Origin of the sequence: Enterobacter cloacae complex sp. P43RS (genome assembly GCF_014930585.1) — a bacterium.
Lineage (GTDB): Bacteria > Pseudomonadota > Gammaproteobacteria > Enterobacterales > Enterobacteriaceae > Enterobacter > Enterobacter bugandensis.
Window position 1 is genome coordinate 173,015 of the sequence record NZ_JADBRJ010000007.1, and the last position, 56,993, is coordinate 230,007.

General features: G+C 55.4%; 58 protein-coding genes, 1 pseudogene and 1 riboswitch (2 of these 60 running past the window's edge). Of the genes and pseudogenes, 32 read left to right on the forward strand and 27 right to left on the reverse strand.

Annotated features, from left to right (window positions below):
- From zwf to kdgA, 3 genes are all read left to right on the forward strand, one after another.
- Positions 1–1,232: the 3' portion of a glucose-6-phosphate dehydrogenase gene (gene zwf / locus IM294_RS15845; RefSeq protein WP_028013613.1), read on the forward strand. The gene continues 244 nt to the left of window position 1, outside the view; only the last 1,232 of its 1,476 coding nucleotides appear in the window; its start codon lies off the left edge, out of view; it ends in the stop codon at positions 1,230–1,232.
- Positions 1,233–1,466: 234 nt separating this feature from the next.
- Positions 1,467–3,278 carry a phosphogluconate dehydratase gene (gene edd, locus IM294_RS15850; RefSeq protein ID WP_041909456.1) on the forward strand — a complete coding sequence of 604 codons (1,812 nt, stop codon included), beginning with the start codon at positions 1,467–1,469 and terminating at the stop codon, positions 3,276–3,278.
- Between the two features lie 39 nt (positions 3,279–3,317).
- The gene (gene kdgA / locus IM294_RS15855; protein WP_126818469.1) at positions 3,318–3,959 is read left to right on the forward strand and encodes a bifunctional 4-hydroxy-2-oxoglutarate aldolase/2-dehydro-3-deoxy-phosphogluconate aldolase; all 642 of its coding nucleotides are present in this window, start codon (positions 3,318–3,320) and stop codon (positions 3,957–3,959) included.
- A 42-nt stretch (positions 3,960–4,001) separates the two neighbouring features.
- Here the strand turns inward: kdgA and purT are convergent, their stop codons facing one another.
- Complete coding sequence (gene purT, locus IM294_RS15860; RefSeq protein ID WP_126818470.1) at positions 4,002–5,180, reverse strand: formate-dependent phosphoribosylglycinamide formyltransferase; 1,179 nt, start codon at positions 5,178–5,180, stop codon at positions 4,002–4,004.
- Between the two features lie 170 nt (positions 5,181–5,350).
- Here purT and IM294_RS15865 point away from each other — a divergent pair, with 170 nt between their 5' ends.
- Together IM294_RS15865 and ptrB are read left to right on the forward strand one after the other, a co-directional pair.
- Positions 5,351–6,001 (forward strand): tellurite resistance TerB family protein, encoded by a 651-nt coding sequence (locus IM294_RS15865; protein WP_045260314.1) that lies wholly within the window; start codon positions 5,351–5,353, stop codon positions 5,999–6,001.
- Positions 6,002–6,086: 85 nt separating this feature from the next.
- Positions 6,087–8,147, forward strand: a complete 2,061-nt coding sequence (gene ptrB / locus IM294_RS15870; protein ID WP_045260313.1) for an oligopeptidase B — start codon at positions 6,087–6,089, stop codon at positions 8,145–8,147.
- Here ptrB and exoX read toward each other — a convergent pair.
- From exoX to IM294_RS15885, 3 genes are all read right to left on the reverse strand, one after another.
- On the reverse strand, positions 8,144–8,806 hold the full coding sequence (exoX, locus tag IM294_RS15875; protein ID WP_025756911.1) for an exodeoxyribonuclease X: 663 nt from the start codon (positions 8,804–8,806) through the stop codon (positions 8,144–8,146). The genes ptrB and exoX overlap by 4 nt on opposite strands.
- A 24-nt stretch (positions 8,807–8,830) precedes the next feature.
- Positions 8,831–9,481: a nitrilase-related carbon-nitrogen hydrolase gene (locus IM294_RS15880; RefSeq protein ID WP_049138839.1), complete on the reverse strand. Its 651-nt coding sequence runs from the start codon at positions 9,479–9,481 to the stop codon at positions 8,831–8,833.
- Positions 9,482–9,591: 110 nt separating this feature from the next.
- The gene (locus IM294_RS15885) at positions 9,592–9,822 is read right to left on the reverse strand and encodes a DNA polymerase III subunit theta (protein WP_008500465.1); all 231 of its coding nucleotides are present in this window, start codon (positions 9,820–9,822) and stop codon (positions 9,592–9,594) included.
- Between the two features lie 136 nt (positions 9,823–9,958).
- On the opposite strand from IM294_RS15885, the gene yobA reads away from it, so the two are divergent.
- Genes yobA through IM294_RS15900 form a run of 3 tightly spaced genes read left to right on the forward strand, consistent with a single transcriptional unit; the run spans position 9,959 to position 11,556 of the window.
- Positions 9,959–10,330, forward strand: coding sequence for a CopC domain-containing protein YobA (yobA, locus tag IM294_RS15890; protein WP_126818500.1), 372 nt, complete (start codon positions 9,959–9,961; stop codon positions 10,328–10,330).
- Between the two features lies 1 nt (position 10,331).
- Positions 10,332–11,201 (forward strand): copper homeostasis membrane protein CopD, encoded by an 870-nt coding sequence (gene copD, locus IM294_RS15895; RefSeq protein ID WP_126818471.1) that lies wholly within the window; start codon positions 10,332–10,334, stop codon positions 11,199–11,201.
- Between the two features lie 16 nt (positions 11,202–11,217).
- The gene (locus IM294_RS15900; RefSeq protein WP_028013604.1) at positions 11,218–11,556 is read left to right on the forward strand and encodes a YebY family protein; all 339 of its coding nucleotides are present in this window, start codon (positions 11,218–11,220) and stop codon (positions 11,554–11,556) included.
- 441 nt (positions 11,557–11,997) lie between these two features.
- Here the strand turns inward: IM294_RS15900 and IM294_RS15905 are convergent, their stop codons facing one another.
- Both IM294_RS15905 and IM294_RS15910 read right to left on the reverse strand, forming a co-directional pair.
- On the reverse strand, positions 11,998–12,873 hold the full coding sequence (locus tag IM294_RS15905) for a benzoate transporter (RefSeq protein ID WP_126818501.1): 876 nt from the start codon (positions 12,871–12,873) through the stop codon (positions 11,998–12,000).
- A 172-nt stretch (positions 12,874–13,045) separates the two neighbouring features.
- Positions 13,046–13,987 carry a VirK/YbjX family protein gene (locus IM294_RS15910; protein ID WP_126818472.1) on the reverse strand — a complete coding sequence of 314 codons (942 nt, stop codon included), beginning with the start codon at positions 13,985–13,987 and terminating at the stop codon, positions 13,046–13,048.
- 168 nt (positions 13,988–14,155) lie between these two features.
- Here IM294_RS15910 and pphA point away from each other — a divergent pair, with 168 nt between their 5' ends.
- Positions 14,156–14,800, forward strand: coding sequence for a protein-serine/threonine phosphatase (pphA, locus tag IM294_RS15915; RefSeq protein WP_041909471.1), 645 nt, complete (start codon positions 14,156–14,158; stop codon positions 14,798–14,800).
- 34 nt (positions 14,801–14,834) lie between these two features.
- Here the strand turns inward: pphA and IM294_RS15920 are convergent, their stop codons facing one another.
- From IM294_RS15920 to yebS, 4 genes are all read right to left on the reverse strand, one after another.
- Complete coding sequence (locus IM294_RS15920) at positions 14,835–15,074, reverse strand: YebV family protein (protein ID WP_008500472.1); 240 nt, start codon at positions 15,072–15,074, stop codon at positions 14,835–14,837.
- A 105-nt stretch (positions 15,075–15,179) separates the two neighbouring features.
- A complete protein-coding gene (gene rsmF / locus IM294_RS15925) occupies positions 15,180–16,628 on the reverse strand; it encodes a 16S rRNA (cytosine(1407)-C(5))-methyltransferase RsmF (RefSeq protein ID WP_213743515.1) in 1,449 nt (482 codons plus the stop codon).
- Between the two features lie 71 nt (positions 16,629–16,699).
- Positions 16,700–19,333: a PqiB family protein gene (locus IM294_RS15930; RefSeq protein WP_045260305.1), complete on the reverse strand. Its 2,634-nt coding sequence runs from the start codon at positions 19,331–19,333 to the stop codon at positions 16,700–16,702.
- Entirely contained in the window at positions 19,302–20,585 is a 1,284-nt protein-coding gene (gene yebS / locus IM294_RS15935) for a membrane integrity lipid transport subunit YebS (RefSeq protein WP_028013544.1), read from the reverse strand. The genes IM294_RS15930 and yebS overlap by 32 nt, the downstream gene beginning before the upstream one ends.
- A 132-nt stretch (positions 20,586–20,717) precedes the next feature.
- On the opposite strand from yebS, the gene IM294_RS15940 reads away from it, so the two are divergent.
- The 4 genes from IM294_RS15940 (at position 20,718) to htpX (ending at position 25,141) form a co-directional block, all read left to right on the forward strand.
- On the forward strand, positions 20,718–21,215 hold the full coding sequence (locus tag IM294_RS15940) for a GAF domain-containing protein (RefSeq protein WP_126818474.1): 498 nt from the start codon (positions 20,718–20,720) through the stop codon (positions 21,213–21,215).
- Between the two features lie 96 nt (positions 21,216–21,311).
- Positions 21,312–21,998: an RNA chaperone ProQ gene (proQ, locus tag IM294_RS15945; protein ID WP_028013543.1), complete on the forward strand. Its 687-nt coding sequence runs from the start codon at positions 21,312–21,314 to the stop codon at positions 21,996–21,998.
- Positions 21,999–22,017: 19 nt separating this feature from the next.
- Positions 22,018–24,066, forward strand: coding sequence for a carboxy terminal-processing peptidase (prc, locus tag IM294_RS15950; RefSeq protein ID WP_028013542.1), 2,049 nt, complete (start codon positions 22,018–22,020; stop codon positions 24,064–24,066).
- A 193-nt stretch (positions 24,067–24,259) separates the two neighbouring features.
- Positions 24,260–25,141, forward strand: coding sequence for a protease HtpX (htpX, locus tag IM294_RS15955; protein WP_010432647.1), 882 nt, complete (start codon positions 24,260–24,262; stop codon positions 25,139–25,141).
- 50 nt (positions 25,142–25,191) lie between these two features.
- Here htpX and IM294_RS15960 read toward each other — a convergent pair whose 3' ends face one another.
- Positions 25,192–26,565, reverse strand: coding sequence for an MFS transporter (locus IM294_RS15960; protein ID WP_126818475.1), 1,374 nt, complete (start codon positions 26,563–26,565; stop codon positions 25,192–25,194).
- 178 nt (positions 26,566–26,743) lie between these two features.
- Here IM294_RS15960 and kdgR point away from each other — a divergent pair, with 178 nt between their 5' ends.
- The gene (kdgR, locus tag IM294_RS15965) at positions 26,744–27,535 is read left to right on the forward strand and encodes a DNA-binding transcriptional regulator KdgR (RefSeq protein WP_014884288.1); all 792 of its coding nucleotides are present in this window, start codon (positions 26,744–26,746) and stop codon (positions 27,533–27,535) included.
- A 64-nt stretch (positions 27,536–27,599) separates the two neighbouring features.
- Here the strand turns inward: kdgR and IM294_RS15970 are convergent, their stop codons facing one another.
- Positions 27,600–27,839: a YobH family protein gene (locus tag IM294_RS15970; protein ID WP_041909477.1), complete on the reverse strand. Its 240-nt coding sequence runs from the start codon at positions 27,837–27,839 to the stop codon at positions 27,600–27,602.
- 159 nt (positions 27,840–27,998) lie between these two features.
- On the opposite strand from IM294_RS15970, the gene mgrB reads away from it, so the two are divergent.
- From mgrB to rlmA, 7 genes and pseudogenes are all read left to right on the forward strand, one after another.
- Positions 27,999–28,142 (forward strand): PhoP/PhoQ regulator MgrB, encoded by a 144-nt coding sequence (mgrB, locus tag IM294_RS15975; RefSeq protein ID WP_006175995.1) that lies wholly within the window; start codon positions 27,999–28,001, stop codon positions 28,140–28,142.
- 74 nt (positions 28,143–28,216) lie between these two features.
- The gene (locus tag IM294_RS15980) at positions 28,217–28,507 is read left to right on the forward strand and encodes a YebO family protein (RefSeq protein WP_047364849.1); all 291 of its coding nucleotides are present in this window, start codon (positions 28,217–28,219) and stop codon (positions 28,505–28,507) included.
- Positions 28,508–28,530: 23 nt separating this feature from the next.
- Entirely contained in the window at positions 28,531–29,520 is a 990-nt protein-coding gene (locus tag IM294_RS15985) for an MBL fold metallo-hydrolase (protein ID WP_126818476.1), read from the forward strand.
- 524 nt (positions 29,521–30,044) lie between these two features.
- Positions 30,045–30,189: pseudogene (locus IM294_RS15990) on the forward strand (DUF2627 domain-containing protein).
- Positions 30,190–30,202: 13 nt separating this feature from the next.
- Positions 30,203–30,412: a transcription antiterminator/RNA stability regulator CspE gene (gene cspE, locus IM294_RS15995; protein WP_001062678.1), complete on the forward strand. Its 210-nt coding sequence runs from the start codon at positions 30,203–30,205 to the stop codon at positions 30,410–30,412.
- Between the two features lie 217 nt (positions 30,413–30,629).
- On the forward strand, positions 30,630–32,348 hold the full coding sequence (gene ftsI, locus IM294_RS16000; protein WP_028013537.1) for a peptidoglycan glycosyltransferase FtsI: 1,719 nt from the start codon (positions 30,630–30,632) through the stop codon (positions 32,346–32,348).
- Positions 32,349–32,415: 67 nt separating this feature from the next.
- On the forward strand, positions 32,416–33,231 hold the full coding sequence (gene rlmA / locus IM294_RS16005; RefSeq protein ID WP_126818477.1) for a 23S rRNA (guanine(745)-N(1))-methyltransferase: 816 nt from the start codon (positions 32,416–32,418) through the stop codon (positions 33,229–33,231).
- Here rlmA and mntP read toward each other — a convergent pair.
- The 5 genes from mntP to manX form a co-directional block, all read right to left on the reverse strand.
- On the reverse strand, positions 33,228–33,794 hold the full coding sequence (gene mntP, locus IM294_RS16010; protein WP_041911997.1) for a manganese efflux pump MntP: 567 nt from the start codon (positions 33,792–33,794) through the stop codon (positions 33,228–33,230). The genes rlmA and mntP overlap by 4 nt on opposite strands.
- A gap of 10 nt (positions 33,795–33,804) precedes the next feature.
- Positions 33,805–33,995: riboswitch (yybP-ykoY riboswitch) on the reverse strand.
- Positions 33,996–34,193: 198 nt separating this feature from the next.
- Positions 34,194–34,652, reverse strand: coding sequence for a DUF986 family protein (locus IM294_RS16015; RefSeq protein WP_060571710.1), 459 nt, complete (start codon positions 34,650–34,652; stop codon positions 34,194–34,196).
- A gap of 54 nt (positions 34,653–34,706) precedes the next feature.
- Positions 34,707–35,558: a PTS mannose transporter subunit IID gene (locus IM294_RS16020; protein WP_006810994.1), complete on the reverse strand. Its 852-nt coding sequence runs from the start codon at positions 35,556–35,558 to the stop codon at positions 34,707–34,709.
- Positions 35,559–35,570: 12 nt separating this feature from the next.
- Positions 35,571–36,371 (reverse strand): PTS mannose transporter subunit IIC, encoded by an 801-nt coding sequence (gene manY / locus IM294_RS16025; RefSeq protein WP_003859914.1) that lies wholly within the window; start codon positions 36,369–36,371, stop codon positions 35,571–35,573.
- A gap of 47 nt (positions 36,372–36,418) precedes the next feature.
- Positions 36,419–37,387 (reverse strand): PTS mannose transporter subunit IIAB, encoded by a 969-nt coding sequence (gene manX / locus IM294_RS16030; protein WP_028013533.1) that lies wholly within the window; start codon positions 37,385–37,387, stop codon positions 36,419–36,421.
- Positions 37,388–37,849: 462 nt separating this feature from the next.
- On the opposite strand from manX, the gene yoaE reads away from it, so the two are divergent.
- Positions 37,850–39,409: a CNNM family cation transport protein YoaE gene (yoaE, locus tag IM294_RS16035; protein ID WP_028013532.1), complete on the forward strand. Its 1,560-nt coding sequence runs from the start codon at positions 37,850–37,852 to the stop codon at positions 39,407–39,409.
- 240 nt (positions 39,410–39,649) lie between these two features.
- Here the strand turns inward: yoaE and sdaA are convergent, their stop codons facing one another.
- The 3 genes from sdaA to pabB all read right to left on the reverse strand — a co-directional run bounded on the left by sdaA (position 39,650) and on the right by pabB (position 43,108).
- Positions 39,650–41,014, reverse strand: a complete 1,365-nt coding sequence (gene sdaA / locus IM294_RS16040; protein WP_028013531.1) for an L-serine ammonia-lyase — start codon at positions 41,012–41,014, stop codon at positions 39,650–39,652.
- Positions 41,015–41,198: 184 nt separating this feature from the next.
- A complete protein-coding gene (locus IM294_RS16045) occupies positions 41,199–41,777 on the reverse strand; it encodes a CoA pyrophosphatase (protein WP_028013530.1) in 579 nt (192 codons plus the stop codon).
- Positions 41,778–41,779: 2 nt separating this feature from the next.
- Positions 41,780–43,108, reverse strand: a complete 1,329-nt coding sequence (gene pabB, locus IM294_RS16050; RefSeq protein ID WP_126818502.1) for an aminodeoxychorismate synthase component 1 — start codon at positions 43,106–43,108, stop codon at positions 41,780–41,782.
- A 61-nt stretch (positions 43,109–43,169) separates the two neighbouring features.
- Here pabB and IM294_RS16055 point away from each other — a divergent pair, with 61 nt between their 5' ends.
- Positions 43,170–43,352 carry a YoaH family protein gene (locus IM294_RS16055; protein ID WP_008500497.1) on the forward strand — a complete coding sequence of 61 codons (183 nt, stop codon included), beginning with the start codon at positions 43,170–43,172 and terminating at the stop codon, positions 43,350–43,352.
- Between the two features lie 6 nt (positions 43,353–43,358).
- On the opposite strand, the gene IM294_RS16060 is transcribed toward IM294_RS16055, so the two are convergent.
- Entirely contained in the window at positions 43,359–43,703 is a 345-nt protein-coding gene (locus IM294_RS16060; protein WP_049138820.1) for a RidA family protein, read from the reverse strand.
- Between the two features lie 133 nt (positions 43,704–43,836).
- Between IM294_RS16060 and IM294_RS16065 the strand changes: the two genes are divergently transcribed.
- The 5 genes from IM294_RS16065 to rnd all read left to right on the forward strand — a co-directional run bounded on the left by IM294_RS16065 (position 43,837) and on the right by rnd (position 50,216).
- Positions 43,837–45,747: an ATP-dependent DNA helicase gene (locus IM294_RS16065; protein ID WP_126818478.1), complete on the forward strand. Its 1,911-nt coding sequence runs from the start codon at positions 43,837–43,839 to the stop codon at positions 45,745–45,747.
- A 66-nt stretch (positions 45,748–45,813) separates the two neighbouring features.
- On the forward strand, positions 45,814–46,509 hold the full coding sequence (tsaB, locus tag IM294_RS16070; RefSeq protein ID WP_047367799.1) for a tRNA (adenosine(37)-N6)-threonylcarbamoyltransferase complex dimerization subunit type 1 TsaB: 696 nt from the start codon (positions 45,814–45,816) through the stop codon (positions 46,507–46,509).
- Positions 46,510–46,546: 37 nt separating this feature from the next.
- Positions 46,547–47,128, forward strand: a complete 582-nt coding sequence (locus IM294_RS16075) for a Slp family lipoprotein (protein WP_041909497.1) — start codon at positions 46,547–46,549, stop codon at positions 47,126–47,128.
- 203 nt (positions 47,129–47,331) lie between these two features.
- Positions 47,332–49,017: a long-chain-fatty-acid--CoA ligase FadD gene (fadD, locus tag IM294_RS16080; protein WP_072252102.1), complete on the forward strand. Its 1,686-nt coding sequence runs from the start codon at positions 47,332–47,334 to the stop codon at positions 49,015–49,017.
- Between the two features lie 71 nt (positions 49,018–49,088).
- Positions 49,089–50,216: a ribonuclease D gene (gene rnd / locus IM294_RS16085; RefSeq protein ID WP_126818503.1), complete on the forward strand. Its 1,128-nt coding sequence runs from the start codon at positions 49,089–49,091 to the stop codon at positions 50,214–50,216.
- Positions 50,217–50,290: 74 nt separating this feature from the next.
- Here rnd and minE read toward each other — a convergent pair whose 3' ends face one another.
- From minE to minC, 3 genes are read right to left on the reverse strand one after another with little or no spacing between them, the layout of a single operon-like run.
- Positions 50,291–50,560, reverse strand: a complete 270-nt coding sequence (minE, locus tag IM294_RS16090; protein WP_010432714.1) for a cell division topological specificity factor MinE — start codon at positions 50,558–50,560, stop codon at positions 50,291–50,293.
- Positions 50,561–50,563: 3 nt separating this feature from the next.
- Positions 50,564–51,376: a septum site-determining protein MinD gene (gene minD, locus IM294_RS16095; protein WP_028013522.1), complete on the reverse strand. Its 813-nt coding sequence runs from the start codon at positions 51,374–51,376 to the stop codon at positions 50,564–50,566.
- Positions 51,377–51,399: 23 nt separating this feature from the next.
- Entirely contained in the window at positions 51,400–52,107 is a 708-nt protein-coding gene (gene minC, locus IM294_RS16100) for a septum site-determining protein MinC (RefSeq protein ID WP_028013521.1), read from the reverse strand.
- Between the two features lie 123 nt (positions 52,108–52,230).
- Between minC and IM294_RS16105 the strand changes: the two genes are divergently transcribed.
- The 3 genes from IM294_RS16105 to IM294_RS16115 all read left to right on the forward strand — a co-directional run bounded on the left by IM294_RS16105 (position 52,231) and on the right by IM294_RS16115 (position 53,747).
- Positions 52,231–52,506, forward strand: a complete 276-nt coding sequence (locus tag IM294_RS16105; RefSeq protein ID WP_063154453.1) for a YcgL domain-containing protein — start codon at positions 52,231–52,233, stop codon at positions 52,504–52,506.
- Positions 52,507–52,553: 47 nt separating this feature from the next.
- Positions 52,554–53,213, forward strand: a complete 660-nt coding sequence (locus tag IM294_RS16110; protein ID WP_126818479.1) for a fumarylacetoacetate hydrolase family protein — start codon at positions 52,554–52,556, stop codon at positions 53,211–53,213.
- Positions 53,214–53,306: 93 nt separating this feature from the next.
- Entirely contained in the window at positions 53,307–53,747 is a 441-nt protein-coding gene (locus IM294_RS16115) for a YcgN family cysteine cluster protein (RefSeq protein ID WP_028013518.1), read from the forward strand.
- Positions 53,748–53,780: 33 nt separating this feature from the next.
- Here IM294_RS16115 and dsbB read toward each other — a convergent pair whose 3' ends face one another.
- Positions 53,781–54,311 (reverse strand): disulfide bond formation protein DsbB, encoded by a 531-nt coding sequence (dsbB, locus tag IM294_RS16120; RefSeq protein WP_028013517.1) that lies wholly within the window; start codon positions 54,309–54,311, stop codon positions 53,781–53,783.
- Positions 54,312–54,357: 46 nt separating this feature from the next.
- Complete coding sequence (nhaB, locus tag IM294_RS16125; RefSeq protein WP_028013516.1) at positions 54,358–55,896, reverse strand: sodium/proton antiporter NhaB; 1,539 nt, start codon at positions 55,894–55,896, stop codon at positions 54,358–54,360.
- A gap of 201 nt (positions 55,897–56,097) precedes the next feature.
- On the opposite strand from nhaB, the gene fadR reads away from it, so the two are divergent.
- Positions 56,098–56,817: a fatty acid metabolism transcriptional regulator FadR gene (fadR, locus tag IM294_RS16130; RefSeq protein WP_028013515.1), complete on the forward strand. Its 720-nt coding sequence runs from the start codon at positions 56,098–56,100 to the stop codon at positions 56,815–56,817.
- Between the two features lie 45 nt (positions 56,818–56,862).
- Here the strand turns inward: fadR and IM294_RS16135 are convergent, their stop codons facing one another.
- Positions 56,863–56,993: the 3' portion of a SpoVR family protein gene (locus IM294_RS16135; protein ID WP_193360364.1), read on the reverse strand. Its footprint extends 1,402 nt past the window's final position; 131 of the gene's 1,533 nt are visible here — the last part of the coding sequence; its start codon lies off the right edge, out of view — the gene reads right to left on this strand; its stop codon occupies positions 56,863–56,865.

The following is a 56,993-nucleotide window of genomic DNA, read 5'->3' on the forward strand; positions in this document are numbered from 1 at the left end:
TCAGCGGTCGTCTCGATTTCTGCAACCTGGACGTTAATGACGTCAGCGCGTTTTCCCGTCTGGGTGCCATGCTGGATCAGAAAAACCGTGTCACCATTAACTATTTCGCCATGCCGCCAAGCACCTTTGGCGCCATCTGCAAAGGTTTGGGCGAAGCCAAACTGAACGCCAAGCCGGCGCGCGTGGTGATGGAAAAGCCGCTGGGGACGTCGCTGGCTACCTCGCGTGAAATTAACGACCAGGTGGGCGAGTTCTTTGAAGAGTGCCAGGTCTACCGTATCGACCACTATCTCGGTAAAGAGACGGTACTGAACCTGCTAGCGCTGCGTTTCGCAAACTCCCTGTTTGTGAATAACTGGGACAACCGTACCATTGACCACGTGGAAATTACCGTGGCGGAAGAAGTGGGGATTGAAGGTCGCTGGGGTTACTTTGACCAGGCCGGCCAGATGCGCGACATGATCCAGAACCACCTACTGCAAATTCTGTGCATGATTGCCATGTCTCCACCGTCTGACCTGACGGCTGACAGCATCCGCGATGCCAAAGTGAAAGTGCTGAAGTCGCTGCGCCGCATCGACCGCTCCAACGTGCGCGAGAAAACCGTTCGCGGCCAGTACACTGCCGGGTTTGCGCAAGGTAAAAAAGTGCCAGGCTACCTGGAAGAAGAGGGCGCGAACAAGTCCAGCAATACCGAGACGTTCGTGGCCATCCGCGTGGACATCGACGACTGGCGCTGGGCGGGCGTGCCGTTCTACCTGCGTACCGGTAAGCGTCTGCCGACGAAGTGTTCCGAAGTGGTTGTCTACTTTAAGAACCCGGAACTGAACCTGTTCAAAGAGTCCTGGCAGGAGCTGCCGCAGAACAAGCTGACCATCCGTCTGCAGCCGGACGAAGGGGTGGATATCCAGATCCTCAACAAAGTGCCGGGCCTGGATCATAAGCACAACCTGCAGACCACTAAGCTGGATCTGAGCTACTCCGAAACCTTCAACCAGACGCACCTTGCGGATGCTTACGAGCGTCTGCTGCTGGAAACCATGCGCGGTATCCAGGCGCTGTTCGTGCGTCGCGACGAAGTGGAAGAGGCGTGGAAATGGGTCGATTCCATTACCGAAGCCTGGGCTGCCGATCAGGATGCGCCAAAACCGTATCAGGCGGGTACCTGGGGGCCTGTGGCGTCGGTGGCGATGATCACCCGCGATGGCCGCTCCTGGAACGAGTTTGAGTAGGATATTCCGCTAGCCCGAAAGTGTTATTTTACCGGTAACATGATCTAACACAGCTAGTGGCACAATTTTTATACTTTTAAGCTCCGCGTGGATTCACCCGCGGGGCTTTTTTTATTACACTGCCGGAAGTGATTTTGCCCCTGAGCTCCGGACAGCAAGCGTTTCAGCGTTGTTAACAACCGCCAGCGATTTTGTAAACTCCCGAGCCCGGACAGATAAATTAAAGGAGCTTTTATGAATCCTGTATTGTTACGCGTAACACAGCGCATTATCGAGCGCTCGAAAGAGACCCGTTCGGCCTACCTCGCCCGCATTGAACAGGCGAAAAGCAACACCGTTCACCGCTCCCAGCTGGCCTGCGGTAACCTGGCCCACGGCTTCGCCGCCTGCCAGCCCGATGACAAAGCCTCCCTGAAAAGCATGTTGCGTAACAATATCGCTATTATCACGTCCTATAACGATATGCTCTCCGCGCATCAGCCGTATGAGGTCTATCCCAACATCATTCGTAAAGCGCTGCACAGTGTGAACGCGGTCGGGCAGGTGGCAGGGGGCGTCCCGGCCATGTGCGACGGCGTGACGCAGGGGCAGGATGGTATGGAGCTGTCGCTGCTGAGCCGCGAAGTGATTGCGATGTCTGCGGCTGTGGGCCTGTCACACAACATGTTTGATGGCGCGCTGTATCTCGGCGTGTGCGACAAAATCGTCCCGGGACTGGTGATGGCGGCGCTGTCGTTTGGTCATCTGCCTGCGATTTTCGTGCCGTCCGGCCCGATGGCCAGCGGTCTGCCGAATAAAGAAAAAGTGCGTATCCGCCAGCTGTATGCGGAAGGCAAAGCCGATCGTCAGGCGCTGCTGGAAGCCGAAGCCGCGTCCTACCATGCGCCGGGCACCTGTACGTTCTACGGCACGGCCAACACCAACCAGATGGTGGTGGAGTTTATGGGGATGCAGCTTCCGGGCTCGTCCTTCATCCAGCCGGACGCGCCGCTGCGCCAGGCGCTGACCGAGGCCGCGGCCCGTCAGGTGACGCGCCTGACAGGAAACGGCAATGAATGGATGCCGATGGGCAAAATGGTCGACGAAAAAGTGATCGTCAACGGTATCGTCGCCCTGCTGGCAACCGGCGGTTCAACTAACCACACCATGCACCTGGTGGCCATGGCGCGCGCGGCGGGTATCCTGATTAACTGGGATGACTTCTCCGACATCTCCTCCGTGGTACCGCTGATGGCGCGTCTGTACCCGAACGGTCCGGCGGACATCAACCACTTCCAGGCCGCGGGCGGCGTGCCGCTGCTGATGCGCGAGCTGCTGAAAGGCGGTCTGCTGCATGAAGACGTGAATACCGTAGCCGGATTTGGTCTGCAGCGCTACACCCAGGAGCCGTGGCTGAACAACGGCGAGCTGGACTGGCGCGACGGGGCAACCGCGTCTCTTGATCCGCAGGTGATTGCCACTATCGACAAACCGTTCTCCCACCACGGCGGTACCAAAGTGCTGAGCGGCAACCTTGGCCGCGCGGTGATGAAAACCTCTGCCGTGCCGGAAGAGAACCAGGTTATCGAGGCCCCGGCGGTAGTGTTTGAAAGCCAGCACGACGTGTTGCCTGCCTTCGACGCCGGTCTGCTGGATAAAGACTGCGTGGTGGTCGTGCGTCATCAGGGGCCAAAAGCGAACGGCATGCCAGAATTACATAAACTTATGCCACCACTTGGTGTATTATTGGACCGCCGTTTCAAAATTGCGTTAGTGACCGATGGCCGCCTGTCAGGCGCATCCGGCAAAGTGCCTTCCGCCATCCACGTCACGCCTGAAGCCTACGACGGCGGCTTGCTGGCGAAAGTGCGCGACGGCGACATGATCCGCGTGAACGGCCAGACTGGCGAGTTGACCCTGCTGGTGGATGACGCGGAGCTGGCGGCACGTCAGCCTCATATTCCTGACCTGAGCGCATCGCGCGTGGGGACCGGACGCGAAATGTTCAGCGCGCTGCGTGAGAAGCTCTCCGGTGCGGAGCAGGGCGCAACCTGTATTACGTTTTAAGACGACTTGATTTTAACGATCTGGCGAGAGAGAACTCTGATGAAAAACTGGAAAACAAGTGCAGAAGCAATCCTGACCACTGGCCCTGTCGTGCCGGTTATCGTGGTAAACAAGCTGGAGCACGCTGTGCCAATGGCGAAAGCGCTGGTTGCGGGCGGCGTTCGCGTTCTGGAAGTGACCCTGCGTACCGCCTGCGCGATGGACGCCATTCGCGCCATCGCTAAAGAAGTGCCGGACGCCATCATCGGTGCGGGTACCGTTCTCAACGCGCAGCAGCTGGCGGAAGTGACCGAAGCCGGCGCACAGTTTGCCATCAGCCCGGGCCTGACCGAGCCGCTGCTGAAGGCCGCGACCGAAGGCACCATTCCCTTGATCCCGGGCATCAGCACCGTTTCTGAACTGATGCTGGGCATGGACTACGGTCTGAAAGAGTTCAAATTCTTCCCGGCGGAAGCGAACGGCGGCACCAAAGCGCTGCAGGCGATTGCCGGTCCTTTCTCTCAGGTACGCTTCTGCCCGACGGGCGGTATCTCCCCGGCTAACTACCGCGACTACCTGGCGCTGAAAAGCGTGCTGTGCATCGGCGGCTCATGGCTGGTTCCGGCGGATGCTCTGGAAGAGGGTGACTGGGATCGCATCACGAAACTGGCTCGTGAAGCGGTTGAAGGCGCGAAGCAGTAAGCCACATGCAGCATGAAAAACGGGCCTTTCGGCCCGTTTTTTTTATCCTGCTACCTGAACGTTTGCAGCCGCCGCTTTTGCTCTTGCTACGGCCTCGTCAACGTTATCCCCGGTGGCTAACGCCACGCCCAGACGACGCGTACCGTCGATCTCCGGCTTGCCGAACAGACGGACCTGCAGGCCTGCGCCCACCGCGCCTTCGACGTTATCAAACGTCACATTCTGGCTGGTCAACTGCGGAAGGATCACCGCCGACGCCGCCGGGCCGTACTGGCGGATGCCGCCAACCGGCAGGCCGAGGAAGGCGCGCACGTGCAGGGCGAACTCCGAGAGATCCTGCGAAATGAGCGTGACCATACCGGTGTCGTGCGGGCGAGGGGAGACTTCGCTGAAGATCACTTCGTCTCCGCAGACGAACAGCTCCACGCCGAACAGGCCATAACCGCCCAGGGCCAGAACGGTCTTACTGGCAATCTCCCGGGCACGCTCCAGCGCCAGGTCGCTCATCTGCTGCGGCTGCCAGGATTCACGATAATCGCCATCTTCCTGGCGGTGGCCAATCGGGTCGCAGAAATGGACGCCGTCAACGGCACTGACGGTAAGCAGAGTGATTTCGAAATCAAACTTCACCACGCCTTCGACGATCACGCGACCGGCACCGGCACGGCCACCCTGTTGCGCATAATCCCACGCGCTGTCCAGCTCGCTGCTGTCGCGAATAAAGCTCTGACCTTTCCCGGAAGAGCTCATCACCGGCTTAATGATGCACGGGTAGCCAATCTCTTCAACGGCCTGCAGGAATGCGGCTTTGTCACCCGCAAAACGGTAGCTGGAGGTAGGCAGCCCCAGCTCCTCCGCCGCCAGGCGGCGAATGCCTTCACGGTTCATGGTCAGCTTTGCGGCTTTCGCGCAGGGCACCACGCGCTGGCCTTCCTGCTCAAGGGTGATCAGCGTATCGGTTGCGATAGCTTCAATTTCCGGCACGACAAAATCCGGTTTCTCCCGTGCAATGAGCGTACGCAGGGCATCACCGTCCAGCATGTTAATCACATAAGAACGATGGGCGACGTGCATGGCGGGCGCGTCGGCGTAGCGGTCTACGGCAATCACCTCCACCCCTAAACGCTGACACTCAATGGCGACTTCTTTACCCAGTTCGCCCGATCCCAACAGCATTACGCGCGTCGCCGCAGGTCGCAGCGCGGTTCCTAAACGAGTCATAACATTCCCCCTGAAAAAGATGCGCGCAGTATAAACGAAAACGTTTGCGTCTGTCTTGCGCACGGCAAAAGGGCAGACCAGAAATTTGCGCTTCTTTAGGCTTGATGGACATTTCCTGACGCCTGCTCGCTTACGCTGGAGAACATGTTAACCGTTAAGCGAGGGAAACCATGTCAGGCTGGTTAAATCAACTGCAATCCATGTTAGGGCAGAAAACGTCTGGTTCCGGCGAACAGGGGCTAAGCAAACTGTTGGTACCGGGGGCGCTCGGTGGGCTGGCAGGGCTGCTGGTTGCCAATAAATCCTCACGCAAGCTGCTGGCGAAGTACGGTACCGGCGCGCTGCTGGCCGGGGGCGGCGCTATCGCCGGCACCGTGCTGTGGAACAAATATAAGGACAGGGTGCGAGCGGCGCACCGCGATGAACCTCACTATGGGGAGCATACTTCTCCGCTGGATCTGCGCACGGAGCGGCTCATCCTTGCGCTGGTGTTTGCCGCCAAAAGCGACGGGCATATTGATGATAATGAAAGAGCGGCTATCGAACAGCAGCTGCGCGAGGCGGGTGTTGAAGAACAGGGCAGAACGCTGGTGGCGCAGGCCATTGAACAGCCGCTCGATCCGCAGCGTCTGGCACTGAGCGTGAAAAATGAGGAAGAAGCGCTGGAACTCTATTTTCTCAGCTGTGCCGCCATAGATATCGATCACTTTATGGAGCGTAGCTACCTTAACGCCCTCGGCGACGCGCTGAAGATCCCTCAGGACGTGCGCGAGGGGATAGAAAAAGATATCGGGGAACAAAAACAGGCGCTACAGGGCTAACTCGCGCTCCCGGGGTCATGTTTCGCTTGCATCATGCGCGGGTTTTGCCAACCTTATAGGGTGTAAAACTTAAAAGAATGATGACATGCCACCGAAAGCCCGACGTACTCCTTATGCGATCGTCACGCATGGCGATACGCGCATAGACAACTACTACTGGCTGCGGGACGATTCGCGTTCCCGGCCAGAGGTGCTCGACTACCTGCACGAGGAAAACGACTATGGCCGCAGGGTCATGGCCAGCCAGCAGGCGCTGCAGGACCAGCTGCTGAACGAAATGGTGCAGCGTATTCCCCAGCGCGACATCTCCGCGCCCTGGACCAAAAACGGCTATCGATATCGCCATATCTATGAGCCGGGCAACGAGTATCCCATCTATCAACGACAGTCGGTATTAAGCGCCGAGTGGGATGAATGGGACATTCTGCTGGATGCGAACCAGCGCGCCGCCCACAGCGAGTTTTATACCCTGGGCGGTATGTCCATCTCCCCGGACAACACCATCATGGCGCTGGCGGAGGATTATCTCTCCCGGCGCCAGTACGGCCTGCGTTTTCGCAATCTGGAAACCGGCAACTGGTATCCGGAAATGCTGGAAAACGTCTCCCCGGATTTTGTCTGGGCGAACGATTCCGAGACGGTCTACTACGTTAAAAAGCACGCCTCCACGCTGCTGCCTTATCAGGTGTGGCGCCATACCGTAGGCACGGACTCAGCCGATGACGAGTTGGTCTATGAAGAGAAAGACGAAACGTTTTATGTCAGCCTGCATAAAACCTCCTCGCGCCACTATGTGATTATCTTCCTCGCCAGCGCCACCACCTCGGAAGTGCTGCTCCTGGATGCCGAACTGCCTGACGCCCAGCCGCTCTGTTTCCTGCCGCGCCGCAAGGACCACGAGTACAGCCTGGATCACTTCCAGCACAGCTTTTATCTGCGTTCGAATCGTGAAGGCAAGAACTTTGGTCTGTACAAAACCAAGGTGCGCGACGAGCGTAAGTGGGAGGTGCTCATTCCTGCGCGGGATCAGGTGATGCTGGAAGGGTTCACGCTGTTTACCGACTGGCTGGTGGTGGAGGAGCGCCAGCGGGGGCTGACCAGTATCCGGCAGATCAACCGTAAAACGCGTGAGGTGATAGGGATTGCGTTCGACGATCCGGCCTACGTCACGTGGATCGGCTTTAACCCGGAACCTGAATCGTCCCGGCTGCGCTACGGCTACTCGTCTATGACCACGCCGGATACGCTCTTTGAGCTGGATATGGATACCGGACAGCGCCAGGTGCTTAAGCAAACCGAAGTGAAGGGCTTTGATTCCGACAATTACCGCAGCGAACACCTGTGGGTCACCGCGCGCGATGGCGTGGAGGTGCCGGTTTCGCTCGTTTATCACAAGGCGCATTTTCAGAAGGGTAAAAATCCGATCCTGGTCTACGGCTACGGCTCCTATGGCTCCAGCATGGATGCCGACTTCAGCAGCAGCAGATTAAGCCTGCTCGACCGCGGCTTTGTTTTCGCCATTGCCCATATTCGCGGCGGCGGCGAGCTGGGGCAGCACTGGTATGAAGACGGGAAATTCCTGAAAAAGAAAAACACCTTCAACGACTATCTCGACGTCTGCGATGCGCTGATTGAGCAAGGCTATGGCGATCCTCAGCTTTGCTTCGGCATGGGCGGCAGCGCGGGGGGGATGCTGATGGGGGCGGTCATCAATCAGCGGCCCGATCGCTTTAAGGGCATTGTTGCGCAGGTCCCGTTTGTCGATGTGGTTACCACTATGCTCGATGAGTCCATCCCTTTGACGACCGGGGAGTTTGAGGAGTGGGGCAACCCGCAGGATGAAACCTATTATCGCTATATGAAAGAGTACAGCCCGTATGACAACGTGGAAGCGAAAGCGTACCCGCACATGCTGGTGACGACCGGTTTGCACGATTCACAGGTGCAATACTGGGAACCGGCAAAATGGGTAGCAAAGCTGCGGGAGCTGAAAACCGATGACAACCTGCTGCTGCTCTGCACCGATATGGACTCCGGGCACGGGGGGAAATCGGGTCGATTCAAATCCTACGAAGGGGTGGCCCTGGAGTATGCCTTTTTGATAGGCCTGGCGCAGGATACGTTGCCAGGCCGTGTTCAGCGTTAAGCTTCGCCCAGATAGTGTTTCAGGGTTAAGCGCAGCTCCGGGCTCATTTTGTCGAGGTTGTTATACAGCCAGCGCAGATAGCCCGGATCTTTATCCGCAATATCCGATACCGCTCTCCCGCGGTATTTGCCGAAGGTGAACGTCGTCAGCAGCGCAGGGCGTCCGGTGATCGTTGCCATATCATCCGGCGTCCAGCCCGATGTGTTCATAATATCTATGAGCAGCGCGGCGGTGATATAGCAGTCATACAGGGCGCGGTGATGGTGCAGCCCTTCAGGGGTTCTGACGCTGAGCTTGCGGGATTTATACAGCGCCATATTGCTGTACTTGATCCCTGGCCAGAGGCGACGCGCCAGCTTCATGGTACAAATCCACTCCCCGGGCATTTCGGGGAGTACCCGACGGTCAAAGCTGGCGTTGTGGGCAACGTACCATGGGCTGCCGTAGTAGTGCGGGATAACGTCTTCTATCCAGGGTTTATCCGCCACCATTGATTCTGTAATGCGATGGATAGCCATGGCCTGTGGGCTAATAGGACGATCGGGACGCACCAGATGGCTCATCGGGTTGACGATTTTTCCATCAACCACGTCGACCGAGGCCACTTCCACAATTCCGCCCTGAAGATCGCAAGTTTCGGTATCAATGACGCGCAGCATGAAAATCTCCTGAGCTTAAAACGCTTAGCCTAAAGGAATGATATCGCCTTGCCAACCCTGTCCGTTGCGCGTGCCGGTCAACAGGAGCTCACCCTTATCTGCCCGAACAATCAGCTGGCCTTTTTCATCCCATAACGCGCTGCCCGCGCCGGCATTTGCCATTAACACCGCGATGGCATACCTGTGCGCAAAGCGCTGCAGGGTATTGATGGACTGTCGCCAGCGGTAATCCCTCACCGACTGGCAACTGGTGAAGAGTGTTGCCTGCGGATCAAGATTCGGGGAATCGCTTTGCCCATCGATAATCGTGAGTTGTTTATCACCCGGCACCAGGCTGGCGCCGCTCCCCTGAGGGTAACGCAGAATACGATCGCGGGAGGGGATAAACAGCGCAAGGCCTTTCTGGCGCTGACCGTTTCGTTCAACGGGAAGCCCTGCAATGAGGGTAATGCGGTAAAAATGCGCGGCATCAAGCAATGGCTGTAGTCGATCGTCTTCGGGCGGAAGCGGTAATGCCGTCGCGCCCGGGCCGGTTAATGAGAGTTCCGGGAAAACCAGCAAATCGCACTGATGATGTGCTGCTTCGGCAATAAAGTGGAGATGGTGCGCAATATGGTCATCTACGCTGTGATGCTGCCCGCCATACTGGGCTGCCGCAATATTCCAATGTGACATCGTGACTTCCTTATACACAGAGTCGCAGGGATTAAAGAGTACACCTAATTTAATCAGGGTTTTCTTATCCTGCCAGATTCCGCGTAAGGAAGTGTAACGAGTCGTTAAGCTTATTTAACTTTCGGCTCGTACGGCAAGCGGGAGAGGTTGACCGAGGCGAGACGGTGGGCAATTAACCTTTCGCGAAACCAGTCACGAAGATGGGCGGGCTGTTCTCGCTCCACCACTTCTGCCACGACGGGCATGTTGTAACGCTCTTTAAAGGCGACGCCAGCGGCAGCGAGATCGACATTCACTTTATCCATCTCGTCCTGAGGAAGGGCGGCCAGATTGATCTTCATTACCTTCTCCTTATTTTGCGGCGGCAACGTTACCGCGATTGCGCGACGATGACAAGCAGAGCGGGATGATCCTCGACTCGTTTATTATACAGCGTTATTCTTTAGCATACAGACATAACAAAAAGGAATGATTGTGATGGGTTTATCCGCTTCCCGCGCGGTATGCGCACTGGTTTTTTTGGCCTCAACGGTAATCTCACCCTCCGTGCTGGCGCATGCGCATCTTGAGCAGCAGAGCCCGGCAGCGGACAGCCAGGTGGCGTCACCGCAGGTGCTGACGCTGAATTTCTCCGAAGGTGTCGAGCCCGGATTTAGCGGCGTCGTGGTGACGGATGCGCAAAAGCAGGTGATCAAAACCGGTACCGCCACGCGAGACGAAAAGAACAAAGCACAGCTGACCGTTCCGCTGAAACAGACGCTGGCGCCGGGGGCTTACCGGGTGGACTGGCACGTGGTTTCCGTCGACGGCCATAAAACCAAAGGCAGCTATCGCTTCAGCGTGAAATAGCATGCTGGGACTGTTATACGTAGGATTGCGCTTTATCCATTTTGCGGCGCTAATGCTCGTTTTTGGCAACGCGCTTTACAGCGTCTGGTTTGCGCCTTCCGGGCTGCACCGCCTGATGGCCCGGCGTTTCCAGCTCCAGCAGAGAGTGGCATCCATCGTCAGCCTGACCGCTGCGATCCTGATGTTTATGCTTCAGGGCGGCTTAATGGGCAACGGCTGGGGCGATGTGTTTAACCCGCAAATTTGGTACAGCGTGCTGGGAACGCGGTTTGGTGGCGTCTGGTTGTGGCAAATTATCCTCGCTGCCATCACCGTTGTCGTCGCGTGGCTCGCGCCGCTGAAAGGCTCGCGCCTGCTGCTGCTCGCCATGGGCCAGCTTATCCTGCTGGCAGGGGTAGGGCACGCGGCGATGAGCGACGGCCCGATGGGGGCGATACAGCGACTCAATCATGCTGTTCACCTGCTGTGTGCCGCAACCTGGGTGGGTGGATTGCTGCCGCTGCTGTTTTGCATGCGCCTGGCGAAAGGACGCTGGCAGAACGCGGCCATCTATACCATGATGCGTTTCTCGCGCGTGGGGCATTATGCCGTCGCAGGCGTGCTGCTTACCGGCGTAGTGAATGCGCTGTTGATTCTGGGCAGCCATATTCCCTGGCAGGCTGGCTACGTGCAGTTTTTGTTGTTCAAATGTGCTCTCGTGGCGTTGATGGTGGCAATTGCGCTGGCAAATCGGTATTTTCTGGTGCCACGGTTCCGTCCGGATTCCGGGCGCGCACAACAGATGTTTATCAGGATGACACAGGCAGAGGTGGTGCTGGGCGCGCTGGTTCTGGCAACGGTCAGTCTGTTTGCTACCTGGGAACCCTTCTGACAAGGTTAACTATTAAATGAAAAAGACAGTACTTTCTCTCTTATTGCTGGCCTGCGCGGGAAGCGCTCTGGCGGCACCGCAGGTAATCACCGTAAGCCGCTTTGAAGTGGGCAAAGACAAATGGGCCTTTAATCGCGAAGAGGTGATGCTGACCTGCCGTCCGGGCCATGCGCTGTATGCGATCAACCCGAGCACGCTGGTCCAGTACCCGCTCAACGATACCGCTGAGCAGCAGGTCGCCAGCGGCAAGAGCAGCGGTCAGCCAGTCAGCGTGATTCAGATTGATGACCCGGCCAACCCGGGGCAGAAGATGAGCCTGGCACCGTTTATCGAGCGCGCTGACAAGCTCTGCTGACGTTCAGATTTCCAATAAAAAAACCGCCGATGCTCGCCAGAGCACTGCGGTTTTTCACTTTTAATGATGCTCTGACGCTTTTTTTCAGGCCACTTTTGCTGTGGACTGGAAAACCTGGCGTCGTCATCTATTCTTAAAAGGCAAGGCGACTTAGCCTGCATTAATGCCAACTTTTAGCGCACGGCTCTCTCCCAAGAGCCATTTCCCTGGACCGAATACAGGAATCGTATTCGGTCTCTTTTTATCTCTATGTTTCTCAAAAGGTTTCTTCGGTTATGGACCGAAAACCCCGAGAATAGATGGACAGTTCCCTATCCTGACTAAACCATAACATACTCAGGACCGCGTACGTCCAGGGTTTTTTGGCATCTTTGTTAAAAAATTGTGGCCTGGCGATCGCTGTGGAATCTTCGTCGGTGAAGCAAAGGCCCGGCCTGATAGTTAAATAATGAATTCCCTGAATTTATCTTTGTTGTTAACGATATACTCGGGGAAACTGTCTGCCGACAGCTCTTGCCTGATTAACTTCCTGTCTCGTCCCCAGATATCTTCGGCGTTTTTTATCACCTTCATGATATGTTCCGGGTTATTGAACTCAGGCAGATCGTATTCCGTGTGGGAGATGGTGGACATTTTTTCTGATATGCGTTCAGGGGTCATAACCCATGAGAAATGCCAGCCACTATTTTCAATGATGCGATTGTTAAGTTTGAACCAATTCCATTTAAGCCAGGACCAGTTTTTGACGCTTCTGGTGCGTTTAAGATTTCTGAACGACTCAGGCTCGCCGCCAAAAAAATGAACGAGGTTTTTATATTTTGTCGCTCTCGGCAGTTTACATTTTCTTGGGGTGTTATCTGTATTAAAAACCTGCAGATTAAACTGATAATTATAAAAATTCTGATAAAGCGTTGTGCAGAGTTTATTCGCGTTGATAGAGCCGATAACCTGTGGTGAAAAAATCTCGTCCACATCGGAAATTAAAATCAAATCATCATCTTTAGCACTTTTGAGGCCCTGCATGATGGCATTTCTCTGCGCGGCTTCATTCGCCCATGCATCCACCACCAGACCGTCCTGATGCTGATCGCCGCCGTCAGAGGCTTTCATGAGAGGTGTTTCATCATGCACAACATAAATAATTTTATCTTTAAAAGGACCGTATTTATTTATGTCAAAGTGAAGCTGCCGCTTTTTGCCGGTAAAGGTATGCGTTGACTCAACGATAACGAACCGATCAATAACGTCCGCTAGCGTATTTAGCCTGATATCAAGAAGCATATCTTCATCGTAATACAAGAAGCAGTCGTAAATCATCATTAAAGTCCTTAAATTTGCGTCTACACTGCGCTTTTCCAACGCATTCGCTATTTTCATTTCGCGCAATGCTAACTGAGCACCCCTGGCATATGCAAGAGTGCTCTGCTTTATCATTCCTTTCTCAAACCGAGTGCATTCTCTGTGCTGAGAGCGAAAACGCTTGTCGCGATTAGAAATGGGACTTAATAGACGCCTCAATTTCATCAAGCAGTTCAAAGCGACGACGGTATTCAGCGCGTTTTTTACTGGCTATCTCGTCGAGGGATTTGCGCTCCATCTGCAGCGGCAGCTGCCAGCAGAATGCGGAAAGTTTTTTTCCACCCAAAGAATCCCAGAATTCGTCATAGCTGGCGTGGAAATGACGGCCTTTGCTGAGGCGATAGCGCAGCGCGCGGAAAACGTGTCCCTCATCGCTGACGGCAAAAATGGCCCGAACAGATGACTGCGCTGCCAGCTGGAAAAGTACCTCCATCAGCACGCGCTTGGGAAACAGGCCATGGCAGGCGCGAGTTGCCAGTTTAATGGCATCTCGTGACACGCAGCGACGGGGGCCCTGAAGTCCGCCAATGACCACAACGGGCTGGCCATTGCTGCGGGCGACGCTAAAGGTCAGGCTGGCAAGAAGCGTATCCTCGTTGTCGCGCAGCCAGAGCGTACTCTCACCTTCACGCTCGGCTTTGCCAGCTGAAGACGCATTAACCGTGTAGGTCACGCCGTCTTTGACGTGGAACTCCGCAATAGGTTGTTCCTGCGCGCCGGTCATAGCCTGGGCAAGACGGCTCTCCTTCAGGCGATCGATCCAGTAGTAATGGTTAACGATAGCGTCGGCGCGATCGTTTGCCGTTAAGCCGCGCATCAGGTATTGCCGATGGGTCTTGCTGGGCAACGTAATTTGCGATGTCAGCAGTTTGTCGAAATCGTCACGGCCAGAGAGGGCTTCCAGCATACGGTGAGTGGAAGACCAAAAGAGCAGGGAACGTAAAAGGAACTTCAGTCGGTAGTCGCGTTTCCGCCAGATTGGCCCCGGGACGCGTTTGCCGTTCACCAGCTCGGAAATAATATTCGTGCGATGCGGATAGAAAACATCGTTATGTAGCTGTGTATTAGACACGTGAAGACCTCTCGTTTTTATCTCCCCTTATTCTAAGGAGCCAGTAAAAAGGGATTAAGAGCGCGCGGATCTTTATTTCTCTTTGGTTTACCGTTTGTTTTACTTTGTAAGGGCTGCGCTGATCTTCTTGCGCTTTTGACGGCGGCTATACTGTTAAAGGGAGGCCTTATGTATCAGCGAATAGAAGGTGGAGAGTGGCGTCACGTATGGGTTGTCAGCGACATACACGGCTGTTACCAGAGGCTCATGGAGGAACTGAAACGCCGTCATTTCAATCCTTATGAGGATTTACTTATTTCCGTTGGCGATCTGATCGATCGTGGTCCGGACAGCGTGAAATCATTGCAGCTCATCAATGAGAAATGGTTTCGAGCAGTGCGGGGCAATCATGAGCAAATGGCAATAGATAGCCTGGATAATAATGATTTTGCGCTCTGGACAATGAATGGAGGAATGTGGTTTTCGCGGCTTGAGCATGAAGAGCAGCAGCGGGCGCGCTCGTTACTTAACGCATGTCGTGCGTTACCGCATATTATTGAAATTACCTGCGCGAACGGGTTGAACGTTATTGCTCATGCTGATTACCCGGCGGAGGAATACCGCTGGGAAAAACCGGTAAGCGCCCAGCGCGTGTTATGGGATCGCGACCGCCTGATGGGGTTTATGGTGGGCAAAGGGCAGGGAATTAGCGGGGCGGATCACTTTTGGTTCGGACATACGCCCGTCGACAGAAGGTATGATTTTGACAATCTGCACTACATTGATACGGGAGCCGTATTTGACGGTTACTTTACGCTGGCGCAGCTGCAGTAATAAATAACCCGCCTTCGGGCGGGTTCTCTTTAGGTCAGGCAAGACGCATGACCCAGGCATCGGTTTTACTATCGTAATGCTCACGGTAAAGGACAGAATGTTCGCCATCAAGTATTGCCGGGACGCTGGTGTCTGCATCCCATGCATCGAGCTGCATGCACAAATCCGGGTCGGATTTGCAGGGAATACTTAACGTTCGATCGCCTTGTGCTTCGCCGCGCAGCTCTGCGTCGTCGATCTCAAAAGCGCCAATACGCACGCTGGTTTTCGTCATAGTGCTCTCCGGGTCGGTTGTCAAAATCTGGTATGACCAGTATGGGCATCCATTTTTGATCGTAGACAAGGAGAGCAAAATCGCCAGTAAAAAAATGCGCTTTTTTCAGGCGGTGCGATCGTTACCGGTAAACAGTCGGCCATCCCGGACCAGTTCGCGTGGATAGCTGTTTTTAAGCCTTGAACCGACCTTTTTGGCCAGCCCCAGCGGGAATCCCTGATAGGTCACTACCACTTCATCTGCGGAAGGCGAGCTGTCAGGATAAACATCGCGGCCACGGTACCACTCTTCGGCTTCCTGATGCGTCAGGGCAAAGGTATTCTCGTGTCCGGCAAGCGCGATGACGGCCTCATGCTGCCAGCGATAGCCTTTATTATGCACTTCCGCCAGGCGGATCCCGATTCGGGAAAAACGCACTTTGCCAATCAGTGGCTCGATATTCGCCGGGAAAAGCCAAACCTCTTTGTTGCGCTGCCAGAGATGCATGCTCTCATCCCACTGCAACCCGACCTTGCTGGCTGCGGCTTCAAGCTGCGCGACGTCGCGGCCTTTAAGCGGCGCAAACGGGAAATTGCCGACCTTGAATTTGGGTGCGGGCAGGGGAGTAATCGCCTGCGTTTTACGCAGACGCGCCACAAAGAACCCTTCGCAGTCGTAAATCTGCGGGAACACGTGGAGGAAACCTTCCGGCGTGACCGCCTCCTGTGCCGAGGAAAACAGATCGTTGAGCGGCATGAACTCGACGGCATCCGGGTATTGCGCTTTCAGCCACAGGCAGACGTCTTCGTTTTCATCGCGGTTTAAGGTGCATGTTGAATACACCAGCGTGCCGCCGGGGCGCAGGGCGTGGAACGCGCTGTCGATCAGCTCGCGCTGCGTGGCGGCGATCTCAAGATTGCTCTCCACGGACCAGTTCTTTAACGCATCGGGATCTTTACGCACTACCCCTTCACCGGAGCAGGGGGCATCCAGCAGGATGGCATCAAACATTTCCGGCAGGGCGGCGCCAAAGACGCGACCGTCGAAGTGCGTAAGAGCGACATTGTGAATACCGCAGCGGCTGATATTGGCATGCAACACCTTCACGCGGCTGGCGGAAAATTCGTTGGCGAGGATTGCTCCGCGATTGCCCATGCGCGCGGCAATCTGCGTGGTTTTCGAACCGGGCGCGGCGGCGACATCCATCACGCGTTCAGGCGCGTTGCCGTCGGCGAACAGGGCGGCAACCGGTAGCATCGAGCTCGCTTCCTGAATATAAAACAGACCGCTCAGATGTTCTGCGGTACTTCCCAGCGGCACCGCGTCTTCGTCATCGCGGTCGATCCAGAATCCCTCTTCACACCACGGAACCGGCGTAAGCTGCCAGCCGTACGGAGAAACCAGCGTCAGAAAATCCTCGACGCTGATTTTCAGGGTGTTGACGCGAATGCTGCGGCGTAACGGACGCTGACAGGCGGCGATAAAATCGTCCAGCGACAGATGAGAGGGAAGCGCCTCGCGCATCTGCGCCAGGAATTGTTCAGGAAGAAATACGGAGTTTTGAGCCACGAGCACACCACAGGGAAAAGTTCAGGTGCGCAGTGTAACATAAAGGCTCCGGTGCGTTGACACCGGAGCCTGTCAGATTAACGCGGCAGGGCCGTTCCCCATTCGCGCCACTCTTTCGGTTCGCTTTCCAGCAGCAGGAAGTGTTTACCCGGCTGCGCTTTCGGCGCCAGCGGCGTTCCCGGCGGGGTGGCAAAGGCAATACCGCCGCGGATGAACTGGTTGAAGGTACCGGTTTTCACCACGCCACCCGTCAGGCCGAAGTCCAGCGAATAGCCGGATGCCAGCCAGAACACCGAGTTATTACGCACCAGATGCTGGTAACGCTCGCTGATGCGTAGCGCCACCATCACGCGGTCGGAGAGTGTGCCGAGCGTGAGGCCCGTAACCGTACCCACCTCAATGCCGCGGAACAGCACCGGCGTACCGATGCCAAGCGAGCCCGCTTCCGGCACTTCCACTACAATGCTCAGGCCGCCAAGGTAGCGCGAGTCGGTAATGGTGGCTTCCTGCAGCTCGAAATCACGACGGGCTTTGCCCTGACCGGGCTCGACGTTGATGTAAGGCTGCAGAATGGTGTCGAGATGCTCAACGCCCGCGGCCGAAATCTGCGGGGTTACCACCGAGAAGCGGGAACCCGAGCGGGCGAAGGTCTGCACATATTCCGGATAAAGCACGGCGGTGGCCTGCACCTCGTTGCGCGAGGTGATGAGCGTCAGCTTCTGGATCTGCCCGATATCAATGCCCAGGTAGCGAATTGGCATGCCTTCCGCCAGCTTGCCGGCATCGAACGCATGCAGGGTAATCTGCCCACCCACGGCACGCGCGGCGGTTTCGGATGGGAAGAGAATTCGCTTATCGCCTTTACGCAGGTTCGCGCCCGCGCCGCTGAGGTTATCAAAGCTGATCGCCCCGCGCAGCGCACGCGAGAGCGGGGAGGCCTGCACGGTCAGTCCGTTGCCGTTAAGCTGCACCTTCGCGCCGCCCTCGGCCCAGAAGACGCTGTTTGGGGTCAGCAGCTTGCGGTACTCGGGCTTGATATGCAATTCGATATCAAACGCGTCCGCACGCGGGCGAACGGCGATCACCTCCCCAACCTCAAATTTGCGGTAGAGCACCACGGAGCCCGCCTGAACGTCAGGCAGCGTCTCGGCGCTTAAGGTCAGGGTCGTGGTTGGCATATCGCTCAGGCTGTTTTCAATCGCTTTGTCCAGGTTGGCGTACAGCGGGTAGCTGTCTCGAACGGCGCCTTTATTGCCCGGCAAAATGCGAATACCGCCGTTAACCCATTCGCTGGCGCTGGCGCCGAGGAACTCCACGCCGTCCAGACCCACCTTCACGTCGACGCGGCTGTTCACCACGAACTTACTGTCGCCATGGACGAGGTTGCTGTATTGCGGATCGATAGCTACCGAGAAGCTCACGCCATTTTCGGAGAGCGTTCGCTCCAGCACCTGACCCACCTGTACGCCGTGCAGAATCAGCGGCTGACCGGCCTCAATACCGTAACTTTCAGGCGCATTGAGCGTAACCGTCACGACGCCCGGTTTTTGCAGCAGTGCTTTATCCGCCGGGGCAATGACGAAGCTATTGCTGGGCTGACCTTCACCGGGGATCAGTTCAAAGGTATTTCCGGTCAGCAGCGTGCTGAGGCTGGCATCGTTCAGAGAGAGTTTAGGGCTGCGCATCTCGATGCGCGTTTTCTCGCGCAGGAGATCGACCACGCTCGGATCGACCGTCATTTCGCCCGTGACCGAGCCGCCCGGATTGAGCGTCATTTTGGTGAGCTGGCCGACCTGCAGTCCCTGGTACATCAGCGGCGTTGACCCCGCTTTCAGCCCTTTGGCATCAGGCAGAACGAGCTTAACGATCACGCCACGCTGGCTGTGCGCCAGATCCGGATATAAACCGAACGTGTCATCGGCCGTGGCAGGGCTTGAGTTTTCCGGGGAGTCAAAGGCAATGGCACCGTTAACCAGGGCGGCCAGACTCTCAAGCTTCACTTTTGCACCGCTCAGGCTGAGGTCGGCATCGACGCCGGACACGTTCCAGAAGCGGCTGCCTTTTTTCACCAGATTGGTGAAGCGACGCTCGATCAGCACATCAATGGTGACGCCCTGTTTATTCGGGTTGATGCTGTAATCATACACACGGCCAACCGGAATCTTGCGGAAGTAGACCAGCGAGCCGCTGTTCAGGGAGCCCAAATCCGGTGCCTGAAGATGGATCATCAGATCGCCGTTATTGAGGCGGTATTTCGGCTGCGTATCCAGCGCGACAAAGTGATCCTGCGGTTCACCCTTGCCCGGCATCATGCCGATGTAGTTGCCGCCAACCAGCGCATCCAGCCCGGACACGCCGGCCAGGGAGGCTTTCGGCGTCACCAGCCAGAACTGCGTTTCGCTGCGAAGAGCATCCTGCATGTCAGATTTAATACTGACCCGCACCTGAATCTTGTTAAGCCCTTTTCCAAGGGAGATGTCCTGAACCGTACCGACTTCGACCCCCTGAAAACGAACGGGGGTTCGTCCGGCGACGATGCCGTCGGCGGTCTGAAAATCAATAGTGACGGTACTGCCGCGATCTTCATAGCTCGTCCAGATAAGCCAGCCTGCAATCATCAGGGCGATGACGGGCAGCAACCAGAATGGCGAAATGCGGCGTTTAGTTTTAATTCTCGCTTCAGTCGGCGAAGCGGGGGTTTCCTGACTCATGTGCATCCCAAAGTAAGCGGCTATCCAGCCATTCCACAGCAAGAATAGTCAATATCACCGCAGAGCCGAAATAAAAAGCCGCGGGTCCCATAGTAAAAGCAAGAAGCTGGTCGCGATTGATCAGCGACATCATCAGCGAAATCACAAACAGATCCAGCATTGACCAGCGGCCAATCCAGGTGACGAATCGCAGAAGCAGAATACGGGTACGTAAACCTTGTTCACACTTAAAGTGAATGCTGACGAGCAGGGTAAACATCACCACCACTTTGGTAAAGGGAACCAGGATACTGGCAATAAAGACGATGGCCGCCACCCCAACGTTACTGTGTGCAAGGGAGATAATACCGGAGAGGATAGTATCTTCCTGACGGCCACCGTTCACGTAAATAATGGATATCGGCAGCATATTGGCCGGGAACAGAAACACCAGGGAGGCAATCAGCGCCGCCCAGCATTTTTGCAGGCTGTTGTTGCGTCGTAACCTCAACGGTATATGGCAGCGCGGGCAGCGTCCACGCTTGTCGGGCAACCCGGTGTAATGGCATCCCAGACAGACGCGGAGGTTTTCATCCGGGCGGGTGGCAGGGCGCTGCGGGTAAAAACGCTCCCAAAGCTGCTCAACGTTCAGGTGGATCAGTGTCAGGATGCTGAGCAATACCAGGCAGATAAAGGCAAAAAGCCCGACGCCCGGCTGCAGAAAGGCATAGTCCTGCACCTTGATTGATGCCACGCCCACGCCCACCAGATAGATATCCAGCATGACCCACTCTTTAAGCTTTTCCAGCATCAGCAATACCGGACGCAGGTTCATTCCCAGGATGTTACCAAACCACAGGTAGGCAATGGCTGCAACCAGCACCAGCGGCGCGCCGACCACGCAGAACAGTACCATGGCGGCGGTGAGAGGATCGCCCTGGCTCGTCATCTGCCAGATACCCTGCAGCACGTTGGCGTCAATGCGCACACCAAGCAGGTAAAGTTTCAGAAGCGGCTCGCTCCAGGCGAAGGGCATCAGCAGCAGCATGGTAACGGCCATAGCGGCAAGGCGGGTTAACGACCAGTCGCGGCCGTCACGAATTTTAGCGTCACAGCGGGGACAAAAGGCGCTTTGGTGCGATTTCATCTTCGGCAACATAAAAAGCGTATCGCACTGGGGGCAACGCTGATAATGTGCACGAGGCAAAGCGTCGCTTACCGTATGGACAGTTATCTTTTTTGTCGGCGTAATTTTGGTTGTTTTTAAGGCCATCAGCTGCGCGCAAATAAGTATTGTTAAACGTTATATTAACTCATGAACGGATTCATCTTGAGCATGAGCGCATTTATTGCTTATTTTAATAGGCTATGCGGTAATTTTGTAAGACAACTAAGTGATTGAATAATGAACAAAACAGAATTCTACGCGGATCTGAACCGCGATTTTAAGGCATTGATGGCAGGTGAAACCAGCTTCTTAGCCACTCTGGCAAATACTAGCGCATTGCTGTTCGATCGGCTATCCGATGTGAACTGGGCTGGTTTTTATCTCCTGGAAGGTGAAACGCTGGTGCTGGGTCCGTTTCAGGGCAAACTGGCCTGCGTGCGTATTCCGGTAGGGCGCGGCGTATGCGGTACCGCGGTGGCCGAGAATCAGGTTCAGCGCGTGGAAGATGTTCATGCGTTTGACGGGCATATCGCCTGCGATGCTGCCAGCAATTCAGAGATCGTTCTGCCGCTGGTGGTAAAAAATCAGATTATTGGCGTTCTGGATATCGACAGTACGGTCTTCAGTCGCTTTACAACCGAGGACGAACAGGGGCTGCGCGAGCTGGTGGCGAATCTGGAAAACGTCCTCGCTGCAACCGATTATCAAAAATTCTTTGCGAGCGTCGCAGGATAATCAACGGATAACGTAGCATTTACTGATAGCGTCATTATAATGACGCCTGTTCATGCCTGCGCTTGTTGGCAACGTCCGTTGTAATCAGGAAATTTCATGGAAAATCAACCTAAGTTGAATAGCAGTAAAGAAGTTATCGCATTTCTGGCCGAGCGTTTCCCGCAGTGCTTCAGCGCGGAAGGTGAAGCACGTCCCCTGAAAGTCGGTATTTTTCAGGATCTGGTAGCGCGTGTTGAAGGGGAAATGAACCTCAGCAAAACTCAGCTGCGTTCTGCCTTACGTCTTTATACTTCGAGCTGGCGTTACCTGTACGGTATCAAACCGGGCGCGACCCGCGTGGATCTCGACGGCAACCCTTGCGGCGAGCTGGACGAGCAGCACGTAGAACACGCGCGCAAGCAGCTGGAAGAAGCCAAAGCACGCGTTCAGGCACAACGTGCAGAACAGCAGGCGAAAAAACGCGAAGCCGCAGCGGCAAACGGCCAGGAAGAAGCGCCTCGTCGTGAGCGTAAACCACGTCCTGCGCCGCGTCGTCACGACAATAACGATCGCAAACCGCGTGCAGACAAACCAGCAGCGAAAGCCCCTCGTGCGCCTCGTGAAGAGCAGCGCCATACTCCGGTTTCTGACATTAACGCCCTGAGCGTGGGTCAGGCTCTGAAGGTAAAAGCGGGCAACAACGCAATGGACGCCACCGTACTGGAAATCACCAAAGATGGCGTTCGTGTACAGCTGACTTCTGGTATGTCAATGATTGTACGCGCAGAACACTTGTTGTTCTGAAACGGAGGCCAAGCCTGGCATGAACACTTTTTTTAAGCTCACCGCGCTGGCGGGCCTGTTTGCCATAACAGGTCACGCTTTCGCAGTGGACGATATCACGCGTGTTGATCAAATTCCGGTACTCAAGGAAGAGACGCAGCACGCGACGGTAAGCGAGCGTGTAACCTCTCGCTTTACCCGCTCGCACTATCGTCAGTTCGATCTCGATCAGGCCTTTTCGGCCAAAATCTTTGACCGCTATCTGAACTTGCTGGATTACAGCCATAACGTTTTGCTCGCCAGCGATGTCGAGCAGTTCGCTAAGCGCAAATCCGAGGTGGGTGATGAGCTGCGGTCAGGCAAGCTGGATCTGTTCTACGATCTCTACAACCTGTCGCAGAAGCGCCGCTTTGAACGCTATCAGTACGCGCTGAAAGTGCTGGAACGTCCAATGGACTTCACCGGCAACGACACCTTTAATCTCGATCGCAGCAAAGCGCCCTGGCCGAAAGACGAAGCCGAGCTGAACGCGCTGTGGGATGGAAAGGTCAAATACGACGAGCTAAGCCTCAAGCTGACCGGCAAAGATGAAAAAGAGATCCGCGACACGCTGACGCGTCGTTACAAATTTGCCATTCGCCGTCTGGCGCAGACCAACAGTGAAGATGTTTTCTCACTGGCGATGACCGCCTTTGCGCACGAAATCGATCCGCACACCAACTATCTCTCTCCACGCAATACCGAACAGTTCAATACTGAGATGAGCCTGTCTCTGGAAGGTATTGGCGCGGTACTGCAAATGGATGATGACTACACGGTGATCAACTCCATGGTCGCGGGCGGCCCGGCATCCAAAAGCAAAGCGATAAGCGTAGGCGATCGCATTGTGGGGGTAGGACAAACCGGTCAGAGCATGGTTGATGTCATTGGCTGGCGTCTGGACGATGTGGTTGCGCTGATCAAAGGTCCGAAAGGCAGCAAAGTTCGTCTGGAAATTCTGCCTGCCGGTAAAGGCACCAAAACCCGTATCGTGACCCTGACCCGCGAGCGTATCCGTCTGGAAGACCGCGCGGTGAAAATGTCGGTGAAAACCGTAGGTAAAGAGAAGGTGGGTGTCCTGGATATCCCTGGCTTCTACGTGGGGCTGACCGACGATGTAAAAGTTCAGCTGCAGAAACTTGAGAAGCAGAACGTGAGCAGCGTCATCATCGACCTGCGCACGAACGGTGGCGGTGCGCTGACCGAAGCGGTGTCGCTCTCAGGCCTGTTTATCCCGTCTGGCCCGGTTGTACAGGTGCGTGATAACAACGGTAAAGTTCGTGAAGATGCTGATAACGACGGTGTGGTCTATTACAAAGGCCCGCTGGTGGTCCTGGTTGACCGCTTCAGCGCGTCCGCATCTGAAATCTTTGCCGCTGCAATGCAGGACTATGGCCGCGCGCTAATCGTGGGTGAGCCCACCTTCGGCAAAGGCACTGTTCAGCAGTATCGCTCGCTGAACCGTATTTACGATCAGATGCTGCGTCCGGAATGGCCTGCGCTGGGCTCCGTTCAGTACACCATTCAGAAGTTCTACCGCGTTAACGGCGGCAGTACGCAGCGTAAAGGCGTAACGCCGGATATCATGATGCCGACCGGCACGGAAGAGACCGAAACCGGCGAGAAGTTTGAAGATAACGCGTTGCCGTGGGACAGCATCAATGCTGCGACATTCGTGAAGGCAGGTGATATGACGCAGTTTGGCCCTGAGTTGCTGAAAGCGCATAATGAACGCATCGCGAAAGATCCGGAATTCCAGTACATCATGAAGGACATTGCGCGTTTCAATGCCCTGAAAGATAAGCGGAATATTGTTTCTCTGAACTACGCTCAGCGTGAAAAAGAGAACAACGAGGACGACGCAACGCGTCTGGCGCGTATCAACGATCGCTTCAAGCGAGAAGGTAAGCCTCTGCTCAAGAAACTGGACGATCTGCCAAAAGATTACCAGGAGCCGGATCCGTACCTGGACGAGACGGTGCATATCGCGCTCGACCTGGCGAATCTGGAAAAAGAGAAGCCTGCCGTACAGCCCGCTCCGGCAAAATAATCTCCCAACAGGCACAAGAAATTGTGCCTGTTTCTTTTTGTTCTGCATCCTTCCGTCAGGCTGATTTCCAATTGTGTAAAGTTGTGTCTTTCTGGTGACTTACGCCCACCGGATGCTTGAAAATAGCCGTAATACCCATACGATGTGGGTAATCGCATAGTGCGTTTTGTTAAACTGAGGTTAAAAGAAAATTATGATGCGAATCGCGCTCTTCCTGCTCACCAACCTGGCGGTGATGGTGGTTTTCGGGCTAGTGCTAAGCCTGACGGGAATTCAGTCGAGCAGCGTTCAGGGTCTGTTGATTATGGCGCTGCTGTTTGGTTTTGGTGGCTCTTTCATTTCCCTGCTGATGTCAAAGTGGATGGCGCTGAAATCCGTAGGCGGTGAGGTGATTGAACAGCCGCGTAACGATATGGAACAGTGGCTGATGAATACGGTGGCACAGCAGTCTAAGCAGGCAGGCATTGCGATGCCGCAGGTTGCTATTTACCATGCCCCGGATATTAACGCGTTTGCTACGGGTGCCCGTCGTGATGCGTCGCTGGTTGCCGTGAGCACCGGGTTGTTGCAGAACATGAGCCGTGATGAAGCCGAAGCGGTTATCGCGCACGAAATCAGCCATATCGCCAACGGTGACATGGTGACCATGACCCTGATTCAGGGTGTGGTGAACACCTTCGTTATCTTCATCTCCCGTATCCTGGCGCAAATTGCGGCTGGCTTCATGGGCGGCAACCGTGATGAAGGTGAAGAGAGCAACGGTAATCCGCTGATCTACTTCGCCGTATCGATGGTGCTGGAACTGGTGTTCGGTATTCTGGCCAGCATTATCACCATGTGGTTCTCCCGTCACCGTGAGTTCCATGCGGATGCCGGTTCAGCGAAGCTGGTAGGGCGTGAGAAGATGATTGCCGCCCTGCAGCGTCTGAAAACCAGCTACGAGCCGCAGGAAGCGAACAGCATGATGGCCTTCTGCATCAACGGCAAATCAAAGTCGCTGAGCGAGCTGTTTATGTCTCACCCACCGCTGGATAAACGTATTGAAGCGCTGCGCAGTGGAGAATACCTGAAGTAACGCTAAGCGCTTAAATAAGCCGGGCAGGAGAACACTCCGCCCGGCTTTTTTTATGCCTGAGCGCCGGGTTGGGTCACGCGCAACCCGCTGACGATGGCTGCAAGGGTGGCAAGCGCACCTGCGGTGAGAAGCGCAACGTGGTTGCCGTTTTGCCCGGCAAGGTTAAACATCAGGGCAACCAGCGCCGCACCGGTGCTTTGCCCCAGCAGACGCGCGGTCCCCAGCATGCCGCTGGCACCTCCGCTGCGGTGGCGCGGCGCAGAGGTAATAATGGTGTGGTTGTTGGGGGACTGAAACAGGCCAAACCCGGCTCCGCACAGGATCATGCGCCAGATAATGTCCAGATCCCCTGGTGATGATGGAAGCAGCGCCAGCGCGAAAAGACCTGTTGCCATCACGGCCAGCCCCACCGCGCCCAACAAACCGGCATGTACACGTTCTATTAAATAACCTGCCAGGGGTGCCATCACCATCGTCGCCAGCGGCCAGGGGGTTAACAGCAGCCCGGTCTCCACTTCGGAGCGTCCTATCACGCTTTGCAGGAAGAAGGGCAGAGAAACCAGAGCCAGCATCTGGGCGCAGAATGAGCAGACAGAGGTGCAGATAGAAAGCGAAAAGAGGGGAATACGCAGCAGATCGACCGGCAGTAAGGGCACCGGCAGGGAAAGCTGGCGGCGAACAAAGAAGAAGCCCGTCACCAGCAGGGCAACAAGCTCCACGGCGGTTAGCATCAGGGATTGGCCCTGCGCAAAACCGCTCAGGGCGGTAATCAGCAGACCAAAGGTGAGCGCATTCATCACCGCGCTTGCTACGTCAAAGCGCGGCATGGTGCTTTTCGGGCCGTTAGCGGGGAGAAATCGCAGGGCAAAGAAGATGGCTACGATACCCAGCGGCACGTTTATGGCGAACAGCCACTGCCACGAGGCGACAGAAAGAATGGCCGCTGCAATCGTTGGCCCGGCGGCAGAAGAGACCGCGACAATAAACGAATTTATCCCCATGCCGCGGCCCAGATGGCGGTGCGGATAGATTAAGCGGATTAGCGCCGTATTGACGCTCATCAGCGCCGCGCCGCCAAAACCTTGCGCGATGCGCGCCAGCGTCAGCGTATGCAGAGAGTCCGAAAGGGCGCACAGCAGTGATGTAAAGGTAAATACCACCAGCCCGCACTGATATACCCGACGGTAGCCGAACATATCGCCCAGAAAAGAGAAGGAGAGCAGGGAAACCACAATCGCAATCTGATAGGCGTTAACAATCCATATCGAACTGGCCGGGGAAGCATGCAGATCGGTGGCAATGGTGGGAAGGGCAACGTTCGCAATCGCGCCGTCAAGAACGGCCATTGAGATACCAATAATAATCGTAGCGATAGCGCCATACCGCTGGGGCAAAGGCAGGCCATCGGAAAGGTTTTTTTCCATCGGGGATAAATAGCTCAGAGTGAAATTATTCTCAGGGTAACTATTTTAGCATCGTTAACACCGTTTTATGTCGCAGATTTGTAACGAAGTAAACGCGGATTGATTGCAGGTAACATGACGGGAATTTATAATAAAAACCGGTTCTGATTTTTATAAAACACTCTCTATGAGGTGGTAAATGGCAATTGCGGATTTGGATAAACAGCCAGATTCAGTTTCTTCCGTGCTGAAGGTGTTTGGCATCTTACAGGCGCTCGGGGAAGAGCGTGAAATTGGTATCACAGAGTTGTCACAGCGCGTGATGATGTCGAAAAGCACCGTTTACCGCTTTTTGCAAACCATGAAATCACTGGGTTACGTTGCACAGGAAGGCGAATCTGAAAAATATTCTCTGACGCTGAAACTGTTTGAACTGGGTGCCCGGGCATTGCAAAACGTGGATCTGATCCGTAGCGCGGATATTCAGATGCGCGAGATCTCCCGCCTGACCAAAGAGACTATCCACCTGGGCGCGCTGGATGAAGACAGTATTGTTTACATCCATAAAATAGACTCCATGTATAACCTGCGTATGTATTCGCGCATTGGTCGCCGCAACCCGCTTTACAGCACGGCAATCGGTAAGGTTCTGCTGGCGTGGCGCGATCGTGAAGAAGTTAAACAGATCCTCGATGGCGTGGAGTACAAACGCAGCACAGAACGCACCATTACTAACACCGATGAGTTATTAACGGTGCTCGACAAGGTGCGTGAGCAAGGGTACGGCGAAGATAACGAAGAGCAGGAAGAAGGGCTGCGCTGTATTGGCGTTCCGGTGTTTGACCGTTTTGGCGTCGTGATCGCGGGGTTGAGCATCTCTTTCCCAACGCTTCGCTTCTCGGAAGAGCGCCTGCACGAGTACGTGGCTATTCTGCATACCGCCGCGCGTAAGATTTCTGAACAGATGGGTTACCACGACTATCCGTTCTAACCCCGGTTAGCATAAAAAACGCCGCATCTTTGCGGCGTTTTTTATTCGTCGTTAACGCTGTGGCTCAGCCATTATCAATCACGACGGAGGTCTTACGCAGTACCGGGCAGTTGGTTAACCCAATGATCCCGCTATCAGAATGGAGATACTGCGCCGTGCTGACTCCCTGTGCTGTTAAATACTTACATTGAATGCCTAACCCTGCGGCGTTTTCGGTGCTCCCCACCAGCACGCCATAACCCGTTAAAAGAAGGCCAATCCAGAGTATCGCCAGTGCAACAATTGTACGAATAATTAAGCGCATTATTACCTCTTTATCATTGTTATCATGATGCTAGCCTAACCGGTTTACGTAATGAAACAAGTGCAGGATTCTGAAAAGAGCCTGATGGCGCTACAGTTAGTCCTTGTTTAAGATAACCGTGATAACCTGGTCATATCAGGTCTGTAAACGGAGTGTGGAGTGAAAAAAATACGCTGGGTGATTCTGATTATCGTGCTGATAGCGTGCGTGGTGTTGTGGACGCAGACTATCAACGTGATGTGCGATCAGGATGTACAGTTTTTTAGCGGCGTTTGCGCAATCAATAAGTTTATTCCGTGGTAGCACGCATTTTTTCTTCAGGTGATTTCCTTCCTTCGCGCCAGTGGTAAAATAGACGTTTTTATTGAGGTGGTGAAATGGGTGAGTTACTGAATTCAGGGCTGCTAAATATGGCATCCCTGACGATCTCTTTGGTTGTTCTGCTGGTGGGGCTGGTCATTTGGTTTTTCGTAAACCGTGCCAGTTCACGTACCAATGAGCAGATCGAACTGCTGGAAGCGCTGCTTGAGCAGCAAAAACGGCAGAATGCACTGTTGCGTCGTCTGTGCGAGGCTAACGAGCCGGAAGAGAAAGAAGCACAAAAAGAAGCGGTCGCTGACGAGAACAACGATCAAGACGATTTTATCCGCCTGGTGGCTGAGCGTTAATCGTATTATTCCGGGAGGTGGCAGTGGTCTGGAAAAATCCCTGGTATGACCCCTCCCTGAAACATCACACCCCAAACGGTTTTCGTAATACCACTTCTGCAGGACACCAGCCTGGCGACCTTGACCGCTGGCGCAAAGAACGCAAAGCCGCTGGCTTACCGAAGCCGCCCGCGTTCGGCTACGATGACTTTATACGGCGGTGGTGGCAACCGGCCGATCTTCAGCAGCCGCAGCAGGATGGGGCGTGGTGGCTCGGACATGCGAGCATCCTGCTGCAGCTGGACGGCAATATCCTTCTTACCGATCCCGTTTTTTCAAGGCGCGCTTCTCCACTTCCGTTCTTAGGGCCGCAGCGTAGAACGCCTCCGGCACTCTCTGTCGATCAACTGCACCAGCTTGACGCGGTCGTTATTTCGCATAACCATTACGATCATCTTGATGAACTCACTGTTCGCCACATTCTCAAACGCTTTCCGGACGTTAGCGTGTTTGTTCCTTTAGGCCTGGGCGGCTGGTTTCGCCGCCGGGGCGCAAAACAGGTGGTTGAGCTCGACTGGTGGCAGAGTTTTACCTGGCAGGGGATAACATTATCCGCCGTACCGGCGCAGCACTGGAGTATGCGCACGCTCTGGAACCGCAATCGCTCATTGTGGTGCGGCTGGGTCTTTGAAGGGCGGCATCACCGGTTCTGGTTTAGTGGTGATACCGGCTATTCGCCTGAGCTGCTGTTGATACCGGAACGTTTGGGGAAAATTGATGCTGCAGCATTGCCCGTTGGCGCCTATGCTCCGCGATGGTTTATGGCCGTACACCATATGGATCCCCAGTCTGCCGTTGCGCTGTGGCAACAGTTAGGTTGCCCGCTGGCGTTCCCTGTTCACTGGGGCGTGTTTGAGCTGGCGGATGAAGCGCTGGATGACCCCATAAAAGAATTAACTGATGCGCTGGATAATGTAGCACCAGTTAATAATACTTTCAGGATACTGAAAGTTGGCGAGTATTTACCCTTATAAACGAAGCGATAAATTGTTGCGTATATTGTGTATGTATTCGTCTTCAGGAAAATTTTAATTTTATCGAAACGTTTTGCTTGCCTTGTTTTGATGCAGAGTCATAAAAATTTCATTATTTTGGTGCATAACACTGCTAATTACCTGATGGATTTTAATACAGAAGGGTGCGGATTATTAACATCGTTTTTGGCTGAAACAATACGGTCACGTTACAATGATTTAAGCATAAGTTTTCACAATTTGTTCTAACTCAATCAACGCCAAAGATTTCTTTTCCCGACTGCTGGACGCATTGTAATGATTGAGCTATGTTAAAAAAGTCTTAGATTACAGCGGTTGTGCAAGCAGCGTTGAGTCTGTGTAAGGGAGTATAGCCGTCTGTTTGAGAAGCGCATAATTGTGCAATTCCTTACAGACAGTGTTCGAATTTGTGCGGCGGATCGAGACATGTTTAAAAATGGCTTGCCATATTAAACATAGTGTGTGATAACACGTTTTGGGTCAAACGAGGTACAGTTCTGTTTATGTGTGGCATTTTCAGTAAAGAAGTCCTGAGTAAACACGTTGTCGTTGAATACCGCTTCTCTGCCGAACCTTATATTAGTGCCTCATGCAGTAATGTCTCAGTTTTATCTCAGTTAATGCCTGCGGGCTAAGAAAACACTCTAAGGAATTTTGCAAAATGGCAAAGATTAAAGGTCAAGTTAAGTGGTTCAACGAGTCTAAAGGTTTTGGTTTCATTACTCCTGCTGATGGCAGCAAAGACGTGTTCGTACACTTCTCTGCAATCCAGGGTAACGGCTTCAAAACTCTGGCCGAAGGCCAGAACGTTGAGTTCGAAATTCAGGACGGCCAGAAAGGCCCAGCTGCAGTTAACGTAACTGCTATCTGATCGAACCGCTGCTGACTGGGGCGCATAGCGCTTCACTCTCAGACATAAAGCCTCGCATCCTGCGGGGCTTTTTTATTCCCTATCTTTCAAAATATTACTATCTACGGTCTTGTTAGCACCTTGTTGCAAAGCTGCGAGGTTAGTATCACAGTTTCGCCTCCCTTAGCGCATCTTTTCTCGTTAAATCAGAGCGTTGTTTAACAGCCCTGGGGTTCAGGTGAAGAAAAAATTGATATTAACCGCTGGCAATTTCACGCCGGCGCGTTTCGCGCTGCTCTGTTTCGCTATTTTCTGCAGTCTGGCCTTTTTACTTGGCCGCGTTGCCTGGCTACAAATCATCAAACCTGACAATCTGGTGAAGCAAGAAGATATGCGATCCCTCCGTCAGCTGGCGATTGATGCGCCGCGTGGGATGATTATGGATCGTGAAGGCCGACCGCTGGCGGTCAGCGTGCCCGTCCGGGCCGTATGGGCCGATCCTAAAACGGTGCTGGCAAAAGGGGGCGTTGGGTTTGATGAACGCTGGCAGGCGCTGGCGAGCGCGCTGCATCTTTCGTTGAGCACCCTTTCATCACGGATTAACGCCAACCCCCAGGGCCGCTTTATCTACCTGGCGCGTCAGGTCGATCCTGCTCAGGCGAAGTGGATTGATAAGCTCAATTTACCCGGCATTAATTTGCGCGATGAATCCCGCCGCTTTTACCCGGCAGGCCACGTGGCGGCGAACCTGATTGGCTTCACCAATATTGACGGGCAGGGCATTGAAGGGGTGGAGAAAAGCTTCAATACTCAGTTGACCGGTAAAGCGGGTGTCCGACAGGTCCGGGAGGATCGCTACGGGCGCGTGGTTGAAAACCTGACGGAAGTGGCGCCCACGCCGGCACATAACATCCAGTTGAGTATTGACGAGCGGCTGCAAACCATTACCGAAGACGCGCTGGACAATGCCGTCGCCTGGAATAAGGCCGAGTCAGGGGCATCGGTGCTCATTAATATCCCCACCGGGGAAATACTCGCCATGGCGAGCTATCCGGATTTCAATCCCAATAACCGGGAAGGCGCGACGATAAACGATTTTCGCAACCGGGCAATCAGCGATACGTTCGAGCCCGGTTCGACCGTCAAGCCGCTGGTGTTGATGACGGCTCTGCAGCAGGGGCTGGTCCAGCCGGACAGTGTCATTGATACCCACCCGTATACCCTTGACGGGCATCGTATCCGCGACGTGGGTTATTATCCTGAGCTGACCATGACCGGGATCCTGCAAAAATCGAGCGACACCGGCGTATCCCGGCTCTCGCTGGCGATGCCTGTCCAGCATCTTATTGATACCTATCGAAACTTTGGGTTTGGCACCAACACGGGGCTGGGCTTAACGGGCGAAAGCGCCGGGCTGTTGCCACAGCGTAAATACTGGAGTCAGCTAGACCGTGCGACTTTTGCCTTTGGCTACGGCCTGATGGTCACACCGCTCCAGCTTGCCCACGTCTACGCGACGATTGGCGGCTTCGGGCTTGAGCGTCCACTCTCCATCACCCGCATCGATCCCCCGGTTATCGGCCACCGCGTCATGCCGGAGGAGATCGCGCATGAAGTGGAGCACATGATGGAAAGCGTCGCGCTGCCCGGCGGCGGGGGCGTTAAGGCCGCCGTTCGCGATTATCGCGTGGCGGTTAAGACCGGGACGGCGAAGAAAATTGATGATAGCGGCAAATATGTCGATAAATACGTTGCTTATACCGCAGGCGTTGCGCCTGCCAGCGACCCGCGTTTCGCCCTGGTGGTGGTGATTAACGATCCTCAAAACGGGGCCTACTATGGCGGGGCGGTTTCCGCGCCGGTCTTCAGCGAAATCATGGGCAACGTGCTGCGCCTGGAGAATATCAAACCCGATGGCCTGCCGGCCGGTTCAGACCACCTTATCGTCATGCGGTAATCCAGCCGTTTTATAGCAGGGCGAATAGCGGTACACTTCGCCCTTTGGTTTATCTCCCGGAGTTTCCATGTCCTTCAGCTGTCCCCTTTGCCACGCGTCACTGACGCGCTCAGATAAAAGTTATGCCTGTCCGCAGGGACATCAGTTTGATATGGCGAAAGAAGGGTATGTGAATCTTCTTCCGGTGCAGCACAAGCGCTCCCGCGATCCGGGCGATAGCGCAGAGATGATGCAGGCGCGCAGGGCGTTTCTCGATACCGGGCACTATCTGCCGCTGCGGGAGACGGTGGCGCAGATGTTGGGTGACTTATTGCCTGATTCGGCGTCCGCCATGCTTGATATCGGCTGCGGGGAAGGGTACTACACCGCACGGTTTGCGGATGTGGTGCGGGAGAAGGGGGCCGTGACATTCGGTCTCGACGTGTCGAAAGTGGCGATCCGCGCGGCGGCTAAACGTTACGCTGGCGTGACGTTTTGCGTGGCATCCAGCCACCGGCTGCCGTTTGATAATGCCAGTATGGATGCCGTTATCCGCATCTACGCGCCGTGTAAAGCAGAAGAGCTGGCGCGCGTGGTGAAGCCCGGAGGCTGGGTGATAACCGTCACGCCGGGCCCGCGTCACCTGATGGAGCTGAAGGGACTCATTTACGACGAGGTGCGTCTGCATGCCCCCCACTCTGAACAGTTGACAGGCTTTACGCTGAAGCAGGAGCATTCAGTGGCGTATGAAATGAATTTGAACGGGGAAGAAGCGGTAGCCCTGCTGCAGATGACGCCGTTCGCGTGGCGGGCAAAGCCGGAAGTATGGGATGCGTTAGCGGCTCGGACGACGTTTGGCTGCCAGACGGATTTCAGTATCCACGTCTGGCAGCGCGACGCTTAAGGCGCGAAGTGTGCCCAGAGGATCTGGGCACCAATGCCGATCAGCACAATTCCGCCTAAGATCTCGGCGCGTTTACCCAGCAGCGGGCCGATAAACCGCCCGACCATCATGCCCAGCGTGGACATAATCAGCGTTGCACAGCCAATGGCCAGCGCGGTGGCGATAATATTGACCTGCAGGAATGCCAGACCCACCCCGACGGCCATGGCGTCCAGGCTGGTGGCAATTGCCGTGGTGACCAGCAACCAGAAACCGTGGCGGTGCAGCGGTGCTTCATCTTCATCATCATTCCCGCGAAAACCTTCAATCATCATTCGGCCTCCGAGAAACACCAGCAGGACGAACGCAATCCAGTGGTTCCACTCCAGCACGAACTGGCTGGCGAGCATGCCCAAACCCCAGCCGATGAGCGGCGTCAGCGTTTCGATGGCACCAAAGATCAGACCGGTGCGCAGAGCTTCTGTGAATTTAGGTTTGTGAAGCGTGGCGCCTTTGCCGATGGAGGCGGCAAATGCATCCATGGACATGCCAAAAGCGAGAAGGATCGTAGCGGAGATGTTCATAAGAGCGTCCAGACCGGGGATATCCATATGACACATCACTGCCCCCAGTAAACAGCAGTTGATGTATCTATGGTCTCGCCTGATCTCTTTTGCACGGTAAGCGTGCTGAAAGCGATCCGTACGCGCCACGTTTTTCAACGAGTATGTTGACGCGTACATTTCCTGCGTGCAGGAAATCGGCTACTCCCCAACGACGGGCGCAACCTTAACATATTTTGAGAATATAAAACAACAACGAGCAAGGCTTAATTTATCTGCGTCTTTGATAACGATTTTCATTTAGGTTTATGCGTGAAAATATCGTTAATAAATATAAGTCAAAGAGGAGAGAAGATATAGCAATGGCTATATTCTTTGCGAAAGAATATCACAATATATAGCCGAGGTTATAATGTTAACTTATTGAGTTTTAACGAGTAATGCGTAGATTTTCTCAAGGTCATCAATATTTTTGACCCGAATGAGCAGGCGGCGCTGTTCTAATTGCATCACTAACACGCCGTCTTCGGATAAATTCATCTCTTTAATGCGGTTATATTCTATCCATACGTTGGCGAAGAAGAATCCCTGTTTTTTAAAAATAAGTTTCGGCGAGCGGATCCAGAACAGGTAAATCGCCATTAATGCCAGCGCACATAATAACCATGTGGTTAATATTGCACCGTGGCTGGTCACGTTATTGTAAATCAGAATGACCACCAGGCCGGCGAAGATAAATGCATCAATGCGTCCACGGCGTAAGAGGGGAAGGGTCAGCAGCGTCTCGCCGTTACGGCGAGGCATAATGAACTCGTCATAGATCGCGTAAGCCAGAAGGGCAACAATAAACAACACCAGTACGATGTCCGTAACAGTCATTCATCCTCCAGATAAAAAGACCGGGGGCAAGCCCCCGGTCGATAACGCAATGTTTTACAGGCCCAGCAGGCCGACAGCGTAGCCCGCGATACCGATGACGAAGAAGCCAACGATGATCCACAGCGGGTTCACTTTCTTACGCAGCAGCCACATACAGGCGAAGGTCAACAGCAGCGGCACCAGGCCAGGCATCAGCTGGTCCAGAATCGTCTGCACGGTGGTGACGCGGGTTTGACCATCCTGACCGGTGATGGTCGAAACCACCAGCGGGATGTTCACGTGCGTCCACTTGTTAACCAGCGCCCCCATCACAAACAGGCCGAGAATAGAGGCCCCCTCGGTCAGTTTCTGCAGGAAGCCGCCGCCCATATCCTTAACGATGTCCACGCCCTTACGGTAGCCGTAGGCCACGCCGTAGTAACGGGTCAGCAGACGTACCGCGTTGAACAGGATAAAGAACAGCAGAGGACCGAGCAGGCTGCCGCTCATCGCGATCCCGGCACCCAGCGCCGCGAAGACCGGACGAACAGTACCCCAGAAGATAGGGTCGCCCACGCCGGCCAGCGGACCCATCAGACCGACTTTGATACCGTTGATGGCACCATCGTCAATCTCCGCGCCGTTCGCACGCTGCTCTTCCATCGCCAGCGTCACGCCCAGAACCGGAGCCGCGACGTAAGGATGGGTGTTGAAGAATTCCAGGTGACGCTTAATCGCCTGACGGCGTGCTTCGTTGTTCTCAGGGTAGAGGCGTTTTATCGCCGGCACCATTGAGAAGCAGAAGCCCAGCGCCTGCATACGTTCGAAGTTCCATGAACCCTGAAACAGGTTAGAACGGATGAACACGCCACGAATATCACCCGGAGTGAGTTTTTTCTCGGTGGTAGTTTTTGTCATATCAACCATTTCGCTCACCTGTTAGTCCAGTTCGTTATCGAGATCGTTGTTACCAGCAGCCTGCGCTGGGGCACCCGCAACACGGTTGTATTTCGGGCTGAGCTGGATGTAGAGAATCGCCATTACGGCACCAATCACGCCCAGCGCAACCAGGTTGAAGTTGGTAAATGCTGCGGTGACGAAGCCGAGGTAGAAGAACGGCATCAGGTAGCCCGCGCGCATCATGTTGATGACCATCGCGTAACCTACCACGACGATCATACCGCCCGCGATGTTCAGACCGCTGGTGACCACTTCAGGAATCGCGTTCAGCATGCCCTGAACTTCACTGGTGCCGACAGAGATCGCAACGATAACCGCCGGGATTGCGATACGCATCGCCTGCAGGAACAGGGACGACACGTGGATCCAGGAGAGTGCCGTGAGGTTGCCGTTCTCGGCCGCCTTATCCGCCGCGTGCTGGAAGGCCACGGTGATGGTACGAACGATGATGGTCAGCACCTGGCCTGCTGCGGCCAGAGGAATGGCAAGGGCAATACCTGCACCAATACTCTGATGACCGGCAATAACCAGAACGGTTGAGATGATTGAGGCCAGTGCGGCATCAGGCGCAACGGCGGCACCGATGTTCATCCAGCCCAGGGCGATCATTTCCAGCGTACCACCGATGATGATACCGGTTTTCATATCACCCAGAACGGCACCGATCAACGTACAGGCCACCAGAGGGCGGTGGAACTGAAATTCATCAAGTACGGATTCCATACCCGCAATACACGCGACGATGAACACCAGCACAATCTGAAGAGTGGTAATCTCCATTGTACTTCTCCTATAACATAAGCTTTATGTGAAAAACCGGCGCGGGCTTATTTCCCAACTTTACCGATCAAATCCATCATTTTCAGTTTCTGGTCAGTGGAAACCTTACGGGCTTCCAGCTCAATACCGCGAGCATTCAGCTTGTTGAACGCCTCGATATCTTTCGCATCAACTGAAATCGCGTTGTTGACCTGCGTTTTGCCCTGACGGAAAGCCATACCGCCGATGTTCACGGAGGTGATTTTCACGCCGCCTTCAACAATGCGCTCGACGTCTGTCGGGTTAGTAAACAGGAGCATCACGCGTTCACCCGCATATTTCGGGTTGTTGTAAACGCGGATCATCTTGGCGACATCCACCACGTGCGCGGTAACGCCCGGTGGTGCAACCTGAGTCAGAAGGGTTTTACGGACAGTGTCGGCGGCCACTTCGTCACTGACCACGATGATACGCTGTACGTTGGTCTCTTTGGTCCAGCGAGTCGCAACCTGTCCGTGAATCAGACGGTCATCAATACGCGCCAGGCCGATAACCATGTAATCGTTCGGTCCCATTGGTTTTGCCGGTGCCGCTGCTTTCGGTGCCGCCGCAGCCGGGGCAGGGGCGGGTTTTTCAACCGGCTGAGCCTTCAGGGCTTTCACCCCTTCGCGGCCGGTTTCAACGGCCAGCGCGACCAGCTCATCGAAGCCTGGGTTGTCGTCGCGCGCCATAAAGGTTTCCACCAGCATGGGAATGTTTACCCCGGCGACGACTTCATAATGCTCTTTATCGACGACAATGCGGCTGGCAGCATTAAACGGACTGCCGCCCCATGTATCGACGAGAAACAGCACGCCTTTGCTGGTATCCAGCTTCGCGAGTTGAGCGTTGTACTTCTCAATCAGCGTCTCGGCATTTTCACCGGGAACGAAATCGATCCAGCCGACGTTTTCCTGCTCGCCCAACAGCATCTCTGCCGTTTTGAGTAGCTGCTCAGCAGCCCAACCATGTGTGCCTATGACAATAGCAATGGTCACTTGCTACCTCCTTTTATTATCATTAATACGCCTGCCGGGCAGACGTACTGAGAATCGTATTGGCGAACCGAATCGATTCAGATAAGGGTTAGAGTTCAAAAAAATAAGACTTCCGCGAATTATTTTAGATAGTGAAAAAATAATTTATGTGATGAAGATCCGTAATTTAGCCACGCGTTACAGAATTATCTGTAGCGTATAGCCGCTGTGTTACAGAACTTTGCAAAGGAACGTAAATCTTTGCTAAAAACACAGTCTCTCTGATATGTTTAGCCTCCGTTTACTTGTTCAGGAGTATAGGGCTACAGCCCACTATATGGACCGTCACCGACGTCAGTCATCTACCAGGCCATTCCGCGCCTTTTTCACCGGCGAACCACGCCACGTATCAACTCTGTCTGCCTCTTATTTGCCCACGTTGAGTGGGGCACCGTTTTGTCATTCCTTTAGCAGGAGCTTGTCATGGAATTCTTAATGGACCCGTCAATCTGGGTGGGACTGCTCACGCTGGTCGTACTAGAGATCGTTCTCGGCATCGATAACCTGGTGTTTATCGCCATCCTTGCGGATAAGCTGCCGCCAAAACAGCGTGATAAAGCGCGTCTGATTGGACTCTCGCTGGCGCTGGTCATGCGACTGGGGCTGCTCTCCGTTATCTCGTGGATGGTCACGCTGACCAAACCGCTGTTCTCCGTCATGGATTACACCTTCTCCGGCCGTGATTTGATCATGCTAATCGGGGGGATATTCCTGCTCTTCAAAGCGACAACAGAGCTGCATGAACGGCTGGAGAACCGTCAGCACGACGATGGTCACGGTAAGGGCTACGCCAGCTTCTGGGTCGTGGTGCTGCAAATTGTGGTGCTGGATGCAGTCTTCTCGCTGGATGCGGTGATTACCGCGGTCGGTATGGTGAACCACCTGCCGGTGATGATGGCGGCCGTCGTGATTGCGATGGCGGTGATGCTGCTGGCCTCGAAACCGCTGACGCGCTTCGTCAACCAGCATCCGACGGTGGTCGTGCTCTGTCTGAGCTTCCTGCTGATGATTGGTTTGAGCCTGGTGGCGGAAGGTTTCGGCTTCCATATTCCGAAAGGCTACCTGTACGCCGCGATTGGCTTCTCGATCCTGATCGAACTGTTCAACCAGATTGCGCGCCGTAACTTTATTAAGCAGCAGTCAAATCAGCCGCTGCGCGCCCGTACGGCGGACGCCATTCTGCGTCTGATGGGCGGACGCCGTCAGGTGAACGTCCAGTCTGACCCTGAAAACCGTAACCCGGTGCCGGTTCCGGAAGGCGCGTTTGTGGAAGAAGAACGCTACATGATCAACGGCGTGCTTTCGCTGGCCTCCCGCTCCCTGCGCGGCATTATGACGCCGCGCGGAGAAATCAGCTGGGTGGATGCCAACCTGAGCGTTGATGAAATTCGTCAGCAATTGCTCTCATCTCCGCACAGCCTGTTCCCGGTATGCCGCGGTGAGCTGGATGAGATCATCGGCGTGGTTCGGGCGAAAGAGATGCTGGTGGCGCTGGAAGAGGGTGTCAACGTGGAGGCCATTGCAGCTTCGTCGCCGGCGATTGTCGTACCGGAAACGCTGGATCCGATCAACCTGCTGGGCGTATTGCGTCGCGCGCGCGGTAGCTTTGTTATCGTCACCAACGAGTTTGGTGTGGTACAGGGGCTGGTGACGCCGCTGGACGTGCTTGAAGCGATTGCCGGTGAATTCCCTGATGAAGATGAAACGCCTGAGATTGTGGCCGACGGCGAAGGCTGGCTGGTCAAAGGTGCGACCGACCTGCACGCGCTCTCGCATACGCTGGGGCTGGAAAATGTGGTTAACGATGAAGAAGACATCGCAACCGTGGCGGGGCTGGTTATCGCCGTAAACGGTCAGATCCCGCGCGTCGGGGATGTGATCGAGCTTCCTCCATTGCACATCACTATCGTTGAAGCTAACGACTACCGCGTCGATCTGGTCCGCATTGTTAAAGAACAGTCTGCACACGACGAAGACGAATAAGTCTGCTTAACGGGTACGATGTGCCCGTTACGATCTTCTGGCGGGGAAGATTTTCCCGCCAGCCATTGTGGCGTTACTACCGCGCCTGCTTCTCTCTCAACCCGTTCGCTATTTAGCCGCTGCCTGATGCCAGGCCGAGCGCGAGCAGCCGCGACCGTAAAAGTGTAGTGGGGAAAGAAGAAGGAGACGAGAATGAAGGGAGAAATTCGCCCATCCGTTGCGGATGGGCGAAAGAGAGGATTAGTCGCACTGCACCTTAATGGCCAGACCGCCGCGCGACGTTTCACGGTACTTCGCGTTCATGTCTTTGCCGGTTTCGTACATGGTTTCGATAACCTTATCCAGCGACACGCGTGGTTCGCTGGTACGGCGCATCGCCATGCGCGAGGCGTTAATCGCTTTGACGGAGGCAATCGCGTTACGCTCAATGCACGGCACCTGCACCTGGCCTGCGACCGGATCACAGGTCAGACCGAGGTTATGCTCCATGCCAATTTCCGCAGCCACGCAAACCTGTTCAGGGCTTGCGCCCAGCAGCTCTGCCAGACCGGCCGCCGCCATGGAGCAGGCCACGCCTACTTCACCCTGACAGCCCACTTCAGCGCCTGAAATGGACGCGTTCATCTTGTACAGCGCGCCGATAGCGCCTGCCGCGAGGAAATAACGGATATAAATATCCGGCGTCACAGGCTCGATAAAGTGATCGTAGTAGGCCAGCACAGCCGGAACGATCCCGCACGCACCGTTGGTTGGCGCAGTCACGACGCGCCCCCCCGCGGCGTTCTCTTCGTTCACCGCCAGAGCAAACATGTTCACCCAGTCAACTACGTTCATCGGGTCGTTAGAGAATTTGTCCGTGGTCACCAGCATACGGCGCAGGGCAGAGGCACGACGCGGCACGCGCAGTGGCCCTGGCAGTACGCCTTCGGTGTTCATCCCGCGATCGATACAGGCGCGCATGGTTTGCCACACGTTGGCAAAATAGTCTTCGATCTCTTTTTTGCTGTGCAGCGCCAGCTCGTTCTGCATCACCATGCCGGACAGCGACAAACCGGTCTCTTTGCAGTAACCCAGCATCTCGGTGGCCGATTTGAACGGATAGGGCACGTTCACGTCGCCCGCGCTCTCTTTACCGAAATGCTCTTCGTCAACGATGAAGCCACCGCCGATGGAGTAGTAGGTTTTGCTGTAGATCTCTTTTTCGCCGCTCCAGGCGTGGATAGTCATGCCGTTTTCATGCAGCGGCAGGTTGTCGCTGCGAAAACGCATGCCGTCATCCTGCGGGAAATCCACTTCGTGCTGACCGTTAGCCAGCAGCAGGCGACCGCGCGCTTCCACGTCGCGGATGAATGCCGGGATGGCATCAATATCAACAGTGTCCGGCATATTGCCCGCCAGACCCATAATAATGGCGATATCGGTGTGGTGCCCTTTACCCGTTAATGACAATGAACCGTAAACGTCTACGGCGACACGGGTAACGCTTTCCAGTAATCCTTTTTCGACCAGATCATCGACGAACTGTTTACCGGCCTTCATCGGCCCTACAGTGTGGGAAGAAGAAGGACCAATCCCCACTTTGAACATGTCGAATATACTAATCACTTTCACACTCCTGACAGGGTTACCGGGGTTCCAGTAACGATGTTATAACTGCGCATAGTGTAAGAGGGAACACCAACCTCGGCTTAACTATTCACATGAATTAAACTAATGGTTAACGATGGGTTTTGCTAATAGCGCGACGCGGATCGCAAACCTGCAAAAAAGGCTGGAATGTAAAGTATAGTCAAGGCTTCAGGCCGATTTGTAGCGCCAGTTCACGAATGATGCCCGCCGTCATGCCCCAGACAAAATAATGCTGATACCAGGACAACCAGACCCGATGGTCATGCCCCCGGCGATGGATATCCAGCGGATGATAGCGGCTTAGCCGGAGCGCCTCTTCAAGCGGCATCTCAAACACCGCAGAGACTTCGTCGACGCTGGCATGATACTGAAGATTGGGGGGGATAATGCCGACGACCGGCGTGACCTGAAAGCCGGTCACGCTGTCGACGGGCGGCAGCACGCCGATGACTTCCACCGCGTCAGGCGGGATCGCCACCTCCTCCTGCGCTTCCCGCAGCGCGGCGGCAATCAGCGACGCATCGGTGCTGTCCACCGCCCCTCCCGGAAAGGCCACCTGACCGGCGTGTTTGCGCATATGCGGCGAACGCTGCGTAAGCAGCAGGCCCGGCTGTTCCCGGCGCACCACCGGGATCAGCACCGCCGCCTGACGCTGATTCAGCGTGGCGCGGTTGACCTGCGGCCGTAGCAGCTGAAAGCGCGACAGAAAATCATCCAGCGTCAGGTTCTCTTTCTCCACCGTTAGTTCTCCAGTTGCTTCAGGATGCGGTTCACCTTATCAAAGGTTTCCTGATATTCCGCCTCGGCCTGGCTGTCCGCCACAATGCCGCCGCCCGCAGAACAGTACAGATTGCCGTCGCAGGCCGTCAGCGTGCGAATGGTAATGCTGGTATCCATGGTGCCGCACAGGCTGATATAGCCGATGCTGCCGCACCAGGCGTTGCGGCGGTGCGGTTCCAGTTCGTCGATAATTTCCATGGCGCGAATTTTTGGCGCACCGGTGATGGAGCCGCCCGGGAACGCGGCCCGGAGCAGATCGCAGGCGGTGCGAGAGGCGGGCAGACGCGCGGTGATGGTGCTGACCAGATGATGCACTGCCGGGAAAGGTTCGACGACGAACAGCTCCGGCACGCGCACGCTGCCTGGTTCGGCGACCCGGCCAATATCGTTACGCATCAGGTCGACAATCATCAGGTTTTCGGCGCGATCCTTCGGTGACCCGGCGAGTTTCTCCGCCTGCTGGCGATCGGCGTCCGGATCGGCAAGGCGCGGCAGCGTGCCTTTAATCGGGCGGGTCTGAATCGTCCCTTCCGCCAGATGGATAAAACGCTCCGGCGACAGGCTGAGGATGGCCCCCTGTTCCAGACGTACAAACGCGCTGAACGGAGCCCTGTTGCTGGCATTGAGACGGGTAAACGCCTGCCACTCGTCCCCCTGGTATGCTGCCTGGAAACGCTGGGCAAGGTTAACCTGATAGCAGTCGCCGCTTTGCAGATAGGCCTGCACGCGGGAGAATTTTTCCGCGTATTCCGGCGCGGTCATGTTCGAGCGCCAGCCGGAGGTCAGGGTGAACGCCTCAGCTGGAGCAGGCTGTTGTGCCTCAAGCCAGGCCAGACGCGCCTGCACGTCATTATGGCTCAGCAGGGAGACCCTTTTTTTCTGGTGGTCCACAATCAACGCCCAGTCATACAGCCCCACGGCCATGTCCGGCAGGGCAATATCCGCCTGCGCATGCTCGGGCAGCATCTCGAAGCGGCGACCCAAATCGTAGCCAAACAGGCCCAGCGCGCCGCCCTGGAAGGGCAGGTCCAGGTTAGGGGTAGCGGATAAGCCCAGCGCGTTGATTTCCTGCTGAAGCTGCATCAGCGGATCGTCCGTCGTCGACAGATCGTCGGTCGTCAGCGTTTTCAGGGGATCGGCCACCAGAATATCGAAGCGGCTGTACGGGTGATCCGCATGGCCGGAGTGCAGCAGCATGGCAAAAGGAAGATGGCTCAGACGGGCAAACCAGAACTCAGCGGCGTCAGCGCGCCAGGGTAAGGTAACAACAGTGGGGAAGCGCATGTTCATGTATGGCATACTACCGGGCAGCGTGAAATAATTAGCGCGAATAATTTAGCAGGAGTTGACGATGTTTGCAGGTTTACCTTCTCTGAGCCATGAACAGCAGCAGAAAGCGGTTGAGCGAATTCAGGAACTGATGTCCCAGGGGATGAGCAGCGGACAGGCGATTTCCCAGGTGGCGGAGGAGCTGCGCGCCACCCATACCGGCGAGCGGATCGTGGCGCGTTTTGAGGATGAAGATGAAGAGTAATCGGGCTTAAACCGCCGCGATAATCTTGATCTCAACCTTGTATTCCGGTTTCATCAGCGTGGCCTGTACGGTGCAGCGTACAGGCGCGTGACCCGCTACCACCCACGCATCCCAGGCTTTGTTCATCGCCGCGAAATCGTCTTTATTTGCCAGGAAAATGGTCGCATCCAGAATGCGGGTTTTATCGCTGCCCTGTTTTTCCAGCACGGCATCAATCTGCGCCAGGGTATTCGCCGTCTGTTCGAACGCATCCGCGTCCAGATTTGACGGTACACCGGTGTAATACAGCGTCTGGTTGTGGATCACCACATCAGACCAGCGGGCTTCGGCATCAATGCGCACAATTGTCATAAACGTTTCCTCGTTATTTTTCGTCGTCAGGCGGCAAGACTGCCATATTGTTCTGCCGTCGTCACTATTTGGGGTGGCACAGGAGAAGATGGGCTGACATAATCCCTGTGCAAAAATACAGTGAGAGAGCAACGTGGCAGACGATTTTTCCCCTGAAGGTCAATTAGCGCAGGCGATCCCCGGCTTCAAGCCCCGTGAGCCTCAGCGACAGATGGCGCACGCCGTTGCCCGCGCCATTGATAAGGCCCAGCCGCTGGTGGTTGAAGCCGGAACCGGCACGGGTAAGACCTATGCTTACCTTGCGCCGGCGCTGCGGGCGAAAAAGAAGGTGATAATTTCCACCGGATCGAAAGCGCTGCAGGATCAGCTCTACAGCCGCGACTTGCCCACGGTGGCAAAGGCGCTGAAATATAAAGGCCGTCTGGCCCTGCTGAAGGGGCGCTCCAACTATCTCTGCCTGGAACGTCTTGAACAGCAGGCGCTGGCGGGCGGCGATCTGCCGGTACAAACCCTGAGCGACGTCATTATCCTGCGCGCCTGGGCGAACCAGACCGAAGAGGGCGATATCAGCACCTGCGCGAGCGTGCCGGAAGATTCCCCGGCCTGGCCGCTGGTGACCAGCACCAACGACAACTGCCTCGGCAGCGACTGCCCGCTGTATAAAGACTGTTTTGTGGTGAAAGCGCGCAAAACAGCGATGGACGCAGACGTGGTGGTGGTGAACCACCACCTGTTCCTCGCGGATATGGTGGTTAAGGACAGCGGTTTCGGCGAGCTGATCCCGGAGGCGGACGTGATGATCTTCGATGAAGCCCATCAGTTGCCGGATATCGCCAGCCAGTATTTCGGCCAGTCGCTCTCCAGCCGCCAGCTACAGGATCTGGCGAAAGATTTTACCATTGCCTACCGGACCGAACTCAAAGATACCCAGCAGCTGCAGAAGTGCGCCGACCGTCTGGCGCAAAGCGCGCAGGATTTCCGCTTACAGCTTGGCGAGCCGGGCTATCGCGGCAACCTGCGCGAATTGCTGGCGGACAAAAATATCCAGCGCGCGCTGCTGCTGCTCGATGATGCACTTGAGCTTTGCTACGACGTGGCGAAGCTGTCCCTCGGACGCTCCGCGCTGCTTGACGCCGCCTTCGAACGCGCCACGCTCTATCGCGGGCGGCTCAAACGGCTAAAAGAGATCAACCAGCCGGGGTACAGCTACTGGTATGAATGCACCTCGCGCCACTTTACCCTGGCGCTCACGCCGCTGACGGTGGCCGATAAATTCAAAGAGGTGATGGCGCAGAAGCCGGGAAGCTGGATCTTCACTTCCGCAACCCTGTCTGTAAATGACGATCTGCACCACTTCACCGAGCGCCTCGGTATTGAGCCGGCGGAATCACTGCTGCTGCCCAGCCCGTTTGATTACGAAAAGCAGGCGCTACTCTGCGTGCCACGCAATCTCCCGCTGCCGAACCAGCCGGGGGCGGCGCGGCATCTCGCAGCGATGCTCAAGCCGATGATTGAGGCCAACAACGGGCGCTGCTTTATGCTCTGCACCTCACACGCCATGATGCGCGATCTCGCCGAGCAGTTTCGCGCCACCATGACCCTCCCGGTGCTGCTGCAGGGGGAAACCAGTAAAGGCCAGCTGCTCCAGCAGTTTGTCAGCGCCGGTAACGCCCTGCTGGTGGCAACCAGCAGCTTCTGGGAAGGGGTGGACGTGCGCGGCGACACGCTCTCGCTGGTGATCATCGATAAGCTGCCGTTCACGTCGCCGGACGATCCGCTGCTCAAGGCGCGGATGGAAGACTGCCGCCTGCGCGGCGGCGACCCGTTCGACGACGTCCAACTACCGGACGCGGTCATCACGCTCAAGCAGGGGGTAGGGCGACTGATCCGTGACGTCACCGACCGCGGCGTGCTGGTGATCTGCGATAACCGCCTGGTGATGCGTCCTTACGGCGCAACCTTCCTCGCCAGCCTGCCGCCCGCCCCGCGTACGCGGGACATTAAACGCGCGGTGCGTTTCCTGGCAAACCCAACGGCGGAGTAATTCGCTCCGGAGTGTGCTAAGATGCGCGCCATTTTGTGACTGACCCTTGCGAGAGCGCGACGACTGATGCGAATTCTGGCTATTGATACCGCGACAGAGGCTTGCTCTGTTGCTCTGTTAAACGACGGTGCTGTTTCTGCTCATTTCGAAGAGTGCCCACGGGAACACACCCAGCGTATTCTGCCCCTGGTAAAAGCCATTTTAACCCAGGGCAACACCACCTTAACCGACCTCGACGCGCTGGCCTTTGGCCGCGGCCCCGGCAGCTTTACGGGCGTGCGCATTGGGATTGGCATCGCGCAGGGGCTGGCGCTGGGCGCTGACCTGCCGATGATCGGCGTCTCTACGCTCGCGACGATGGCCGAGGGAGCCTGGCGCATGACGGGCGCGACCCGCGTGCTCGCCGCTATTGACGCTCGCATGGGTGAAGTTTACTGGGCGGAATATACCCGCGATGAAAACGGCGTCTGGCACGGCGAAGAGACGGAAGCAGTGCTTAAGCCTGAAGCCGTTACTGAGCGCCTGAAGCAGCTGTCCGGCGAGTGGGCGACGGTCGGCACGGGCTGGCCGGCGTGGCCAGAGATGGCGAGCGGCACCGGCGTGACGCTGGTGGACGGCAACATGCTCCTGCCTGCGGCAGAAGATATGCTCCCGATTGCCCGTCAACTGCTTGCAGCAGGAAAAACCGTTGCCGTTGAGCATGCGGAGCCGGTTTATTTGCGAAACACCGTCGCGTGGAAGAAACTTCCGGGCCGCGAATGAATCTCAGTAACAGGAACTGAGAAAAAGGAGTCGCATCATGGCGGTTCAGACTAAAGTAGTACGCCTTTTTATGGCAGGCGCGGTTGCCATAGCACTGAGCGGTTGCGTAACCGTACCTGATGCGATCAAGGGCAGCAGCCCTACGCCACAGCAGGATCTGGTTCGGGTAATGAATGCGCCCGAGCTTTATGTCGGCCAGGAAGCCCGCTTCGGTGGGAAAGTGATCGACGTGCAGAACCAGCAGGGGAAAACCCGTCTGGAAATTGCCACGGTACCGCTCGACAGCGGCGCGCGTCCCGTACTCGGTGAAGCCTCTCGCGGGCGTATCTATGCCGACGTTAGTGGTTTCCTCGACCCGGTCGATTTTCGCGGACAGCTGGTAACCGTTGTCGGGCCGATTACCGGTTCGGTGCAGGGCAAAATCGGCAACACGCCGTATAAATTTATGACCATGCAGGTGAACGGCTATAAGCGCTGGCGTATCGCCCAGCAGGTGGTGATGCCGCCTCAGCCAATCGACCCGTGGATGTGGGGTCCACATCCTTATCGTTACGGTTATCCGGGATGGGGCTGGTATAACCCGGGCCCTGCACAGGTTCAAACGATCGTAACTGAGTAACTTACTGTTATTGTTAAGAAAGAGACAGCGGTTCAGCCGCTGTCTCTGTTTTTTTACGGATAAAACGAAAAAAAAGAGTGACGCGCTTCGCAACCTGCAATCTGAACAATTAATAAACTGGTACGCTGAGTTAATATAATGTTAACAAACTGTTTATTATCGGGGCTGTGATGACGACGAACACTCATTTCAGAGGTGATGCATTGCAAAAGGTTTGGCTTAACCGTTATCCCGCAGATGTGCCTGCGGAGATCAATCCTGACCGTTATCAATCCCTGGTGGAATTATTTGAGCACTCGGTAAGACGTTACGCAGACCAGCCCGCGTTTGTGAATATGGGCGAGGTGATGACGTTCCGTAAGCTTGAGGAGCGTAGCCGGGCGTTTGCGGCTTATCTGCAGGAAGGACTTGGGCTGCAAAAAGGGGATCGCGTCGCGCTGATGATGCCGAACCTGCTGCAATACCCGGTGGCGCTGTTTGGCATCCTGCGTGCCGGGATGATTGTGGTCAACGTTAACCCGCTTTACACGCCGCGCGAGCTGGAACATCAGCTGAACGACAGCGGGGCGGTGGCGATTGTCATTGTTTCTAACTTTGCCCATACCCTGGAAAAAGTGGTCGACAAAACCCAGGTGAAGCACGTCATCCTGACGCGCATGGGCGATCAGCTTTCCACCGCCAAAGGGACGCTGGTTAACTTTGTCGTTAAATACGTCAAACGTCTGGTACCAAAATACCACCTGCCGGATGCTATCTCCTTCCGCCGCGCGCTGCATGCGGGCTATCGCATGCAGTACGTCAAGCCTGAAGTCGTCTCCGAAGACCTGGCCTTCCTGCAATACACGGGCGGCACCACCGGCGTGGCCAAAGGGGCGATGCTGACCCACCGCAACATGCTGGCGAACCTTGAGCAGGTCAATGCCACCTACGGGCCGCTGCTGCATCCGGGTAAAGAGCTGGTAATCACCGCGCTGCCGCTGTATCACATCTTCGCGCTGACCATGAACTGCCTGCTGTTTATCGAGCTGGGCGGGCAAAACGTATTGATCACCAACCCGCGCGATATCCCGGGTCTGGTGAAAGAGCTGGCAAAATACCCGTTTACCGCCATGACCGGGGTGAACACCCTGTTTAACGCGCTGCTCAACAACAAAGAGTTCCAACAGCTTGATTTCTCCACGCTGCATCTCTCCGCGGGCGGCGGCATGCCGGTTCAGCAGGCGGTGGCCGAGCGCTGGGTGAAGCTAACCGGGCAATATCTGCTGGAAGGCTACGGCCTGACGGAATGTGCCCCGCTGGTGAGCGTCAACCCGCACGATATCGACTACCACAGCGGCAGCATCGGCCTGCCGGTCCCGTCGACGGAAGCAAAGCTGGTGGATGATGAGGATAACGAAGTGCCTCACGGCGAGCCGGGCGAGCTGTGCGTCAGAGGGCCGCAGGTGATGCTGGGTTACTGGCAGCGTCCTGATGCGACCGACGAAATCATTAAAGACGGCTGGCTTCACACCGGCGATATTGCGGTGATGGATGACGAAGGCTTCCTGCGCATCGTCGATCGCAAAAAAGATATGATCCTGGTCTCCGGCTTCAACGTCTATCCGAACGAAATCGAAGACGTGGTGATGCAGCACAGCGGCGTGCTGGAAGTGGCGGCGGTGGGCGTTCCTTCCGGCAGCAGCGGTGAAGCTGTGAAGATATTTGTGGTCAAGAAAGATCCTTCTCTTACCGAGGAAGCGCTGATAACGTTTTGTCGCCGTCAGCTGACGGGCTATAAGGTGCCGAAGCTGGTGGAATTCCGCGATGAGTTGCCGAAATCCAACGTCGGGAAGATATTACGACGAGAATTACGTGACGAAGCCCGTGCCAAAGTAGACAATAAGGCCTGAGCTTCACGTTAATCGCCCAGACGCCGGTTAAGCCGGCGTTTTTTATGGGCGCAAACAAAAGAGAATCCGATTTGAATTACCAGATGATCACGACCAACGACGAGCTGGCTTCGCTGTGCGAAGTGACGCGCGACTTTCCTGCCATCGCTCTGGATACCGAGTTTGTCCGTACTCGCACCTATTATCCACAGCTGGGTTTGATACAGATGTACGACGGTAAGCACGTCTCGCTGATCGACCCGCTCGGCATTACCGACTGGGCGCCGATGCGTGACCTGCTGCTGGATACTGCGGTAACGAAATATCTGCACGCGGGCAGTGAAGATCTGGAAGTCTTTCTTAACACCTTTGGCATCATGCCTCAGCCGCTGATTGATACGCAGATCCTCGCGGCGTTCAGCGGTCGTCCGCTATCGTGGGGCTTTGCCGCCACGGTGGAGGAGTACACGGGCCTGACGCTGGATAAAAGTGAATCCCGTACCGACTGGCTGGCCCGTCCGCTTACCGAGCGTCAGCTGGAATATGCGGCGGCAGACGTGTTTTACCTGCTGCCGATTGCCGGACAGCTGATGAAAGAGGCGGAAGCCTCCGGCTGGCTCTCTGCCGCGCTGGACGAGTGCCGTATGACGCAGCAGCGTCGCCAGGAAGTGGTCGACCCGAAAGAGGCCTGGCGTGATATCACCAACGCCTGGCAGCTTCGCACGCGTCAGTTGGCCTGCCTGCAGCTGTTAGCGGACTGGCGTTTGCGTAAAGCGCGCGAGCGCGATCTGGCCGTGAATTTTGTGGTGCGTGAAGAGCATCTCTGGGCGGTCGCGCGCTATATGCCGGGCAGCCTGGGCGAGCTGGACAGCATTGGCCTTTCCGGCAGCGAGATCCGTTTCCATGGTAAAACCCTGCTGGCGCTGGTCGCCAAAGCGCAGGCGCTGCCGGAGGATGCACTCCCTGAGACGCTGCTGAATCTCATGGATATGCCGGGCTATCGTAGAGCATTTAAGGATATCAAAGCGCTGGTGCAGGATGTCGCAACGGAAAGCAAGCTGAGCGCTGAACTGCTGGCGTCACGCAGACAAATTAACCAGCTGCTGAACTGGCACTGGAAGCTGAAACCGCAGAATGGCGTGCCGGAACTGATGGCTGGCTGGCGCGGGGTATTGATGGCCGATCGCCTGAATACCTTGTTGGAAGGTTATCCGCGATAAAAATATGCCGGGCGATATACCCGGCATATTCTCCCCGGTGGCGCTGCGCTTACCGGGGCTACGACACCAGGAACCTACGGACGCGACTCTTCCGCTTCCGGAAGCGTTACGTTCAGCTCCAGAATCGAAATATCCCCGTCTTTTTGCTCCAGCTGTACGGTGACCATCTCCGGGTCAATCTGCACATACTTACAGATCACTTCCAGGATGTCCTTGCGCAGCTGCGGCAGGTAGTGAGGCTCGGCGTCGCTACGACGACGCTCCGCAACGATAATTTGCAGGCGTTCTTTTGCGATGTTGGCGGTGCTTTTTTTCCGCGAGAGAAAAAAGTCCAGTAATGCCATAACTTATCCTCCGAACAGGCGTTTGAGGAAACCTTTCTTCTCTTCTTCAATGAAGCGGAAAGGACGTTCTTCTCCCAGCAGACGGTCAACGGTATCGGCGTAAGCTTTACCTGCATCTGCCGTTGTATCAAGGATCACGGGCTCGCCCTGGTTAGAGGCGCGTAACACGGACTGGTCTTCCGGGATAACGCCAACCAGTTTAATGCGCAGGATCTCCAGCACGTCTTCCATGCTTAGCATGTCACCTTTGTTTACGCGACCCGGGTTATAGCGGGTCAGCAGCAGGTGCTCTTTGATCGGATCCTGTCCATTTTCCGCACGGCGGGATTTGGAGGCCAGAATACCGAGAATACGGTCGGAGTCACGCACGGAGGAGACTTCCGGGTTGGTGGTGATGATCGCTTCATCAGCAAAGTAGAGCGCCATCAGGGCACCGGTTTCAATGCCGGCAGGGGAGTCACAGACGATGAAGTCGAACTCCATTTTTTTCAGCTCGTCGAGCACCTTTTCCACGCCTTCACGGGTCAGGGCATCTTTATCACGCGTCTGAGAAGCCGGAAGAATGAAGAGGTTCTCGGTGCGCTTGTCTTTAATCAGCGCCTGGTTCAGCGTGGCATCGCCCTGAATGACGTTCACGAAGTCATATACGACGCGACGCTCACATCCCATGATGAGGTCGAGGTTACGCAGACCGATATCGAAGTCGATAACGACGGTTTTCTTTCCCTTCTGGGCCAAACCAGTAGCGATGGCCGCGCTGGAGGTGGTCTTGCCAACGCCTCCTTTACCCGAAGTAACAACAATAATGCGTGCCATAGAAATTCCTTGTTAAAAAGGGATTAATTCAACGGTTGAACGGTCAACGCGTCGTCTGCCAGAAGCAGGCGAGCCGCTTTGCCATAAAATTCGGCTGGGATCTTGTCGCTCAGCCAATATTCACCTGCGATGGATACCAGTTCCGCCGTCAGGTGAGTACAAAATATTTGCGCGTCCCGATCGCCACTTGCGCCCGCGAGAGCACGTCCACGCATCATACCGTAAACGTGAATATTGCCATCTGCAATAAGCTCTGCGCCAGCGCTGACGTGGCTTGTAACAATTAGATCACAGTTTGGCGCATAAATGCGCTGACCGGAACGAACCGGCACATCAATCATTCGCGTTTTTGTGAGAGCGGTAACGTTTTGCGCCGCAGGAGGGGGCGTTTGTACGGCAGCGGGTGCTGCACGTGGGGTTTTTTCTTTGCCTTCATTAAGAAGAGGCAGCCCCGCACGGTCGATTTCCGCTTTCAACTCGGGATCTTTGCAGCCGCTGATGCCGACAATACGCAGCCCGGTAGAGGAGACCGCCTGCTGGAGACGTGTCCAGTTAACCGGTGCCTCAAGACCGCTGACGTTGATGACGACGGGGGCGTGCTTCAGAAAGGCGGGAGCCTGGGCGATTTTGTCTTCTAACGCCTGACGAATAACCTCGGGTTTTGCATCATGCAAATGAACCACTGATAAGGTGAAGCTACTGCCTTTAAGCTCGATGGGCGTGTTTGACATCCTGGCCTTACTCAATTTGCTATTAACCGCAACCATTCGCTGCGATATTCCGAAGAGTATCAGGCATGTTATAGTCAGGAGTATATTGAGGCAAGCAACCACCGATTAATTCAGAGTAAAAACATGTTTTGTGTGATCTACAGAAGTACAAGCCGTGACCAGACCTATCTTTATGTCGAAAAGAAAGACGATTTTTCACGCGTGCCGGAAGAATTAATGAAGAGCTTTGGCCGACCACAGCTGGCGATGCTGCTGCCGCTGGACGGCCGTAAGAAACTGGTGAATGCCGATCTGGAAAAAGTGAAAACGGCATTAGCCGAGCAGGGCTATTATTTACAGCTTCCACCGCCGCCTGAGAATTTATTAAAACAGCACCTCGAGGCGTCCGGGAAAAAATAGCCTCAGCTGTTTTCGGGCATAACACATCAACCGATTAGGGGTCGAGCATGTATCAACATCATAACTGGCAAGGTGCATTACTGGATTATCCCGTCAGCAAAGTGGTCTGCGTGGGCAGCAACTATGCGAAGCATATTCAGGAGATGGGCAGCGCAACCCCAGAAGAGCCGGTCCTGTTTATCAAGCCCGAGACGGCGCTATGCGACATCCGCCAGCCGCTGGCGCTGCCGCAGGGGCTTGGGTCGGTGCATCACGAAGTAGAGCTTGCCGTGCTGATCGGCGCCACGCTGCGCCAGGCTTCCGAAGAGCATGTCGAGAAAGCGATTGCCGGCTACGGCGTGGCGCTGGATCTGACCCTGCGCGACGTGCAGGGCAAAATGAAGAAGGCAGGGCAGCCGTGGGAAAAAGCCAAAGGCTTTGATAACGCATGTCCGATTTCAGGGTTTGTTCCGGTGAATGAATTTACCAACGATCCGCAGGACACTCCGCTCAGCCTGAAGGTTAACGGCGAGATCCGCCAGCAGGGCACCACGGCAGATATGATCCACAAGATCGTGCCGCTGATCGCCTACATGAGCCGTTTCTTCACCCTGAAGCCGGGCGATGTGATCCTCACCGGCACGCCGGAAGGCGTGGGCCCGCTCGCCAGCGGCGATGAGCTTGAGGTCGGTTTTAACGGCCTGTCGCTAAGAACCCGCGTGCTGTAACCGCATCTTGCCGCCTGCAAAGGGCGGCAAAACTTGCAACCACGTGCCAGACTCGTTATAAGGTGCGCTTTCTTTTGACGTGTGGACATCCTGATGAACGACATTCCTTTCTGGCAAAGCAAAACTCTTGACCAAATGACCGACGCGGAGTGGGAATCGTTGTGCGACGGCTGCGGGCAGTGCTGCCTGCACAAGCTGATGGATGAAGACTCCGATGAGATCTATTTCACCAACGTCGCCTGCAGGCAACTGAACATTAAAACCTGCCAGTGCCGCAACTACGAACGCCGCTTCGAGTTCGAGCCGGACTGCATCAAACTCACCCGTGAAAATCTGCCGACTTTTGAGTGGCTGCCGCACACCTGCGCGTATCGCCTGCTGGCGGAAGGGAAAGATCTACCGGCCTGGCATCCTCTGCTGACCGGTTCAAAAGCGGCGATGCACGGCGAGCGTATCTCGGTACGCCACATTGCGGTGAAGGAGTCCGAGGTACGGGACTGGGAAGATCACATCATGAATCACCCTAATCGGTGATAATAAAAAACCCGCCGTGGCGGGTTTTTGCTTTTACCTTCCAAACAAATCGCGTTTCTTCGGTTTGAACGGCTGAGCAATCAGCACCAGCAGCGCCACGACGAAGTAGGCCACAAAAATGCCCACCAGCCACTGCGGCATCTCCAGCGTCAGGAATTCCCACTGACGTACGGAGCAGTCACCGGATGCGACAAACACCTGCGGAAGCCACTTATCCAGCGGCAGCCAGCTCGGGAAGCGGGCGGCGAAATCACAGGTCATAAACGGTGACGGATGCAGCTGCATCATGGTGTGCTGCCAGGAAAGCTCAATCCCTTTCCAGGCGCTGTACAGCCAGATGGCAATACCCACATAGCGCAACGGCGTTTTTGGGGCAATTGCGCCCACCAGGCCTGCACCCATAATGCCGAACAGCGCGCAGCGCTCATAGATGCACAGCACGCAGGGCTTGAGTCCCATCACGTGCTGGAACCACAGCGCAACCATTTCCAGCGCAAAGGCGGTCAGGGCCATCAACAACCACGCTCCGCGACCGCGGGAGCACTGGTTTAAAAATCTCAACATAATCATTTCCCTGGAACATGCTTAGAAAGCGCAGTGTAAACGAATTTTAATGCGCCGCAAGTATACCCGCTTGTAGCAGCCATTGCGTACAGGGAACGAGAGTAATTTTGATGCACAGCAAACCAACAACGGTGAGCACCAGCGTGTACGGCAGCGCCATCCAGACCATTCTTCCATAAGAAAGCCGTATGAGTGGCGCCAGCGCCGAGGTCAGCAGGAAGAGAAATGCCGCCTGGCCGTTAGGTGTTGCAACGGAGGGCAGGTTTGTTCCGGTATTGATGGCTACCGCCAGCAGGTCGAACTGCCCGGTGCTGACGATCCCTTGCTCCATCGCCGCTTTGGCCTCATTGATATACACCGTCCCGACAAAGACGTTATCGGAAATAGAGGACAACAGACCGTTAAATAGATAGAACAGCGTAAGCTGCGAGTCCGGCGAGGCCTGAAGCACAAACGCGATAATCGGTGCGAAAAGGTGTTGGTCAATAATCACCGCCACGACCGCAAAAAAGACCGCCAGCAGCGCGGTAAACGGCAGGGCTTCGGTAAAGGCTTTACCAATAGCATGTTCGTCCGTAACCCCGCTAAAGGTGGTGGCAAGAATAATGACCGAGAGGCCAATCAACCCGACTTCGGCAAGATGCAACGCCAGCGCGGCGATAAGCCAGATGCCGATGATCCCCTGCGCAATCAGACGCAGCGTCTCCTGGCGCGTACGCTGTTTGCGGCTCTGCTCGTCAAATTTATGCAGTTCTTTGCGGACCGGTTCAGGCAGCTGTGCGCCGTAGCCGAACAGCCTGAATTTTTCGACCAGAATGCAGGTCGCTAACCCGCAGACCAGCACAGGCACGCTGACGGGGGCCATGCGCAGGAAAAACTCGCCAAAATGCCATTCAGCCGCTTTCGCGATGATCAGGTTTTGCGGCTCGCCCACCATGGTCATCACGCCGCCCAGCGCCGTACCGACCCCTGCGTGCATCATCAGGCTGCGCAGAAACGCGCGGAACTGTTCCAGCACGTCGCGGTTATGCGCCTCGACGTGGCTATCGTCCTGTAAATCCTCACTTGGGCGAGAGGAGGCCACGCGGTGATAAATGCCGTAAAATCCGACGGCGACGCTGATCACCACCGCGACAACGGTGAGCGCATCCAGGAAGGCCGACAGAAAGGCGGCGGCAAGGCAAAACGCCAGCGAGAGGATCGTTTTTGACGTAATGCTCAGCAGCAGGCGGGTAAAGATAAACAGCAGCAGCTGTTTCATAAAGTAGATACCGGCCACCATAAAAATGAGCAGCAGGAGCACTTCCAGATTGGAGGCCAGCTCTGCTTTTACATGCTCTGCGGACGTCATGCCGATGACAACGGCTTCAAACGCCAGCAAACCGCCGGGCAGCAGGGGATAACACTTCAGCGCCATGGCCAGGGTGAAGATAAATTCCGCCACCAGCAGCCACCCGGCGATAAACGGATCCACGCTAAAAATGATGGGATTAACGACCAGGAAAACCAGCAGTATCAGTTTGTACCAGTCAGGAGAATGACCTAAAAAATTGCGCCACAGCGCGCGCCCAAAAGAAATTTCCACAACAGACGTCCTTCCCGTTAAGTAATACAAAACATCAGTATACGCAAAAATCGCGGCCCGGAGGCGGATAAGACCGCATTGTAAATTTCACAAAAATGAAACGGCGATCCCTCTTTTCTCACTTTGCCGCGCTACCTGCCGTTGCACGCCTCTGGTATGATGAGTCCAATTTGCAAAAAGCTGTGTAATGGAAATCTCACTATGGTCATTAAGGCGCAGAGCCCGGCGGGTTTCGCGGAAGAGTACATCATTGAAAGCATCTGGAATAATCGTTTCCCTGCGGGGTCCATTCTTCCGGCTGAACGCGAACTCTCTGAACTGATTGGCGTCACTCGCACCACGCTGCGTGAAGTGCTTCAGCGACTGGCGCGTGATGGATGGTTGACGATCCAGCACGGCAAGCCAACAAAGGTAAACAACTTCTGGGAAACCTCGGGGCTGAACATTCTTGAAACGCTGGCGCGCCTCGACCACGAAAGCGTGCCGCAGCTGATTGATAATCTGCTCTCCGTGCGCACCAACATCGCGACTATTTTTATTCGTACCGCTTTCCGTCAGCATCCTGAAGATGCGCTTGCGGTGCTGGCCAGCGCGAATGAAGTTGAAGATCACGCCGACGCTTTTGCCACCCTCGATTACAACGTGTTTCGCGGCCTGGCGTTTGCCTCCGGCAACCCGGTTTACGGCCTGATCCTCAACGGTATGAAAGGGCTCTATACCCGCATTGGTCGTCACTACTTCGCTAACCCTGAAGCCCGCAGTCTGGCGCTGGGCTTCTACCATAAGCTGAGCAAGCTCTGCACCGAAGGCCTGCACGATCAGGTTTATGAAACCGTACGCCGCTACGGCCACGACTCCGGTGAAATCTGGCACCGTATGCAGAAAACGCTGCCGGGCGATTTAGCGATTCAGAGTCGCTAAAATAAAAAACCTCTCAATCGAGAGGTTTTTTTTCGCCCGGTGGCGCTACAGCGTATTCAACCGCGCCGGGCAGCGTTCCAGCAGCTCCACGCTGCCGTCCTCATTCTGCTGCTCCAGCTGCACGTCAAAGCCCCACAGGCGGTGCACGTGCTTCAGCACCTCTTTACGTCCTTTAT

Bases quoted from the DNA above. Each gene is read 5' to 3' on its own strand.
- minC (WP_028013521.1), bottom strand. From the start codon at position 52,107: ATGTCAAACACGCCCATCGAGCTTAAAGGCAGTAGCTTCACCTTATCA.
- minE (WP_010432714.1), bottom strand. From the start codon at position 50,560: ATGGCATTACTGGACTTTTTTCTCTCGCGGAAAAAAAGCACCGCCAAC.
- IM294_RS15900 (WP_028013604.1), top strand. From the start codon at position 11,218: ATGAAAAAGACAGTACTTTCTCTCTTATTGCTGGCCTGCGCGGGAAGC.
- edd (WP_041909456.1), top strand. From the start codon at position 1,467: ATGAATCCTGTATTGTTACGCGTAACACAGCGCATTATCGAGCGCTCG.
- IM294_RS15905 (WP_126818501.1), bottom strand. From the start codon at position 12,873: ATGATTTACGACTGCTTCTTGTATTACGATGAAGATATGCTTCTTGAT.
- dsbB (WP_028013517.1), bottom strand. From the start codon at position 54,311: ATGTTGAGATTTTTAAACCAGTGCTCCCGCGGTCGCGGAGCGTGGTTG.
- IM294_RS15865 (WP_045260314.1), top strand. From the start codon at position 5,351: ATGTCAGGCTGGTTAAATCAACTGCAATCCATGTTAGGGCAGAAAACG.
- IM294_RS16115 (WP_028013518.1), top strand. From the start codon at position 53,307: ATGAACGACATTCCTTTCTGGCAAAGCAAAACTCTTGACCAAATGACC.
- ptrB (WP_045260313.1), top strand. From the start codon at position 6,087: ATGCCACCGAAAGCCCGACGTACTCCTTATGCGATCGTCACGCATGGC.
- IM294_RS15960 (WP_126818475.1), bottom strand. From the start codon at position 26,565: ATGGAAAAAAACCTTTCCGATGGCCTGCCTTTGCCCCAGCGGTATGGC.
- purT (WP_126818470.1), bottom strand. From the start codon at position 5,180: ATGACTCGTTTAGGAACCGCGCTGCGACCTGCGGCGACGCGCGTAATG.
- IM294_RS16110 (WP_126818479.1), top strand. From the start codon at position 52,554: ATGTATCAACATCATAACTGGCAAGGTGCATTACTGGATTATCCCGTC.
- IM294_RS16055 (WP_008500497.1), top strand. From the start codon at position 43,170: ATGTTTGCAGGTTTACCTTCTCTGAGCCATGAACAGCAGCAGAAAGCG.
- IM294_RS15980 (WP_047364849.1), top strand. From the start codon at position 28,217: ATGGGTGAGTTACTGAATTCAGGGCTGCTAAATATGGCATCCCTGACG.
- IM294_RS16105 (WP_063154453.1), top strand. From the start codon at position 52,231: ATGTTTTGTGTGATCTACAGAAGTACAAGCCGTGACCAGACCTATCTT.
- kdgA (WP_126818469.1), top strand. From the start codon at position 3,318: ATGAAAAACTGGAAAACAAGTGCAGAAGCAATCCTGACCACTGGCCCT.
- exoX (WP_025756911.1), bottom strand. From the start codon at position 8,806: ATGCTGCGCGTCATTGATACCGAAACTTGCGATCTTCAGGGCGGAATT.
- cspE (WP_001062678.1), top strand. From the start codon at position 30,203: ATGGCAAAGATTAAAGGTCAAGTTAAGTGGTTCAACGAGTCTAAAGGT.
- manY (WP_003859914.1), bottom strand. From the start codon at position 36,371: ATGGAGATTACCACTCTTCAGATTGTGCTGGTGTTCATCGTCGCGTGT.
- fadR (WP_028013515.1), top strand. From the start codon at position 56,098: ATGGTCATTAAGGCGCAGAGCCCGGCGGGTTTCGCGGAAGAGTACATC.
- yoaE (WP_028013532.1), top strand. From the start codon at position 37,850: ATGGAATTCTTAATGGACCCGTCAATCTGGGTGGGACTGCTCACGCTG.
- rlmA (WP_126818477.1), top strand. From the start codon at position 32,416: ATGTCCTTCAGCTGTCCCCTTTGCCACGCGTCACTGACGCGCTCAGAT.
- IM294_RS15920 (WP_008500472.1), bottom strand. From the start codon at position 15,074: ATGACGAAAACCAGCGTGCGTATTGGCGCTTTTGAGATCGACGACGCA.
- minD (WP_028013522.1), bottom strand. From the start codon at position 51,376: ATGGCACGCATTATTGTTGTTACTTCGGGTAAAGGAGGCGTTGGCAAG.
- IM294_RS16075 (WP_041909497.1), top strand. From the start codon at position 46,547: ATGGCGGTTCAGACTAAAGTAGTACGCCTTTTTATGGCAGGCGCGGTT.
- IM294_RS15930 (WP_045260305.1), bottom strand. From the start codon at position 19,333: ATGAGTCAGGAAACCCCCGCTTCGCCGACTGAAGCGAGAATTAAAACT.
- tsaB (WP_047367799.1), top strand. From the start codon at position 45,814: ATGCGAATTCTGGCTATTGATACCGCGACAGAGGCTTGCTCTGTTGCT.
- pphA (WP_041909471.1), top strand. From the start codon at position 14,156: ATGTATCAGCGAATAGAAGGTGGAGAGTGGCGTCACGTATGGGTTGTC.
- IM294_RS15970 (WP_041909477.1), bottom strand. From the start codon at position 27,839: ATGCGCTTAATTATTCGTACAATTGTTGCACTGGCGATACTCTGGATT.
- IM294_RS15885 (WP_008500465.1), bottom strand. From the start codon at position 9,822: ATGAAGATCAATCTGGCCGCCCTTCCTCAGGACGAGATGGATAAAGTG.
- yobA (WP_126818500.1), top strand. From the start codon at position 9,959: ATGGGTTTATCCGCTTCCCGCGCGGTATGCGCACTGGTTTTTTTGGCC.
- kdgR (WP_014884288.1), top strand. From the start codon at position 26,744: ATGGCAATTGCGGATTTGGATAAACAGCCAGATTCAGTTTCTTCCGTG.
- IM294_RS15880 (WP_049138839.1), bottom strand. From the start codon at position 9,481: ATGTCACATTGGAATATTGCGGCAGCCCAGTATGGCGGGCAGCATCAC.
- yebS (WP_028013544.1), bottom strand. From the start codon at position 20,585: ATGGCCTTAAAAACAACCAAAATTACGCCGACAAAAAAGATAACTGTC.
- IM294_RS15940 (WP_126818474.1), top strand. From the start codon at position 20,718: ATGAACAAAACAGAATTCTACGCGGATCTGAACCGCGATTTTAAGGCA.
- pabB (WP_126818502.1), bottom strand. From the start codon at position 43,108: ATGAACATGCGCTTCCCCACTGTTGTTACCTTACCCTGGCGCGCTGAC.
- IM294_RS16060 (WP_049138820.1), bottom strand. From the start codon at position 43,703: ATGACAATTGTGCGCATTGATGCCGAAGCCCGCTGGTCTGATGTGGTG.
- proQ (WP_028013543.1), top strand. From the start codon at position 21,312: ATGGAAAATCAACCTAAGTTGAATAGCAGTAAAGAAGTTATCGCATTT.
- htpX (WP_010432647.1), top strand. From the start codon at position 24,260: ATGATGCGAATCGCGCTCTTCCTGCTCACCAACCTGGCGGTGATGGTG.
- copD (WP_126818471.1), top strand. From the start codon at position 10,332: ATGCTGGGACTGTTATACGTAGGATTGCGCTTTATCCATTTTGCGGCG.
- IM294_RS16020 (WP_006810994.1), bottom strand. From the start codon at position 35,558: ATGGTTGATATGACAAAAACTACCACCGAGAAAAAACTCACTCCGGGT.
- IM294_RS16015 (WP_060571710.1), bottom strand. From the start codon at position 34,652: ATGACTGTTACGGACATCGTACTGGTGTTGTTTATTGTTGCCCTTCTG.
- prc (WP_028013542.1), top strand. From the start codon at position 22,018: ATGAACACTTTTTTTAAGCTCACCGCGCTGGCGGGCCTGTTTGCCATA.
- mntP (WP_041911997.1), bottom strand. From the start codon at position 33,794: ATGAACATCTCCGCTACGATCCTTCTCGCTTTTGGCATGTCCATGGAT.